Annotated in this window: 4 protein-coding genes; all 4 read left to right on the top strand. The window is 75.1% G+C overall.

Annotated features, from left to right (window positions below):
- A partial coding sequence (locus ACFYZF_RS11145; RefSeq protein ID WP_387018438.1) for a phosphopantetheine-binding protein occupies positions 1-672 on the top strand: 672 nt, incomplete at its 5' end.
- Positions 673-910: 238 nt separating this feature from the next.
- The gene (locus ACFYZF_RS11150) at positions 911-1768 is read left to right on the top strand and encodes a metallophosphoesterase family protein (protein WP_387018441.1); all 858 of its coding nucleotides are present in this window, start codon (positions 911-913) and stop codon (positions 1766-1768) included.
- A gap of 336 nt (positions 1769-2104) precedes the next feature.
- Positions 2105-24679 carry a type I polyketide synthase gene (locus ACFYZF_RS11155; RefSeq protein WP_387018444.1) on the top strand — a complete coding sequence of 7525 codons (22575 nt, stop codon included), beginning with the start codon at positions 2105-2107 and terminating at the stop codon, positions 24677-24679.
- 26 nt (positions 24680-24705) lie between these two features.
- A partial coding sequence (locus tag ACFYZF_RS11160) for a type I polyketide synthase (protein ID WP_387018447.1) occupies positions 24706-54801 on the top strand: 30096 nt, incomplete at its 3' end.

A 54801-nucleotide genomic window follows, 5' to 3' on the forward strand; every position in this document is an offset into this window, starting at 1 on the left:
GTGTCGGTGGTGGTGGCGGATGTGCGGTGGGACAGGTTCGCGTCGTCGTTCACCGCGCTGCGGCCGAGCCCGCTGCTCACCGAGATCCCCGAGGCGCAGCCCGCCCCGCAGGAGACGCCGTCCGCCGACGTCGACGGCGTCCCTTCGGCCCTGCGGGGGCGGCTGGCCGCCGCCTCGGCGTCCGAGCGCGACCGCATCCTGCTCGACCTGGTACGCGGCACCGCCGCGACGGTGCTCGGGCACGCCACACCCGCCGCGATCCGGCCGGGTCGCGGCTTCCTCGAGCTGGGCTTCGACTCCCTCACCGCGGTCGAGCTGCGCAACCGGCTGACCGCCGAGACCGGCCTCGGCCTGCCCGCGACCCTGATCTTCGACCACCCCACCCCCGGCGCTCTCGCCGAGCACCTGCGTGCCGGGCTGGCGCCGGAGCAGCCGGCGCTGCCGATCGCCGCCGAGGTCGAACGACTCGACCAACTCCTCGGCGAGGCGCCCGCCGAGCAGGTCGACGAGGCGGTCATCGGCCGCCTGGAGAGCATGCTGGCCAGGTGGCGGGCCCGCCGGCCCGCCTCCGCAGCCGTCCCCGCACCGGCTGCGGAGACCGCGGAGCAACTCGACACGGCCAGCCGGGAGGAGCTGTTCGACATCATCCAGCGGGAGTTCGGCAAGTCCTGAGCGCAGGGCCACGGACCAGAGCCGCCCCGGGACGGCGGCGCGGGCGGACCGGCACGCCAGGCCGGCCCGGCGTCGCCCCGTGTCAGCCCTAGGGGTCCGACCTGCCGTCTAGGGGTGTGCCTGGCCGGGTCGGGCTTCGTAGGGTCGGAGCCCGTCAGGCCGTTTCGTCCTGCCTTGCCGGCGGCGATCGGCACGAGTGGTGGGTGCGCGCGGTACCCGGAACGGACGGGAGGTCCGGGTGGCCGGATCGGGCCTGCCTCAGTTGCTCGCCATCAGTGACCTGCACGTGGTCTACAAGGAGAACCGGGCCGTCGTCGAGGGGCTGCGGCCGGAGACCGACGACGACTGGCTGATCGTCGCCGGCGACGTCGGCGAGTTCGTCAGCGACATCGAGTGGGCGCTGGGCCTGCTCAGTCGCCGCTTCACCAAGGTGATCTGGGCGCCGGGCAACCACGAGCTGTGGACGCCCCGCGACGACCCGAACCAGCTCCGGGGCGAGGCCCGCTACCGGCATCTGGTGGAGCTGTGCCGGGGCCTCGGCGTCGTCACCCCGGAGGATCCCTACCCGATCTGGGACCCGCAGGGCGATCCGGTGCTCGTCGCCCCGCTCTTCCTGCTGTACGACTACACCTTCCGGCCGCCCGGGACGTACACCAAGGAGCAGGCCCTCGAACGGGCCCACGAGGTCGGTGTGGTCTGCACCGACGAGATCCTGCTGCACCCCGACCCGTACCCGACGCGCGACGCGTGGTGCCGGGCCCGGCTGACCCACACCGAACGGCGGCTCACCGAGGAGCGGAACGGGCTGCCCACCATTCTGGTCAACCACTTTCCCCTCGTCCGGGAACCCACCCGGATTCTGCGGTATCCGGAGTTCGCGCAATGGTGCGGCACCGAGGCCACGGCCGACTGGCACGTGCGCTTCGACGCCCGCGTGGCGGTGTACGGACACCTGCACATCCCGCGGACCACCTGGTACGACGGGGTCCGCTTCGAGGAGGTCTCGGTCGGCTATCCACGGGAGTGGCGGCGCCGCGCCACGCCGCCCGGACGGCTCCGCCAGATTCTGCCGCAGACCGTCCAGCACCGCGTCTGACCGGCCCCGCTCGGGTCGATCGTCGCGCTGCGACGCCCACCGCGACGGCCCGCCAGGACCGCCCGATCAGGGGTCCGTTAGGGGTTGGGGGCGAGGTCGGCGCTCAGTACCGTCCACTCACGGTGGCGGGCATGGGTCGGCAGGGTGGTCGGCGCGGTGCCGCGGCGGGCGCTTGAACAGGTACCGGAAAAAGAAACTGAAATTGAAATAGGAATTGCGTCCATGCGCCGAATGGTCATGTCTCCACCGAAGTGTGCGCGGAGTCGGGCCGCCGGTGGTGGTGTGGTCAGCGAATCGGCAGATTCTGATCGATAGCAAGCTCTGGGCGGGTGGGTCATGGCGGACGAAGACAAGCTCCTCGAACACCTGAAGTGGGTGACCTCCGAGCTCCGCCTGGCGCGTCGGCGCCTGAGCGAGCTGGAGAACGAGGATTCGGAGCCGATCGCGATCGTCGGCATGGCCTGCCGGTTCCCCGGCGGGGTCGCCTCGCCCGAGGACCTGTGGGACCTGGTCGCCGGGGGCGTGGACGCCACCGGCACGTTCCCCACCGACCGGGGCTGGGACCTGGACCGGCTGTACGACCCGGACCCGGACCACCAGGGCACCACCTACAGCAACCGGGGCGGCTTCCTGGCCGACGCCGGGCTGTTCGACCCGTCCCTGTTCGGGATCTCGCCGCGCGAGGCGCTGGCCATGGACCCGCAGCAGCGGCTCCTGCTGGAGGTGACCTGGGAGGTCTTCGAGCGGGCCGGCCTCGACACCGCGTCGCTGCGGGGCAGCCGCACCGGCGTCTTCGTCGGCACGGCCGGCCAGGACTACACCAGCGTCCTGCGGCAACTGCCCGAGGGCACCGAGGGGTACGTCCTCACCGGCACCGCGGCGAGCGTCATGTCGGGCCGGCTGGCGTACTCCTTCGGACTGGAGGGGCCGGCCGTCACCATCGACACCGCCTGCTCGTCCTCGCTCGTCGCCCTGCACCTGGCCGGCCAGGCGCTGCGCGACGGCGAGTGCTCCCTCGCGGTGGCCGGTGGCGTGACCGTGCTGGCCACCCCCGGCGCCTTCGTCGAGTTCTCCCGGCAGCGCGGGCTCGCCTCCGACGGCCGGTGCAAGGCGTTCTCGGCCGACGCCGACGGCACCGGCTGGTCCGAGGGCGTCGCCATGCTGCTCGTCGAGAAGCTCTCCGACGCCCGGCGCAACGGCCACCCCGTCCTCGCGGTGATCCGCGGCAGCGCCGTCAACCAGGACGGCGCCAGCAGTGGGCTGACCGCCCCGAACGGCCCCGCCCAGCAGCGGGTGATCCGGCAGGCGCTGGAGAACGCCCGGCTGACGCCGGCCGACATCGACGCCGTGGAGGCGCACGGCACCGGCACCCGGCTCGGCGACCCGATCGAGGCGCAGGCGCTGCTGGCCACGTACGGCCAGGGTCGGACGGCCGACCGTCCGCTGTGGCTGGGCTCCCTGAAGTCGAACATCGGCCACCCCCAGGCCGCCGCCGGCGCCGGCGGCGTCATCAAGATGGTGATGGCGATGCGGCACGGTGTGCTGCCGCCCACCCTGCACGTGGCGCAGCCGTCCCCGCACATCGACTGGTCGACGGGGGCGGTGTCCCTGCTCGACGCGGCCCGCCCGTGGGCCGGCGGCGAACACGTCCGGCGGGCGGCCGTCTCGTCCTTCGGCATGAGCGGCACCAACGCGCACCTCGTCCTGGAGCAGGCCCCGACCCCCGAGACGCCGGAGGCCGCCCCCGCGCCGTCCCGCCGGCTCCCGGTCGCGCCGGTGCTGCTCTCCGCCGCGCACCCCGCCGCGCTCGCCGGCCAGGCCGGCCGCTGGGCCGACTGGCTGGCCGCCGACGAGGACCTGCGCGTCGAGGACATCGCCTGGTCGTCGGTCGAGTCCCGCTCCACCCTGGACAGCCGGGCCGTGCTGGCCGGGGCCGACCGGGACGGCCTGCTGGCCGGGTTGCGTGCCCTGGCGGCGGGTGAGTCGTCGGGCACGGTGGTCACCGGCTCCGCCGTGGAGCGCGGCCCGCTGGCGGTGCTGTTCTCCGGTCAGGGGGCGCAGCGTGCCGGGATGGGCCGTGAGTTGTACGACGGGTTCCCCGTCTTCGCGTCGGCGTTGGACGAGGTGTGCGCCGAGTTGGATGGGCTGTTGCCGCAGCCGTTGAGGCCGGTGCTGTTCGCGGCGGAGGGCACGCCGGACGCCGATCTGCTGGATCAGACCGTGTTCACTCAGGCTGGCTTGTTCGCGGTCGAGGTGGCGTTGTTCCGTCTCGTGGAGTCGTTCGGTGTGGTGCCGGACTTCGTGGGTGGGCATTCGGTCGGTGAGATCACGGCCGCGCATGTGGCGGGGGTGCTGTCGCTGGCGGACGCGTGTGTCCTGGTCGCGGCGCGGGGTCGGTTGATGCAGGCGTTGCCGGCCGGTGGCGGAATGCTGGCGGTCAACGCTGCCGAGGCGGACGTGGCGGGGAGCTTGGACGGTCTTGCCGACCGGGCCGGGATCGCCGCCGTGAACGGCCCGTCGTCCGTGGTGGTGTCCGGTGCGGTGGATGCCCTCGACGAGATCGAGCGGGTGTGGCGGGACCGGGGTGTGCGGACCCGTCGGTTGGCGGTGAGTCACGCGTTCCACAGTCCGTTGATGGAGCCGATGCTCGACGAGTTCCGCGCCGTGCTGGCCGGGCTCACGTTCGCTTCGCCCCGGTTGCCGGTGGTGTCGAACGTGACCGGTGCGCTGGCCGGTGGCGAGGAGTTGCGTACCCCTGGGTACTGGGTGCGGCATGTGCGGGAGGCGGTGCGGTTCGCTGACGGGGTCGCGGCGTTGCGTGATGCCGGGGTGGACACGTTCCTGGAGGTCGGTCCGCAGAGCGTGCTGACGGCGTTGGCGGCTGAGGTGTTGCCGGCCGGCGGGGACGTGGTGGCGGTGGCGGTGCAGCGTCGGGATCGGTCGGAGGCGCAGGGGCTGCTGGCGGCTCTGGGTGAGCTGCATGTGCATGGTGTGCCGGTGACGTGGCGGCCGTGGTTCGCCGATGCCGGGGCGGTCCGGGTCGACCTGCCGACGTACGCGTTCCAGCGGGAGCGGTACTGGCCCGACGCGGTGTCGTGGCAGGTCGGCGACGTGTCCGGCGCCGGGCTGGGCGTCGCGGGCCACCCGCTGCTCGGTGCGGCGGTGCGCCTCGCCGGGGACGACGAGGTGTTGTTGACGGGGCGGTTGTCGGCGGGGACTCATCCGTGGTTGGCGGAGCATGTGGTCGCTGGTTCGGTGGTGGTGCCGGGTACGGCGTTGGTGGAGTTGGCGGTGCGGGCCGGTGACGAGGTGGGTACGTCGCGGGTGCGGGAGTTGACTGTTCTGACGCCGTTGGCGTTGCCGGTGTCGGCGGGGGTGCGGGTGCAGGTGCGCGTCGGCGCGGCCGACCCGTCCGGCACCCGGTCGGTGACCGTGCACTCGCAGCCGGACGAGGAGGCCGACGGGGCCTGGGTCCGGCACGCCGAGGGTGCGCTGGAGCCGGTGTCGGCCGACGAACCGGTGCTGGGGGAGTGGCCGCCGGTCGGTGCGTCCGAGGTGGATTTGACCGGGTGGTATGCCGCTCTGGCGGGGCACGGTCTGGCGTACGGGCCGGTGTTCCAGGGCCTGCGTCGGGCGTGGACCGCGGCCGGTGAGGCGTACGCCGAGGTGGCTCTGCCGGAACAGGCGGCCGGCGACGCGGCGGCGTTCGGGGTGCACCCGGCGCTGCTCGACGCGGCGTTGCACCCGGTGGCGTCGCTGCTGGCCGGTGAGGGTGGCGGGGCGCGGGTGCCGTTCGCCTTCGAAGGCGTGCAGGTGCACGCCTCGGGCGCGCGGGCGCTGCGGGTCCGGCTGACCCGCGAGGGATCCGGCGTGCGCGTGGTGGCGGTGGACGAGTCCGGTGCGGCCGTGGTGTCGGTGGACTCGCTGGTGTTGCGGGAGATGACGGCGGTGGCCGCCCCGGGCGCGGCGGCGCGGTCGCTGTTCGAGGTGACGTGGCTGCCGGAGGAGATCACCCCGGCCGGCGACCTGTCCGGCTGGGCGCTGCTCGGGCCGTCGATCGCCGGGCTCGACCTGCCGGGCTTCCCTGACGTCGACGCGCTCGCCACGGCGCTCGCCGACGCGCGGGCCGAGTCCCCCCGGGCCCTGCTGTGGACGCCCGGCGCGGCCCCCGGCGTCGACGTGCCCGACGCGGTGCGCGCGACCACGAACGACGCCCTGACCGTGGTGCGGTCCTGGCTCACCGCCGACGCACTCGCCGACGCGAAGCTCGTCGTGGTCACCCGGGGCGCCGTCGTGGCCCGGGACGAGGACCAGGTGACCGACCTGGCGGGTGCCGCCGTGTGGGGCCTGCTGCGCTCGGCGCAGTCGGAGCACCCCGACCGGATAGTCCTCGCCGACGTCGAGGGTCCGCTGGACCCGGCGACCCTCGCGGTGCTGGCCGGCGTCGTAGCCGACCCGACGGCGACCGGCGGCCAGCTCGCCGTCCGCGCCGACGGGACGTTCGTGCCCCGGCTGGTCCGGCCCACGGCCGACGAGCTGACCCCGCCGCCGTCCGGGGCGTGGCACCTGGCGGCCGTCGCCCCCGGCACCCTCGACGGGGTCGCGCTGGTGCCGGCCGCCCCCGCTCCCCTCGACGCGGGGCAGGTGCGGGTCGCGGTGCGGGCGGCCGGGGTGAACTTCCGGGATGTGTTGATCGCGTTGGGGATGTATCCGGATCCGTCGGCGGTGATGGGCAGTGAGGGTGCGGGTGTGGTGGTGGAGGTCGGTCCGGGGGTGACCGACCTGGCCCCCGGCGACCGGGTGATGGGCATGTTCGAGCTGGGCTTCGGCCCGCTCGCGGTCGCCACCCGGGAGCGCCTCGCCCGGATGCCCGCCGGCTGGTCGTTCGCGCAGGCCGCCTCCGTGCCCCTCGTCTTCCTGACGGCGTGGTACGCGTTGCGGGATCTGGCGGGGTTGCGGGCGGGTGAGTCGGTGTTGGTCCACTCGGGTGCGGGTGGGGTTGGTATGGCGGCGATTCAGTTGGCGCGGCATTTGGGTGCGACGGTGTATGCGACGGCGAGTCCTGGTAAGTGGGGGGTGTTGCGGGGTCTGGGGGTGGATGCGGAGCGGATCGCGTCGTCGCGGACGACGGAGTTCGAGCGGGTGTTCGGTTCGGTGTCGGGTGGTGCCGGGGTGGATGTGGTGCTCGATGCCCTGGCGGGTGAGTTCGTTGACGCGTCGTTGCGGTTGTTGCCGCGTGGTGGCCGGTTCGTCGAGATGGGCAAGGCCGACGTCCGCGACCCGGAGGCGGTGGCGGCCGGGCACCCGGGCGTCGCGTACCGGTCGTTCGACCTGAACGAGGCCGGCAGCGCCCGGATCGGCGAGATGCTGACCGAGTTGCTGGTGCTGTTCGAGCAGGGCGCGTTGCGCCCGCTGCCGGTGCGGGTGTGGGACGTGCGGCAGGCCCGTCAGGCGCTGCGGCACATCAGTCAGGCCCGGCACGTGGGCAAGGTGGTGCTGCGCATCCCCACCCCGATGGACCCGGACGGCACCACGCTGATCACCGGCGCGGGCGGGACGCTGGCCGGGGTGGTGGCCCGGCATCTCGTGGCCACCGGCCAGTCCCGGCACTTGCTGCTCGCCTCCCGCCGGCACCCCGACGACCACGGCCGGGACGACTACGCCGCCCTGGTCCGCGAGCTGACCGACGCGGGCGCGCGGGTGTCCGCCGTCGCGGTCGACGTCGGCGACCCCGCGCAGGTCAGGGAGCTGATCGGTCGGGTCGACCCGGCGCACCCGCTGACCGCGGTGGTGCACGCCGCCGGGGTGCTCGCCGACGCCACCGTCACCTCGCTCGACGAGCGGGCCATCGCCACGGTGATGGCGCCGAAGGTCGACGCCGGGTGGGCGCTGCACGAGGCCACGGCCGGCCTGGACCTGGCCGCGTTCGTGACGTTCTCCTCCCTCGCGGCCACCCTCGGCTCACCCGGGCAGGGCAACTACGCGGCGGCGAACGCGTTCCTCGACGCCCTGGCCGGGCACCGCCGGCAGCGGGGCCTGGCCGCGACGAGCGTCGCCTGGGGCCTGTGGGCCACCACCAGCGGGATGACGGCGCACCTCGACGGCGACGACCAGCAACGGCAGCGGCGGGTCGGGATGACCGGCCTCTCCGCGACCGAGGGCGCCGAACTGTTCGACGCGGCCCTGCCGGCGGTGTCGCCGGTGGTCGTCGCGGCCCGGCTGCAGGTCACCGGCGACACGTCACAGGTGCCGCCGCTGCTGCGGCAGCTCGTGCGCGCCGGCGGCCGACGGCGGGCCGGCGGCGCCCCCACGGCGGGGGCCTCCTGGCGGGACCGGCTCGTCGGCCTGCCCGAGGCGGACGCCCGGCGGCTGCTGGTGGAGCTGGTCTGCGGGCAGGCCGCGGCCGTGCTGGGCCACGCCTCCGCACAGGCCGTGCCGGCCGCCCGCGCGTTCAAGGAACTGGGCTTCGACTCGCTCACCTCGGTGGAGCTGCGCAACCGGCTGGGGTCGGCGACCGGGCTGCGGCTGCCCGCCACGCTGGCCTTCGACCACCCCACCCCGGCCCGGCTCGCCGAGTACCTGTTCGGGCAGCTCGGCCTCGCCGCGACCGACGCCGCCGTGGCCGTCCGCCCGGTCGGCGCCGGCGCGACCGACGAGCCGGTGGCGATCATCGGGATGGCCTGCCGCTACCCGGGCGGAGTGGCCAGCCCGGAGCAGCTGTGGCAGCTCGTCACCTCCGGCGCCGACGCGATCGGCGGGTTCCCCACCGACCGGGGCTGGGACCTAAACCGCCTGTACGACACCGGCAGCACCGTCACCGACCAGGGCGGCTTCCTCTACGACGCCGCCGACTTCGACGCCGGCTTCTTCAACATCAGCCCCCGCGAGGCCCTCGCCATGGACCCGCAGCAGCGGCTGCTGCTGGAGACCGCCTGGGAGGCCTTCGAGTACGCCGGTGTCGACCCCGACGGCGTGACCGGCACCGCCACGGGCGTCTTCGTCGGGGCGGCCTCCTCCGGCTACGCCACGGGCGGGAACGAGGATCTGGACGGCCTTGAGGGGCACCTGCTGACCGGCACAGCCGGCAGCGTCGCCTCCGGACGGGTCTCCTACACCTTCGGGTTGGAGGGCCCCGCCGTCACCGTCGACACCGCCTGCTCGTCGTCCCTGGTCGCCCTGCACCTCGCCGCCCAGGCGCTGCGCGGCGGCGAGTGTGACCTGGCGCTGGCCGGCGGCGTCGCCCTGATGGCGCTGCCCGGCATGTTCTCGGAGTTCTCCCGCCAGGGCGGCCTGGCCCCCGACGGCCGGTGCAAGGCGTTCGCCGCGTCCGCCGACGGCACCGGCTGGTCCGAGGGCGTGGGCATGTTGCTCGTGGAGCGGCTGTCGGACGCCCGGCGCAACGGGCACCGGGTGCTGGCGGTGGTGCGCGGCAGCGCCGTGAACCAGGACGGCGCGTCCAACGGCCTCACCGCGCCGAACGGGCCGTCGCAGCAGCGGGTGATCCGGCAGGCCCTGGCCAATGCCCGGCTCGGCGCCGCCGACGTGGACGCGGTGGAGGCGCACGGGACCGGCACCATGCTGGGCGACCCGATCGAGGCGCAGGCGCTGCTGGCCACGTACGGGCAGGACCGGCCGGTGGACCGGCCGCTGTTCCTCGGGTCGATCAAGTCGAACATCGGGCATTCCCAGGCCGCCGCCGGGGTGGCCGGCGTGATCAAGATGATCATGGCAATCCGGCACGGTCTGCTGCCGTCCACCCTGCACGTGGACCAGCCGTCCCCGCACGTCGACTGGGACTCCGGCGCGGTGGCGCTGCTCACCGAGCCGCGGCCGTGGCCCGCCGTCGACCGGCCCCGCCGCGCCGCCGTGTCCTCGTTCGGGATCAGCGGCACCAACGTGCACACCATCATCGAGCAGGCGCCCGACGACAGCGCCCCCGCCGCCCGGCCCACCCCCGCCCCGGAGCGGCCCGGCCTGGCCGGCCCGGCCGGCGTGCCCCTGACGGTGTCCGGGCGCAGCCCGCAGGCCCTGCGGGAGCAGGCCTCCCGGGTCCGTGGGCAGTTGGCCGAGGACGCCGACCTGACCCTGGCCGACCTGGGGCTCTCCCTCGCCACCCGACGGGCCCACCACCCGTACCGGGCGGTCGTGGTCGCCGACGACCGGGAAGCCGCCCTCGCCGAGCTGGCCGCGCTCGCCGGCTCCGAGGCCGCGCCGACCCCCGTCGACGGCGCGCCGAAGGTCGCCTACGTCTTCCCCGGCCAGGGCTCGCAGTGGGTCGGGATGGCGCTGGACCTGCTGGAGTCGTCCCCGGCCTTCCGGGAGCGGATGCGGGAGTGCGCCGAGGAGCTGTCCCGGCTGGTGGACTGGTCGCTGGAGGACGTGCTGCGGCAGACGCCCGGCGCGCCGCCGCTGGACCGGGTCGACGTGGTCCAGCCCGCCCTGTTCTCCGTCATGGTGTCCCTCGCACGGCTGTGGAAGGCGTGCGGGATCGCCCCGGACGCCGTCGTCGGCCACTCGCAGGGCGAGATCGCCGCCGCGTGCGCCGCCGGCGCCCTCACCCTCCCGGACGCGATGCGGCTGGTCGTGGCGCGCAGCCGCGGCCTGCTGGCGATCTCGGGCCGGGGCGGCATGCTCTCCGTGCCCCTGTCGGCCGCCGACACCGAGCAGCTCATCGCGCCGTGGGCGGACACCCTGTCGATCGCCGCCATCAACGGCGCCGCCGTGACCGTCGTCTCCGGCGCCGCGGAGTCCGTCGACGCGCTGCTCGCGCACTGCGCCGAGCGCGACCTGCGGGCCCGGCGGATCGCCGTCGACTACGCCTCGCACAGCGCGCACGTCGAGGCGGTCCGTGACGACCTGTCGGCCGCGCTCGGCGCCGTCGACGCCGAGCCGACCGCCGTGTCCTTCTACTCGACGGTGACCGGCGACCTCATCGACACCGCCCAGCTCGACGCCGACTACTGGTACCGCAACCTGCGCGAACCGGTCCGGCTCGCGCCGGTGGTCGACCGGCTGATCGCCGAGGGTTTCCGGGTCTTCGTGGAGGTCAGCCCCCACCCGGTGCTCAAGGTGGTGGTCCAGGACGCGCTCGACCGGGCCGCCGACCCGGCCGGCCCCGGCGTGGTGGTGGGCTCCCTGCGCCGCGATGAGAGCGGCCCCGCGCAGATGCTGTCCGGCCTGGCGGAGCTGTACGTCGCGGGCGTCGGCGTCGACTGGGCGAGGGTGTACGCCGGGTCCGGCGCCGCCCCGGTCGACCTGCCGACGTACGCGTTCCAGCGGGAGCGGTTCTGGCCGGCGGTGGACCGCTCGTTCGGCGGCGACGTCTCCGGCGCGGGACTCGGCGCGGCCGGCCACGGCCTGCTCGGTGCGGCGGTGCGCCTCGCCGGCGGCGACGAGGTGTTGTTGACGGGGCGGTTGTCGGCGGGGACTCATCCGTGGTTGGCGGAGCATGTGGTCGCTGGTTCGGTGGTGGTGCCGGGTACGGCGTTGGTGGAGTTGGCGGTGCGGGCCGGTGACGAGGTGGGCGCGTCGCGGGTGCGGGAGTTGACTGTTCTGACGCCGTTGGCGTTGCCGGTGTCGGCGGGGGTGCGGGTGCAGGTGCGCGTCGGCGCTGCCGGCACGTCCGGCGCCCGGCTGGTGACCGTGCACTCGCAGCCGGAGGAGGACGACGACGCGGGCTGGGTCCGGCACGCGGAGGGCGTCCTGGAGGCCGCCTCCCCGGACGAGCCGGGCGTGGGCGACTGGCCGCCGGCCGGCGCGTCCGAGGTGGACCTGACCGGGTGGTACGCGGCCCTGGCCGGGCACGGCCTGGCGTACGGGCCGGTGTTCCAGGGCCTGCGTCGGGCGTGGACCGCGGCCGGTGAGGCGTACGCCGAGGTGGCCCTGCCGGAACAGGCGGCCGGCGACGCGGCGCGGTTCGGAGTGCACCCGGCGCTGCTCGACGCCGCCCTGCACCCGATCGGCCTGCTGCTGACCGAGGGCTCCGGTGGGCCGCGGGTGCCGTTCGCGTTCGAGGGCGTGCAGGTGCACGCGTCGGGCGCCTCGGTGCTGCGGGTCCGGCTGACCCGGGCGGGCAGCGCTGTGCGGCTGGTCGCGGTCGACGGCGCGGGCGCCCCGGTCGTGTCGGTGGACTCGCTCGTGCTGCGGGAGATGACCGGGGTCGCGGCCTCGGGTGCCGCGGCCCGGTCGTTGTTCGAGGTGAGCTGGCAGGCCGAGGACGTCACCCCCGCCACCGACCCCACCGGCCGGGTGCTGCTGGGCGACGCGGCCGGGACCGGGCCGGGAGTGGCCGGGTACCCCACCGTGGCCGACCTGACCGCAGCCGTGGCCGCCGGAACGGCCGGCCTGCCGCGCGTGCTGCTGCTGCCGGTGACGATCCCGCAGCCGGCGGACGCCGACGTGCCGGCGGCCGTGCGGACGGCCACGGCGCACGTGCTCGGCGTGCTCCAGTCCTGGCTGGACGCCGGGGAACTGGCGGACACCCGGCTCGTCGTGGTGACCCGGGGCGCCGTGGCGGCCGTCCCCGCCGACGAGCTGCGCGACCCGGTGGGCGCGGCGGTGTGGGGCCTGCTGCGCTCGGCGCAGTCGGAGCACCCCGACCGGATCGTCCTCGCCGACGTCGACCGGGACCTCTCACCCGAGCTGTGGGACCTGCTGGCCGGCGTCGCCGAGGATCCGTCGCCCACGGGCGGGCAGGTCGCGGTGCGCGGCGGCGAGGTCCGCTCCCCGCGCCTGACCCGCACCGGCGCCTCGGCCGGCGACGACCTGATCCCGCCGGACGGGCTGTGGCACCTCGCCGCGACCGCCCCCGGCACCCTCGACGGGATCAGTCTCACGCCGGCCACCCCCGCCCCCCTCGACGCGGGGCAGGTGCGCATCGCCATGCGGGCGGCCGGGGTGAACTTCCGGGATGTGTTGATCGCGTTGGGGATGTATCCGGATCCGTCGGCGGTGATGGGCAGTGAGGGTGCGGGTGTGGTGGTGGAGGTCGGTCCGGGGGTGACCGACCTGGCCCCCGGCGACCGGGTGATGGGCATGTTCGAACCCGCCTTCGGCCCCCAGGTCACCGCCACGCGGGAACTGGTCGCGAGGATCCCGGCCGGCTGGACCTTCGCCGAGGCGGCGTCCGTGCCGGTGGTGTTCCTGACGGCGTGGTACGCGTTGCGGGATCTGGCGGGGTTGCGGGCGGGTGAGTCGGTGTTGGTCCACTCGGGTGCGGGTGGGGTTGGTATGGCGGCGATTCAGTTGGCGCGGCATTTGGGTGCGACGGTGTATGCGACGGCGAGTCCTGGTAAGTGGGGGGTGTTGCGGGGTCTGGGGGTGGATGCGGAGCGGATCGCGTCGTCGCGGACGACGGAGTTCGAGCGGGTGTTCGGTTCGGTGTCGGGTGGTGCCGGGGTGGATGTGGTGCTCGATGCCCTGGCGGGTGAGTTCGTTGACGCGTCGTTGCGGTTGTTGCCGCGTGGTGGCCGGTTCGTCGAGATGGGCAAGACCGACATCCGCGACCCCCGTCAGGTCGCCGCGCGCCACCCCGGCGTGACCTACCGGGCGTTCGACCTCAACGAGGCCGGGCACGGCCGGATCAGTGAGATGCTGACCGAGTTGCTGGCGCTGTTCGAGCAGGGCGCGCTGCGCCCGCTGCCGGTGCGGGTGTGGGACGTCCAGCACGCCCGGCGGGCGCTGCGGCACATGAGTCAGGCCCGGCACGTGGGCAAGGTGGTGCTGCGGATCCCCACCCCGATGGACCCGGACGGCACCACGCTGATCACCGGCGCCGGCGGCGCACTGGCCGGGGTGTTCGCCCGGCACCTGGTGACCACCGGCCAGTCCCGGCACCTGCTGCTCGCCTCCCGCCGCGGCCCCGAGGCCTACCGCGACCTGGTGGCGGAGCTGACCCGCCACGGCGCCCACGTCACCACCGCCACCGCCGACGTCGCCGACCCCGACCAGGTCGCCGGCCTGCTGGCGCAGGTGGACCCGGCGCACCCGCTGACCGCCGTGGTGCACACCGCCGGCGTGATCGCGGACGCCACCATCGGCTCCCTCGACGAGCAGGCCCTCGACGCGGTGCTGACCCCGAAGGTCGACGCCGGCTGGGCGCTGCACCGGGCCACCCGCGCCGCCGACCTGGCCACCTTCGCGATGTTCTCCTCGGTGGCGGCCACCCTCGGCTCGCCCGGGCAGGGCAACTACGCGGCGGCGAACGGGTTCCTCGACGCCCTCGCCCGCCTCCGCCAGCAGCAGGGGCTGCCCGCCACGAGCCTCGCCTGGGGACTGTGGGACACCGCCAGCGCGATGACCGCCCACCTCGGCGGCAACGCCCACCGCCGGGCGATCCGGGCCACCAGCGCCCCGCTGACCGAGGTCGAGGGCACCGCCCTGTTCGACCTGGCCCGGCAGTACGGCGGCGTGCACCTCGTACTCATGAACCTGCCGCCGGCCACGGCCCGGCCGACGGCCGGCGCGGTGCCCGGCATGCTGCGCGAGCTGGTCCGTCCCACCGGCCCCGTCCGGCGGACCGCCGGGCAGGGACTTGCCGACACCGCCTCGGAACGCGGGCGGCTGGCCACGCTCAGCTCCGCGCAGCGGCGCAGCCACCTGCTCGACCTGGTCGCCGCGAGCGTGGCCGCCGTGCTGGGGCACCGCTCCGCCGACCGCGTCGACGCCCAGCGCGGCTTCAAGGAGCTGGGCTTCGACTCGCTGACCTCGGTGGAACTGCGCAACCGGCTGGCCACCGCCACCGGGCTGCGGCTGCCCGCCACCGTGGCGTTCGACTACCCCACCCCGGTCGTCCTCGCCGACTTCCTCGACCGGGAGCTCGGCGGCGTCGAGGCGCCCGCCGCCGGCAAGGCAGCCGGCGCGGCCACCGCCCTCGACGAGCCCATCGCGATCATCGGCATGGCCTGCCGGTTCCCCGGCGACGTGCAGACCCCCGAGCAGCTCTGGGACCTGGTCACGGCCGGGGCCGACGTCATCGCGCCGTTCCCCACCGACCGCGGCTGGGACCCGGACGACCTGCGCACCGGCGACGACGGCAACGGCCCCCGCCAGGGCGGCTTCCTGCACGACGCGGCCGAGTTCGACGCCGGCTTCTTCGGGATCTCCCCCCGGGAGGCGCTGGCCATGGACCCGCAGCAGCGGCTGCTGCTGGAGACCTCCTGGGAGGCCTTCGAGCGGGCGGGCATCGACCCCCACACGGCCCGGGGCAGCAGCACCGGCGTCTACGTCGGGCTCATCTACCACGACTACGCGTCCCAGGCCGCCGACACCACCGACGAGCTGGACGGCTACGTCGGCAACGGCAGCGCCGGCAGCGTCGCGTCGGGCCGGATCTCGTACCTGTTCGGCCTGGAGGGCCCCGCCGTCACCGTCGACACCGCCTGCTCCTCCTCGCTGGTCGCCCTGCACCTGGCCACCCAGGCGCTGCGCCAGGACGAGTGCCGGCTCGCGCTCGCCGGCGGCGTCAGCGTGATGTCCACTCCCGGCATGCTCACCGAGTTCTCCCGGCAGCGCGGCCTCTCGCCCGACGGCCGGTGCAAGGCGTTCGGCGCGGGCGCCGACGGCACCGGCTTCGCCGAGGGCATCGGCATGCTGCTGCTGGAACGCCTCTCCGACGCACAGCGCAACGGGCACCGCGTCCTCGCCGTGGTCCGGGGCAGCGCGGTCAACCAGGACGGCGCGAGCAGCGGCCTGACCGCCCCGAACGGCCCCGCCCAGCAGCGGGTGATCAGGCAGGCCCTGGCCAACGCCCGCCTCACGGCGGCGGACGTGGACGCAGTCGAGGCGCACGGCACCGGCACCCCCCTCGGCGACCCGATCGAGGCGCAGGCGCTGCTGGCCACGTACGGGCAGGACCGGCCCGCCGACCGGCCGCTGCTGCTCGGCTCGATCAAGTCCAACATCGGCCACGCGCAGGCCGCCGCCGGTGTCGCCGGTGTGATCAAGATGGTGCTGGCGATGCGGCACGGGCTGCTGCCGTCGACCCTGCACGTCGACGAGCCGTCCCCGCACATCGACTGGGACGCCGGGGCGGTGGAACTGCTCACCGAGACCCGCCGTTGGCCGGCCCTGGACCGGCCCCGCCGCGCCGCCGTGTCCTCCTTCGGGATCAGCGGCACCAACGCGCACACCATCATCGAGCAGGCGCCGGCGGCGGCCCCCGTGGCCGCCCCGGCGGTGGTCGGGGAGGTCCCCGGCGGCCTCGTACCCTGCGTCCTGTCGGCGCGCGGCGACGCCGCCCTGCGCGGGCAGGCCCGACGGCTGCACGGCCTGGCGGCCGACCGGTCGGACCTGACCGTCGCCGGGATCGGGCGTGCGCTGGCCACCGGCCGGTCCGTCTTCGAACACCGCGCCGTCCTGCTGGCGGCCGACCGGGGCGGCCTGCTGTCCGCCCTGGACGCGTTCGCCGACGGGCAGCCCTCGCCCGCCGTCGTCCAGGGCACCGCCCGGGGCGGGCGCACCGCCGTCGTCTTCTCCGGCCAGGGCGCGCAGCGCGCCGGCATGGGCCGGGAGCTGTACGCCGCGTACCCCGTCTTCGCCGCCGCGCTGGACGAGGCGTGCGCCCACCTCGACCCGCACCTGCCCCGCCCGCTGCGGGACGTGCTGAACGCTGAGGCGGGCTCGGCCGACGCCGAGCTGCTGGACCAGACCGCCTTCACCCAGGCCGGCCTGTTCGCCGTCGAGGTGGCCCTGTTCCGCCTCGTCGAGTCGTACGGGATCGTGCCGGACTTCGTCGCCGGCCACTCGATCGGCGAGGTGACCGCCGCGTACGTGGCCGGGGTGCTCTCCCTCGACGACGCGTGCGCCCTGGTGGGCGCGCGGGGCCGGCTGATGCAGGCCCTGCCGGCCGGCGGCGGGATGCTCGCCGTCGCCGCCGACGAGGCGGCGGTCACCGAGGCGCTGGCCGGTCTGACCGACCGCGTCGGGATCGCGGCGGTCAACGGGCCGACCGCGGTGGTGGTCTCCGGGGCGCTCGACGTGCTGGACGCCCTGGAGCGGACCTGGTCCGCCCGGGGGGCGCGCACCCGCCGGCTGCGGGTCAGCCACGCCTTCCACAGCCCCCTGGTGGAACCGATGCTGGCCGAGTTCCGGGCGGTCCTCGACGGGCTGACCTTCCGCCCGCCGCTGCTGCCGGTGGTCTCCAACCTCACCGGCGGGATCGCCGACGCCGAGGAGATCGGCACTCCCGACTACTGGGTGCGGCACGTCCGGGAGGCCGTCCGCTTCGCCGACGGCGTCGCCTGCCTGCGGCAGCGCAACGTCGGCACGTTCCTCGAAATCGGCCCGGACGCGGTCCTCGCCGGCATGGTCCGTGCCTGCCTGCCGGACGACGACCCGGCCACGTCCCCGGTCGCGGTCGTCGCGGCGCTGCGTCCCGGCCGGCCGGAACCCGTCTCGCTGCTGCACGCGTTGGCGGAACTGCACGTCCACGGCGTGCCCGTGACCTGGTCCGCCCTGCTGCCGGGCGCAGACCCCGTCGACCTGCCGACGTACGCGTTCCAGCGGCAGCGGTACTGGCCCAACGTCGGCCGGCTGCGCGCCGGTGACGTGGCCGGCGCAGGCCTCGGCGCGGCCGGGCACGGGCTGCTCGGCGCCGCCGTCGACCTGGCCGGCGACGGCGAGGTCGTGCTGACCGGCCGGCTGGCGCTCGCCACCCGGCCGTGGCTCGCCGACCACGCGGTGTCGGGCGCGGTGCTGCTGCCGGGCACCGCGCTGGTGGAACTCGCGGTGCGGGCCGGCGACGAGGTGGGCGTGTCCCGGGTACGGGAGCTGACCATCGCCGCGCCGCTGGTGCTCCCGCCCTCCGGCGGCGTGCGCATCCAGGTCCGGGTGTCGGTGCCGGGATACGCACCGCAGCGCACCGTAACCATCCACTCCCGACCCGACGACGCCCCCGACGCGGGCTGGACCCGGCACGCCGACGGGGTGCTGGAGCCGGCGTCCGTCGACGAGCCGGGCGTCGGCCCGTGGCCGCCCGTGGGCGCCGACGAGGTCGACCTGACCGGCTGGTACGACGCGTTCGCCGAGCGCGGCCTGGCGTACGGGCCGGCGTTCCAGGGTCTGCGCCGGGTCTGGACGGGCGGCGGCGAGGTCTTCGCCGAGGTGGCCCTGCCCGACGACGCGGCCGGCGACGTCGCGCGGTTCGGCGTGCACCCGGCGCTGCTGGACGCCGCCCTGCACCCTGTCGCACTGCTGTTCGAGGAGTCCGCCGCGCCCCGGGTGCCGTTCGCGTTCGAGGGCGTGCAGGTGCACGCCTCGGGCGCGCGGGTGCTGCGGGTGCGGCTGACCCGCGAGGGCACCGGCGTGCGGCTGGTCGCCGGTGACGAGGCCGGCACGCCGGTGGTGTCCGTGGACTCGCTGACCCTGCGGGAGCTGACCGGCCGGGCCGCCCCGGACGCGGCAGCCCGGTCGCTGTTCGAGGTCGCCTGGCGGGCCGCCGAGGTCGTTCCGGCCGACGTGCCGGCCTGGGCGACCCTCGGCGAGCCGGGGGACGTCGCCACCGGGCGCGCCCACCGGACCGTCGCCGCCCTGCTCGCCGCGCTCGACGGCGGCGCCGAGACGCCCACCCTGCTGCTGCTCCCGGCCACCGCCCCGCAGGACGGCGCGGTGCCCGACGCGGTCGGCGCCCTCGCCTCGACGGTGCTGGCGGAGCTGCGGTCCTGGCTGGCCGCCGACGCCCTGGCGGACTCGAAGCTGGTGGTGGTGACCCGGGGCGCGGTGGTGGCCCGGGACGGCGACGCCGTGACCGATCTGGCGGGTGCGACGGTGTGGGGCCTGCTGCGGTCGGCGCAGTCGGAGCATCCCGGCCGGATCGTGCTGGCCGACGTCGACGGCGACGTCGACGCGGGCCTGGTGGCCGTCCTGGCGCGGGTCGCCGAGGACGCCGCGGGCGCTCAGGTGGCCCTCCGCGCGGGCCGGGTGTTCGTGCCGCGGCTGGTACGCGCGTCGGGGCCGTCGTCGCACGCCCCGATCGCGGCGGACGCCGGCGCCGTCCTGGTGACCGGCGGCACCGGCGCGCTGGGCGCCCTCGTGGCGGAGCATCTGGTCCGGGCGCACGGGCTCCGGGCGCTGGTGCTGGCGTCCCGGCGGGGCCCGGCGGCCGACGGCGCCGACGAGCTGGTCGAACGGCTGGCCGGGCTGGGCGCGTCGGCTCGGGTGGTGGCGTGCGACGTCACCGACCGGGCGCAGGTGGCCGGGCTGGTCGCGGACGTCACCTCGACGGGCCGGCTGGCGGGCGTCGTCCACCTGGCCGGTGTGCTCGACGACGGCCTCGTCGAGGGGCTGACGGCCGACCAGCTTGCGGGCGTCCTGGCACCGAAGGTGTCGGCGGGCTGGCACCTGCACGAGGCGACGGCCGATCTGGACCTGGACCTGTTCGTGCTGTTCTCCTCGATCGCGGGGGTGCTCGGCTCGCCGGGCCAGGCGGCGTACGCGGCGGGCAACGCGTTCCTGGACGCCCTGGCGGTGCACCGCGGGCAGGCCGGTCTGCCGGCGGTCAGCCTCGCGTGGGGGATGTGGGACACGGCCGGGATGGCGGCGTCCCTCGGCGGCGTCGACCGGGCCCGGTCGGGGCGGGTCGGCCTGACCGCGATGAGCGCCGACACCGGCCTGGCGCTGTTCGACGCGGCGCTGGCCGTGGACCGGCCGACCCTGGTGCCGGCGGTGATCGACGTGCCCGCGCTGCGGGCCGCCGCCGCCGGCGGCGTGGTGCCGCCGATGCTGCGGGCGCTGGTCGGCACGACCACGACGCGTCGCCAGGCGGGACAGGGCGGCGACAGCCTGGCCGGCCGGCTCGCCCGGCTCACCGAGGACGAGGGTCGGGCGCAGGTCGCCCTGCTCGTCCGGGGCCTGGCCGCTCAGGTGCTGGGGCACGACGGGGTGGAGGCGGTGCCGGCGGACCGGGCGTTCCGGGATCTCGGGTTCGACTCGCTGAGCGCGGTCGAGCTGCGCAACCGGGTCAACGCCGCGACGGGGCTGCGCCTCGGCTCGACCCTGGTCTTCGACTACCCCACCCCGCAGGCGCTGGCCGAGCACGTGCTCGCCGACCTGCTGGGTACCGGGGCCGTCGAGGTCGGGCCGGATCTGCCGGTGACGGTCGGCGGCGACGAGCCGATCGCGATCGTGGGGATGGCGTGCCGGTACCCGGGCGGGGTGGAGACGCCGGAGCAGTTGTGGGCGTTGCTGGCCGGTGGCGGCGAGGGGATCGGGGAGTTCCCGGCGGACCGGGGTTGGGACCTGGAGTCGTTGTTCGATCCGGATCCTGACCGGCCGGGTACCTCGTACACGCGGCATGGCGGTTTCCTGTACGGGGCGGCGGAGTTCGATCCGGCCTTCTTCGGGATCAGCCCGCGTGAGGCTCTGGCGATGGATCCGCAGCAGCGTCTGCTGTTGGAGGCGTCGTGGGAGTCGTTGGAGTCGGCGGGGGTGGACCCGGTGCGGTTGCGGGGCAGCCGGACGGGTGTGTTCGCGGGTGTGATGTACCACGATTACGCCTCCGTGTTGATGGACGTGCCCGGCGAGGTCGAGGGGTACATCGGTACCGGTAACTCGGGCAGTGTGTTGTCGGGTCGGGTGGCGTACACGTTCGGCTTGGAGGGGCCGGCGGTGACGGTGGATACGGCGTGTTCGTCGTCGTTGGTGGCGTTGCATCTGGCGGTTCAGGCGTTGCGTAGTGGTGAGTGTGATCTGGCTCTTGCCGGTGGTGTGACGGTGATGGCGACGCCGGGGACGTTCATCGAGTTCTCGCGTCAGCGTGGTCTGTCGCAGGACGGCCGGTGTAAGTCCTTCGCGGCGTCGGCCGACGGTACGGGCTGGTCGGAGGGTGTGGGTGTGCTGCTGGTGCAGCGGCTGTCGGATGCGCAGCGGGAGGGTCGGAACATTCTGGCGGTGGTGCGGGGTACGGCCGTGAACCAGGACGGTGCGTCGAACGGGCTCACCGCGCCGAATGGTCCGTCGCAGCAGCGGGTGATCCGGCAGGCCCTGGCCAACGCCCGGCTCAGCTCGCAGCAGGTCGACGTGGTGGAGGCGCACGGCACCGGCACCACGCTGGGCGATCCGATCGAGGCGCAGGCGCTGTTGGCGACGTACGGGCAGGACCGGTCCGAGGATCGGCCGCTGCTCCTCGGGTCGGTGAAGTCGAACATCGGTCACACGCAGGCTGCGGCCGGTGTGGCGGGTGTGATCAAAATGATCATGGCGATGCGGCATGGTGTGGTGCCGGCGACGTTGCATGTGGACGAGCCGTCCCCGCACATCGACTGGACGGCGGGTGCGGTCACCCTCGCCACCGAGGCGACGCCGTGGCCGGCGGTGAACCGGCCGCGTCGGGCCGCCGTCTCCTCGTTCGGGATCTCGGGCACCAACGCGCACGTCATCATCGAGCAGCCGCCCGCCGAGGTGATCGAGGGCGGGACGGTCGGCGACGCCTCGCCTCCGTTGGTGCCGGTGCTGTTGTCGGCGCGCACCGACGTGGCGCTGGCCGCACAGGCGGACCGGTGGACCCGGTGGCTTTCCGCCGGCCAGGGCCTCGGGGCCGTCGAGGTCGCCTGGTCCTCGGTCACCACCCGACCGGCCCTGACCCGCCGGGCCGTCGTCGTCGCGGCGCACCGCGACGACCTGCTGGCGGGGCTGACCGCCCTCGCCGGCGGTGAGCCGTCCGGCGCGGTGGTCACCGGCTCCGCGGTGGAACGCGGCCCGCTGGCGGTGCTGTTCTCCGGCCAGGGGGCACAGCGCGCCGGGATGGGCCGCGAGTTGTACGACGGGTTCCCCGCCTTCGCGTCGGCGCTGGACGAGGTGTGCGCCGAGTTGGACGGGCTGCTGCCAGGTTCGTTGAAGCCGGTGCTGTTCGCCGAGCCGGGCACGTCGGACGCCGATCTCCTCGATCAGACCGTGTTCACGCAGGCGGGTCTGTTCGCGGTCGAGGTGGCGCTGTTCCGGTTGGTGGAGTCGTTCGGCGTGGTGCCGGACTTCGTGGGCGGTCACTCGATCGGTGAGATCACGGCCGCGTACGTGGCCGGTGTGTTGTCGATGGCGGACGCCTGCCGGTTGGTGGCGGCTCGGGGCCGGTTGATGCAGGCGCTCCCGGCCGGCGGCGGAATGCTGGCGGTGGGCGCGTCCGAGGTGGACGTGGCGGAGAGCCTGGGCGGCCTCGCCGACCGGGTGGGGATCGCGGCGGTGAACGGGCCGTCGTCCGTGGTGGTTTCGGGGGAGATCGCCGCCCTGGACGAGTTGGCGGAGTTCTGGCGGGGTCGGGGGATCCGGACCCGCCGGTTGACGGTGAGTCACGCGTTCCACAGTCCGCTGATGGAGCCGATGCTCGACGAGTTCCGCGCCGTGCTGGCCGGGTTGACGTTCACCGCCCCGCTCCTGCCCGTGGTGTCGAACGTGACCGGTGCGCTGGCCGGTGGCGACGAGTTGTGCACCCCGCAGTACTGGGTGCGGCATGTGCGGGAGGCGGTGCGGTTCGCTGACGGGGTCACGGCGTTGCGTGATGCCGGGGTGGACACGTTCCTGGAGGTCGGTCCGCAGAGCGTGCTGACGGCGTTGGCGGCCGACGTGCTGCCGGCCGGCGGGGACGTGGTGGCGGTGGCGGTGCAGCGTCGGGACCGGTCGGAGGCGCAGGGGCTGCTGGCGGCTCTGGGTGAGCTGCACGTGCATGGTGTGCCCGTCGCCTGGCGGCCGTGGTTCGCCGATGCCGGGGCGGTCCGGGTCGACCTGCCGACGTACGCGTTCCAGCGGGAACGGTACTGGCCCGAGCCCGCCCGCCCGGCCCGCCGGCCGGTCGGCGACGGCGGCGACGCCGAGTTCTGGACGGCCGTGGAGAGCGGCGACCTCACCGCCCTCGCGACCCAGTTCGGCGCCGACGGTGACCTCGATGCCCTCGCCCCGGCCCTGCCGGTGCTGTCGACGTGGCATCGGGCCCGCCGGCAACGCGTCCTGGTCGACGGCTGGTCGTACCGGGTCATGTGGAAGCGGACCGACCTCGCCGCCATCCCGGCGGGCACCTGGCTGTTGGTGTCGCCGCAGGACGACGACCCGGTCACCGGCGCGCGGACCGAGGAGGCCGCCAAGGCCCTGGCCTCGGCCGGTGCCGACGTGCTCCGGCTGACCGTCGACCCCGCCCGCACCGACCGGGACGACCTCGCCCGGCAGCTCGCCGAGACGCTGGCCGACCGGCCGGTCACCGGCGTGCTCTCCCTGCTCGGCCTCCGCGACCAGCCACACCCGGACAGTCCGGCCGTGCCCGTCGGCACGGCGGCCACCCTGCTGCTGCTCCAAGGGCTGCACGACACCGGTACGAAGACCCGGCTGTGGTGCCTGACCCAGGGCGCGGTCGGCACCGGGGACGGCGACGCGGTCCGGCGGGTCGCCCAGAGCGGACTGTGGGGCCTCGGACTGGTCGCCGGACTGGAACACCCGCACCTGTGGGGCGGCCTCATGGACCTGCCCGACGACGTCGACCCCGCCGTCTGGGACCGGTTGGTCCGGGTGGTCGCCGGCGCCGGGGACGAGGACCAGATCGCCGTACGGCCCACCGGCGTTTTCGTCCGGCGGCTCGCGCGGGCGGCAGCCTCCGCCCCGGCCGCCGGGGAACGCTGGCAGCCGTCGGGCACGGTGCTGATCACCGGCGGAACGGGGGCGCTCGGCGCCCACGTGGCCCGCTGGGCGGTCACCAACGGCGCCGCGCACGTGGTGCTGACCAGCCGCCGGGGCGAGCGGGCCGCAGGCGCCGGAGAGCTGCGGGAGGAACTGGCCGCGCACGGCGCCCGGGTCTCGATCGTGGCGTGCGACGTCGCCGAGCGGGACCAGGTCGCGGCCCTGCTGGCGACCCTGGACGAGGATCCGGCGCCGCTGACGGCGGTGGTGCACGCCGCCGGGGCCGGAGACGTCGGCCTGCTCGCCGAGACCGACCTCGCCGGCTTCGCCGCCGTCCTCGCCGGAAAGGTGGCCGGCGCGGTGCACCTGGACGACCTGCTCGGCGACCGGCCGCTGGACGCGTTCGTGCTGTTCTCCTCGATCGCCGGGGTGTGGGGCAGCGGTGGGCAGGGCGCCTACGCGGCGGGCAACGCGTTCCTCGACGCGCTGGCCGACCAGCGGCGGGCCCGGGGCCTCGCGGCTACCTCGGTGGCATGGGGACCGTGGGCCGACGGTGGCATGGCCGGCGTCGAGGCCCAGCAGGCCCTGGCCCGGCGCGGCCTCAGCGCGATGGCGCCGGACGACGCCGTGCACGCCATGCGGTACGCCGTCGGCCAGCCCCGACCCGCCCTGACCGTGGCCGACGTCGACTGGGCGGTGTTCGCCCCCGCGTACGCCTCGGCCCGGCCCCGGCCGTTGCTCGACGACCTCGCCGAGGCCCGGGACGCGCTGCGCGCCCCCGCCGACGAGCAGCCGGGCGGCGCCGCCGACGGGCTCCGGGAGCACCTGCGCACCCTGCCCCGCACCGAGCAGCTGCGGCACCTGGTCGACCTGGTCCGCACCCACGCCTCGGCGGTGCTCGGTCACCCGGGCACGGACCGGGTCAAGCCCCGGCTGGCGTTCAAGGAGCTCGGGTTCGACTCGCTGACCGCGGTGGAGCTGCGCAACCGGCTCACCGCCGCGAGCGGGCTGCCGCTGCCGGCGACCCTCGTCTTCGACTACCCGAACCCCACCACCCTCGCGGAGCACCTGCTCGACGGGCTGCTCCCCGAGGCACGGCGGTCGGACGGCCCGGACCCTTCGGAGTCGACGGTCCGCCAGGCCCTCGCGACCATCCCGTTGGCCCGGCTCCGGGACGCGGGCCTGCTGGAACTGCTGCTGAACCTCACCGACGCCGAGACCGACGCCGCCGAGTCCACCGACGAGAGCATCGACCTCATCGACGAAATGGACGCCGACACCCTCGTCAAGCTGGCGCTTGACGGATCCGATTCCTGACCGTTGTCCCCAGTACGGAGCTTGTGATGTCTACGTCCGCAGACAAGGTCGTCGAGGCGCTCCGCGCCTCGCTCAAGGAGACGGGCCGCCTCCGTCAGCTCAACCAGCAGCTCACCGCCGCCGCGCGTGAACCGATCGCGATCGTGGCGATGTCCTGCCGCTACCCCGGGGGCGTCTCCACCCCGGAGCAGCTGTGGGACCTGGTGGCATCGGGCAGCGACGCCGTCGGCGGCTTCCCCACCGACCGGGGCTGGGACCTGGACAACCTGTACGACGCCGACGCCGACCGGGCGGGCCGCTCCACCACCCGCGAGGGCGGCTTCCTCTACGACGCGGCCGAGTTCGACGCCGGCTTCTTCGGCATCTCGCCCCGCGAGGCGGTCGCCATGGACCCCCAGCAGCGGCTGCTGCTGGAGACGTCGTGGGAGGCCTTCGAGTACGCGGGGATCGCGCCCGCGTCCATGCGCGGCCAGAAGGTCGGCGTCTTCGTCGGCACCGCCGCCAACGGGTACGGGATGGGCCCGCAGACCGAGATGGAGGGCACCGACGAGGGCTACCTGCTGACCGGCACGGCCACGAGCGTCGTCTCCGGCCGGATCGCGTACGCCCTCGGGCTGGAGGGGCCGGCGGTCACCGTCGACACCGCCTGCTCGTCATCGCTGGTGGCCCTGCACCTCGCCGCCCAGGCCCTGCGCCAGGGCGACTTCGACCTCGCCCTGGCCGGCGGCGTGTGCATCATGGCCACCCCCAGCCCGTTCGTCGGCTTCTCCCGGCAGCGCGGCCTGGCCCCGGACGGCCGGTGCAAGTCCTTCGCCGCCGCCGCCGACGGCACCGGCTGGGCGGAGGGCGTCGGCCTGCTGCTGGTGGAGCGGCTGTCGGACGCCCAGCGCAAGGGGCACCGCGTGCTGGCCGTGATCCGGGGCAGCGCGGTCAACCAGGACGGCGCGTCGAACGGGCTCACCGCCCCGAACGGCCCCGCCCAGCAGCGGGTGATCCGGCAGGCCCTGGCCAACGCCCGGCTCACCACCGCCGACGTGGACGCCGTCGAGGCGCACGGCACCGGCACCGTCCTCGGCGACCCCATCGAGGCGCAGGCCGTGCTGGCCACGTACGGGCAGGACCGGCCCGCCGACCGGCCGCTGCTGCTCGGCTCGATCAAGTCGAACTTCGGGCACAGCCAGTCGGCCGCGGGCGTCGCCGGGATCATCAAGATGGTGATGGCGATGCGGCACGGCGTCGTCCCGTCGACCCTGCACGTGGACTCCCCGACGCCGAAGGTCGACTGGTCGGCGGGCGCGGTGTCGCTGGTGACCGAGGCCCGGCCCTGGCCGGCGACCGGGCGGCCCCGGCGGGCCGCCGTCTCGTCTTTCGGCATCTCCGGGACCAACGCGCACACCATCATCGAGGAACCCCCCGCCCCGGAAGCCGACGCCGACGCCCCGGAACCGGCCGTCACCCTCCCGGTGGTGCCGGTGCTGCTGTCCGCCCGCTCCGACGCCGCGCTCGCCGGCCAGGCGGGCCGTTGGGCCAGGTGGCTGGCCGCCGACGGGGACCTGCGTCCCCTGGACGTCGGCTGGTCGTCGGCGGTGTCGCGGTCGGCGCTGGACAGCCGGGCCGTGCTGGCCGCGACCGACCGGGACGAGCTGCTGGCCGGGTTGCGTGCCCTGGCGTCGGGGCAGTCGTCGGGTGCGGTGGTGGCGGGTCGGGCGGCCGACCGGGGTCCGTTGGCGGTGTTGTTCTCGGGTCAGGGGGCGCAGCGTGCCGGGATGGGCCGTGAGTTGTACGACGGGTTCCCCGTCTTCGCCGCCGCGTTGGACGAGGTGTGTGGGCTGCTGGATGGGCTGTTGCCGCAGCCGTTGAGGCCGGTGCTGTTCGCGGCGGAGGGCACGGTCGAGGCGGGCCTGTTGGATCAGACTGTGTTCACGCAGGCGGGTCTGTTCGCGGTCGAGGTGGCGTTGTTCCGTCTGGTGGAGTCGTTCGGTGTGGTGCCGGACTTCGTGGGCGGTCACTCGGTTGGTGAGATCACGGCCGCGTACGTGGCGGGGGTGTTGTCGCTGGCGGATGCCTGCCGGTTGGTGGCGGCTCGGGGCCGGTTGATGCAGGCGTTGCCGGCCGGTGGGGGAATGTTGGCGGTGGGTGCGTCCGAGGCGGAGGTGTTGCCCAGTCTGGGCGGTCTCGCCGACCGGGTGGGGGTCGCGGCGGTGAACGGGCCGGCGTCGGTGGTGGTGTCCGGTGCGGTGGACGCCGTCGACGAGATCGAGCGGGTGTGGCGGGACCGGGGCGTGCGGACCCGTCGGTTGGCGGTGAGTCACGCGTTCCACAGTCCGTTGATGGAGCCGATGCTCGACGAGTTCCGCGCCGTGCTGGCCGGGCTCACGTTTGCGTCGCCCCGGTTGCCGGTGGTGTCGAACGTGACCGGTGCGCTGGCCGGCAGCGACGAGTTGCGCACCCCGCAGTACTGGGTGCGGCACGTCCGGGAGGCGGTGCGGTTCGCCGACGGGATCACCACGCTCCGCGCCGCCGGGGTCGACACGTTCCTGGAGATCGGGCCCCGCAGCGTCCTCACCGCGATGACCCGGGACGTCCTCGGCCCGCAGCCGGTCGACCCGGCCGCCGACGACGCGACCCCGGTCGTCGCGGTGCCCGTGCTGCGGGCCGACCGTCCCGAGCCCCGGGCGCTGCTCGCCGCCCTCGCCGAACTGCACGTCAACGGCGCGGCCGTCGACTGGCCCGTGGTGTACACCGACACGGGCGCGACCACGGTAGGCCTGCCCACGTACGCGTTCCAGCGGCAGCGCTACTGGCCGGAGCAGCTTCCGGCCTCCGTCACCGGCCCGGTCAGCCCCGACGTCCTCGACGTCGAGTTCTGGTCCGCCGTGGAACGTTCCGACGTGGCGGCGCTGGCCGCGCAGCTCGGCGACGACGGCGCGGACGTCCTCGCCCCGGCGCTGCCGGTCCTGTCGTCCTGGCGCCGGGCGCGGCTGCGCGACGCCGTCGTCGACGGCTGGTCGTACCGGGTGGTGTGGAAGCGCGCGGCGACGCCCGCCGCCGCCGCGCCGATCGGCGACTGGCTGCTGCTCGAACCGGCCGGCGACCCGGCGGCGGCGCAGTGGGCCGACGCGCTGACGGCGGCGCTCGCCGCCGCCGGCGGGACGGTCCACCGCCTGCCGGTGGACCCGCTGACCGGCCGGGCCGAGCTGGCGGCCCGGCTGGCCGAGCTGCCGGCGGACCGCCGGTTCGCGGCGGCGGTCTCCCTGCTCGGGCTGCTGGACCGGCCGCACCCCGACCACCCGGCGGTGTCGACCGGCACCGCCGCGACGGCGACCCTGACGCAGGCCCTGCACGACGCCGACGTCGCGCTGCCGGTGTGGACCCTCACCCGGGGCGCGGTCGGCACCGGCGACGCCGACGGCGTCCGCAGCGTCGCCCAGGGCGGCCTGTGGGGCCTGGCCCGGGTAGCCGGGCTGGAACACCCCCAGCTCTGGGGCGGCCTGGCCGACCTGCCGGAGCGCCCCGACGCGGCCGGCTGGGACCGGCTCGTGGGCGTGCTGGCCGGGGCCGGCGACGAGGACCAGATCGCCGTACGCCCCTCCGGCGTCTTCGTGCGCCGGCTGGTCCGCGCCGACCCCGCCGGCGTGGGAACCGTCGAACGCTGGCAGCCGTCCGGGACGGTGCTGATCACCGGCGGCACCGGGGCGCTCGGCGCCCACGTGGCCCGCTGGGTGGCGGCCAACGGTGCCGCGCACGTCGTGCTGACCAGCCGCCGTGGCGAGCGCGCGCCGGGCGCGGCGGAACTGCGGGACGAACTGGCCGGGTTCGGCGCGCGGGTGTCGCTGGTCGCCTGCGACGCGGCCGACCGGGCGCAGGTCGAGGCGGTGCTGCGCGACATCGACGCGGACGACGCCCCGCTGACGGCGGTCGTGCACGCCGCCGGCGTGGGTCAGCTCGCCAGGCTGGTGGACACCGACCTGGCCGCGCTCGCCGCCGTCCTCGATGGCAAGATCGCCGGCGCGGTCCACCTGGACGAGCTGCTGGGCGACCGGCCACTGGACGCCTTCGTGCTGTTCTCCTCGATCGCCGGGATCTGGGGCAGCGGCGGCCAGGCCGCCTACGCCGCCGGCAACGCCTTCCTGGACGCGCTCGCGGAGCGGCGGCGCGCCCGTGGTCTCGCCGCCACGGCGGTCGCCTGGGGCCCCTGGGCGGACGGCGGCATGGCCAGCGGGGAGGGCCAGGAACTGCTGGCCCGGCGCGGCCTCACCGCGATGTCCCCGGCCCAGGCCGTGTACGCCCTGCGCAGCGCCGTCGGCCGGTCCGCGCCGTCGCTGGCCGTGGCGGACGTCGACTGGTCCCTGTTCACCCCGGCGTTCGCCGCCGCGCGGCCCCGGCCGCTGCTCGACGACATCGCGGAGGCCCGGGACGCCCTGCGGACCGCCGACGAGGAGCCGGCCGACGGGGCCGGCGGTGGCCTGCGGCAGCAACTGCTCACCCTGCCCCGCGCCGAGCAGGACCGGCACCTCACCGACCTGGTCCGCACGGTCGCCGCCACCGTCCTCGGGCACACCGGCCCGGAGCTGGTCAAGGCGAACCGGGCGTTCAAGGAGCTGGGCTTCGACTCGCTGACCGCGGTGGAGCTGCGCAACCGGCTCGGCGCCGCCACCGGCCTCTCCCTGCCCACCACCCTCGTCTTCGACTACCCGAACCCGGCCGCCCTCGCCGACCACCTGTCGTCCGCGCTGCGCCTGCACGAGGTCGACACCGTGACCACCTGGGGCCCCGCCGGGCCGGTCGACGACGACCCGATCGTCATCGTGGGCATGAGCTGCCGGTACCCCGGCGGCGTGAGCAGCCCCGGCGAGCTGTGGGACCTCGTCGCCACCGGCCGCGACGGCATCAGCGGTTTCCCCGAGGACCGCAACTGGGACATCGCCCGGCTGCTGGCCGTCGACGCCGAGGGCCGGCCGGTGTCGCACACCCGCGAGGGTGGCTTCGTCCCCGGTGCCACCGCCTTCGACCCGGGCTTCTTCGGCATCTCGCCGCGCGAGGCCCTGGCCATGGACCCGCAGCAGCGGCTGCTGCTGGAGGCGTCCTGGGAGGCCCTGGAGCAGGCGGGCGTCGACCCGGACCGGCTGCGCGGCAGCCGCACCGGCGTCTTCGTCGGCGCCTCCCCGTCGGGCTACGGCACCACCGACACCCCGGAGGAGCTGGCCGGCTACCAGCTCACCGGGGGAGCGCACAGCGTCATCTCCGGCCGGGTCTCCTACACCCTGGGTCTGGAGGGGCCCGCGGTCACCATCGACACCGCCTGCTCGTCGTCGCTCGTGGCGGTGCACCTCGCCGCCCAGGCGCTGCGCGGCGGCGAGTGCGACCTGGCCCTGGCCGGCGGCGTGACCGTCATGGTCACCCCCGGGGCGTTCGTGGAGTTCTCCCGGCAGGGCGGCCTCGCCCCCGACGGGCGGTGCAAGTCCTTCGCCGCGTCCGCCGACGGCACCGGCTGGTCCGAGGGCGTCGGCGTCCTGCTGGTCCAGCGCCTGTCCGACGCGCGACGGGACGGCCGGCAGGTGCTCGCCGTGCTCGCCGGCAGCGCCGTGAACCAGGACGGCGCGTCCAACGGCCTGACCGCCCCGAACGGCCCCGCGCAGCAGCGGGTCATCCGGGCCGCGCTGGCCAACGCCCGGCTCACCGTCGCCGACGTGGACGCCGTCGAGGCGCACGGCACCGGCACCACGCTGGGTGACCCGATCGAGGCGCAGGCCGTGCTGGCCACCTACGGCCAGGACCGGCCGGCGGACCGGCCGCTGTTCCTCGGGTCGATCAAGTCGAACATCGGGCACGCGCAGGCCGCCGCCGGGGTCGCCGGCATCATCAAGATGATCATGGCGATGCGGCACGGGCTACTCCCGTCGACCCTGCACCTCGACGAGCCCACCCCCCACGTGGACTGGTCGGCCGGCGCCGTGTCGCTGCTGACCGAGGCGCGCCCCTGGCCCGAGGTGGACCGCCCCCGCCGGGCCGCCGTGTCCTCGTTCGGCATCAGCGGCACCAACGTCCACCTGATCCTCGAACAGCCCCCCGCCCCGCCGGCCGGGGACGAGGCGGACGCCGAGGAGCCGACCCCCGCCGCCGCGCGGTCGCTGGCCCCGGTGCTCCTGTCCGCCCGCGACGGCGCGGCGCTGGCGGCCCAGGCGGGCCGCTGGGCGGCCTGGCTCACGGCCGACGAGGACCTCCGCCCGCTCGACGTGGCCCTCTCCTCGGCGGTGTCCCGCGCGACGCTGGACGAGCGCGCGGTCATCGCCGCGACCGACCGGGACGACCTGCTCGCGGCGCTGACCGCTCTCGCCGCCGGGAACCCCTCCGGCGCGGTGGTCACCGGCGCCGCCGGCCAGCGTGGCCAGCTCGCCCTGCTGTTCTCCGGCCAGGGCGCGCAGCGCGCCGGGATGGGCCGGCATCTGTACGCCGAATTCCCCGTGTTCGCCGCCGTGTTGGACGAGGTGTGCGGGCACCTGGATCCGTTGTTGCCGCGTTCGCTTGGTGAGGTGCTGTTCGCCGCCGAGGGTTCGGTGGAGGCTGATCTCCTCGGTCAGACCGTGTTCACGCAGGCGGGTCTGTTCGCGGTCGAGGTGGCGCTGTTCCGCCTGGTGGAGTCGTTCGGTGTGGTGCCGGACCTCGTGGCCGGTCACTCGGTCGGTGAGATCACGGCCGCTCACGTGGCGGGGGTGTTGTCGCTGGCGGACGCCTGTGCTCTCGTCGCCGCCCGTGGCCGACTGATGCAGGCGCTGCCGGCTGGCGGCGGGATGCTGGCCGTCGCCGCGTCGGAGGCGGACGTGCTGCCCAGCCTGGACGGGTTCGCCGACCGGGTGGGTGTCGCGGCGGTGAACGGCCCGTCGGCCGTGGTGGTCTCGGGTGCGGTTGACGCCCTCGACGAGGTGGAGCAGGTGTGGCGGGGCCGGGGTGTGCGGACGCGTCGGTTGGCGGTGAGTCATGCGTTCCACAGTCCGTTGATGGAGCCGATGCTGGCCGAGTTCCGTACGGTGCTGGCCGGGTTGAGCTTCGCCGCGCCGTTGCTGCCGGTGGTGTCGAACCTGACCGGTGCGCTGGCCGAGGGCGATGAGCTGCGCACTCCGGAGTATTGGGTGCGGCATGTCCGTGAGGCGGTCCGGTTCGCCGACGGGGTCACGGCCCTGCGGGCGGCCGGGGTGGACACGTTCCTGGAGGTCGGCCCGCAGAGTGTGCTGACCGCGATGGCCGCCGACGTCCTGCCGGCCGGTGACGGCGGCGTGTTGGCTGTCGCCGTCCAGCGTCGGGACCGGCCGGAGGCGCACGCGCTGCTGGCCGCCCTGGCGGAGCTGCACGTGCACGGGGTTCCGGTGACCTGGGCCCAGTGGTTCGCCGACACCGGCGCGACCCGGGTCGACCTGCCCACGTACGCGTTCCAGCACCAGCGGTACTGGCTTTCGCCCGTCGGGCAGGCGGCCGACGTGTCCGGCGCGGGCCTCGGCGTGGCCCGCCACCCGCTGCTCGGCGCGACGGTGTCGGTGGCCGGCGAGGACATGGTGGTGCTGACCGGCCGGCTGTCGCTGTCGTCCCACCCGTGGCTGGGCGACCACGTCGTCTCCGGCGCCGTGGTGGTGCCGGGCACCGCCCTGCTCGACCTCGTCGTCCGGGCCGGCGACGAGGTGGGCGCGTCCCGCGTCCGCGACCTCACCGTGCTCGCCCCGCTGGTGCTGCCCGCCGGCGGCGGCGGAATGCGGGTGCAGGTCCGGGTCGGCCCGGTCGACGCGACGGGCACCCGGCCGGTAACCGTGCACTCCCAGTCCGAGGAGGACCCGGAGGCCGGCTGGACCCGGCACGCCGACGGCGTCGTCGGCCTCCCCACCGCCGAGGAGCCCACCGTGGGCGCCTGGCCCCCGGCCGACGCGGCCGAGGTGGACCTCACCGGCTGGTATCCGGCCGTCGCCGGGCACGGGCTCGCCTACGGGCCGGTCTTCCAGGGCCTGCGGCGCGCGTGGACCGCCGACGGCACGGTGTACGCCGAGGTGACCCTCCCCGACACGGTGGTCGGGGACCCGGCCGGATTCGGCGTGCACCCGGCGCTGCTGGACGCCGCGCTGCACCCCGTCGGGCTGCTGCCCGCCGAGGCCGCGGGCGACGGCCCCCGGGTGCCGTTCTCCTTCGAGGGGGTGCAGGTCCACACGATCGGCGCGCGGACCCTCCGGGTGCGCCTGACCGCGAGCGGGTCCTCGGTACGGCTGGTCGCCGTCGACGAGGCCGGCACGCCGGTGGTGTCGGTGGACTCCCTGACGCTGCGGGAGATGACCACGGCGAGCACGCCGAACCAGGCGAACCGCTCGCTGTTCGAGGTGTCGTGGCAGCCCGAGCAGGTCGCCCCGGCCGACGCCGGGTACGGCTGGGCGGTGCTCGGCGGCGACGCCACCGACGGCGGGGCGCTGACGCCCGCGTACCCGGATGTGGCGGCCGTGGTCGAGGCGGTGACGGGCGCGACGGCCCCCGCCCCGGCGGGGCTGCTGCTGCCCGTGCCCACGGCGATCGATGCCGACGTGCCCGGGGCCGACGTGCCCGACGCGGTACGCGCCGCGACCGAGGCCGTGCTGCGCGAGGCGCAGGGCTGGCTGGCCGCCGACGCCCTCGCGGACTGCCGCCTGGTCGTCGTCACCCGTGGGGCGGTCGCCGCCCACCCCGACGACCGGGTCACCGACGTGGCGGGGGCCGCCGTCTGGGGCCTGCTGCGGTCCGCGCAGTCGGAACACCCCGGCCGGATCGTGCTGGCCGACCTCGAACCCGACGCCGACCTCGGCCCGGAGCTGCTGGCCCTGCTGGCCGGATTCGCCGCCGACCCGGGCGCGGGCGGGCAGCTCGCGGTGCGCGCCGGCACGGCGTACGTCCCACGGCTGACCCGCGCGGCCGGCGGTGCGCAGGCCGCGCCGGTGGTCGGCGCGGGCACCGTCCTGGTGACCGGCGGAACCGGCTCGCTGGGCGCCCTGGTGGCCGAGCACCTCGTCACGGCGTACGGGGTGCGGTCGCTGGTGCTGGCGTCCCGCCAGGGCCCGGCGGCCCCCGGCGCGGCCGACCTGGTGGAGCGGCTCACCGGCCTCGGTGCCGCCGTCCAGCTCGCCACGGCCGACGTGACCGACCGGACGCAGGTCGACGCGCTGGTCCGCCGGATCACCGCCGACGGGCGGCTGGCCGGCGTGGTGCACACCGCCGGCGTCCTCGACGACGGAGTCGTCACCGGGATCACCGCCGACCGGCTGGCGGACGTGCTGGCGCCCAAGGTCACCGCGGGCTGGTGGCTGCACGAGGCGACGGCAAAGCTGGACCTCGACCTGTTCGTGCTGTTCTCGTCCATCGCCGGTGTGCTCGGTTCCCCCGGCCAGGCCGCGTACGCCGCAGGCAACGCCTTCCTGGACGCCCTCGCCCAGCTCCGCGCCCAGCGGGGCCTGCCGGCGGTGAGCCTCGCGTGGGGCATGTGGGACACCGACGGCATGGCCAGCTCGATCAACGACACCGACCGGGCCCGGGTCAGCCGGGCCGGCCTCACCCCGATGACCGCCCCCGTCGGCCTCGGGCTGTGGGACGCAGCGCTGGCCCACGGCGGCGCCGCGCTGGTGCCGGCCGTGGTCGACCTGCCGGCCATGCGGGCGCAGACCGCCGCCGGCCGGGTGCCGCCGATGCTGCGGACCCTGATCGGCGCGACCGCCAGCCGGCGGCGGCCTGCCGCCGGAGGCTGGGCCGACCGGCTCGCCGGCCTCGACCCGCAGGAGGCGCGCACCCAGGTCGCCCTGCTCGTCCGGGGCCTGATCGCGCAGGTCCTCGGGCACAGCGGCGCCGACCAGGTGCCCGCCGACCGGGCGTTCCGGGAGCTGGGCTTCGACTCGCTGACCGCCGTGGAGCTGCGGAACCGGATCAACACCGCGACCGGGCTGCGGCTGACCTCCACCCTCGTCTTCGACTACCCGACCCCCGGCGCGCTGTCGGACCACCTCTACGAGCAGCTGTCCGGGCAGGTCGCCGAGCAGCGCGACGCCGTGGCGAACACGAACGTCGACGAGCCGATCGCGATCGTGGGCATGGCCTGCCGGTACCCGGGCGGCGTGACGAGCCCCGAGCAGCTCTGGCAGCTCGTCGCCACCGGTGCCGACGGGATCGGGGAGTTCCCGGCAGACCGGGGCTGGGAGCTCGACCGGATCTTCCACCCCGACCCGGACAACCCCGGGACGTCGTACACCCGGCACGGCGGGTTCCTGTACGGGGCGGCCGAGTTCGACCCGGCCTTCTTCGGCATCAGCCCGCGCGAGGCGGTCGCGATGGACCCGCAGCAGCGGTTGCTGCTGGAGGCGTCGTGGGAGACGTTCGAGTCCGCCGGGCTGGACCCCGTGCGGTTGCGGGGCAGCCGGACGGGCGTGTTCGCCGGCCTGATGTACCACGACTACGCCTCGCAGGTGCAGGAGCTGCCCGAGGGGGTGGGCGGCTACATCGGCACCGGCACGTCGGGCAGTGTGCTGTCGGGTCGGGTGGCGTACACGTTCGGCCTGGAAGGGCCGGCCGTCACCGTGGATACGGCGTGTTCGTCGTCGTTGGTGGCGTTGCACCTGGCGGTTCAGGCATTGCGCTCCGGTGAGTGTGATCTGGCGTTGGCTGGTGGTGTGACGGTGATGGCGACGCCGGGGACGTTCATCGAGTTCTCGCGTCAGCGTGGTCTGTCGCAGGACGGCCGGTGCAAGTCGTTCGCTGCTGCCGCCGACGGCACGGGCTGGTCGGAGGGCGTGGGTGTGCTGCTCGTGCAGCGGCTGTCGGACGCCCGGCGGGACGGCCGGCGGATCCTGGCCGTGGTCCGGGGCACGGCGGTGAACCAGGATGGTGCGTCGAACGGGTTGACGGCGCCGAATGGTCCGTCGCAGCAGCGGGTGATCCGGCAGGCGCTGGCCAATGCGCGTCTGACCACGACCGATGTGGACGCCGTCGAGGCGCACGGCACGGGCACCACGTTGGGTGACCCGATCGAGGCGCAGGCGTTGTTGGCGACCTATGGGCAGGACCGGCCGGCGGGCAGTCCGCTCTGGTTGGGGTCGGTGAAGTCGAACATCGGTCACACGCAGGCTGCGGCCGGGGTGGCCGGCATCATCAAGATGATCATGGCGATGCGGCACGGGACGATGCCGCGCACCCTGCACGTCGACGAGCCGTCGCCGCACATCGACTGGTCGGCGGGCGCGGTCGAGCTGCTCACCGAGGCCCGCGAGTGGCCCGCCCCGGGTCGGCCGCGCCGCGCCGCCGTCTCCTCCTTCGGAGTCAGCGGCACGAACGCCCACGTGATCATCGAGCAGCCGCCCGCCGAGACCCGGACGGAACCGGCGGACGCCGCCGTACCGCCGCTGGTGCCGGTGCTGCTCTCGGCCCGGACCGAGGCCGCCGTGGCGGCCCAGGCCGACCGCTGGGCACACTGGCTCGCCGCCGACGAGACCCCGCGCCCGGCGGACGTCGCCTGGTCCTCGCTGGTCAGCCGGTCGACGCTGGAACACCGCGCGGTCGTCACGGCCACCGACCGGGACGAACTGCTGGCCGGGCTGCGCGCCCTCGCCGCCGGCTCGCCGACCGGTGCGGTCGTCACCGGTACGGGTGCGGCGCGCGGCCCCCTCGCCGTGCTCTTCTCCGGTCAGGGTGCGCAGCGCGCCGGGATGGGCCGGGAGTTGGCGGAGGCGTTCCCCGTGTTCGCCGCCGCGTTGGACGAGGTGTGCGGGCACCTGGACCCGCTGTTGCCGCGTCCGCTTCGTGAGGTGCTGTTCGCCGCCGAGGGTTCGGTGGAGGCGGGGCTGCTGGACCAGACCGCGTTCACCCAGGCGGGCCTTTTCGCCGTCGAGGTGGCGCTGTTCCGTCTGGTCGAGTCGTTCGGCGTGGTGCCGGACTTCGTGGCCGGTCACTCGGTCGGTGAGATCACGGCCGCGTACGTGGCCGGGGTGTTGTCCCTGGCCGACGCGTGTGCCCTGGTGGCGGCGCGGGGTCGGTTGATGCAGGCGCTGCCGGCCGGCGGCGGGATGCTGGCCGTCAACGCGTCCGAGGCCGACGTGACGTCCAGCCTGGACGGCCGCGCCGACCGCCTCGGGATCGCGGCCGTGAACGGCCCGTCCGCCGTGGTGGTCTCCGGTGCCGTCGACGCCCTCGACGAGCTGGAGCAGGTCTGGACGGGCCGGGGCGTGCGCACCCGCCGGCTCGCCGTCAGCCACGCGTTCCACAGCCCGCTGATGGAGCCGATGCTCGACGACTTCCGGGCGGTCCTGGAGGCGCTGACGTTCCGCGCGCCGCTGCTGCCGGTGGTGTCGAACCTGACCGGGACGGTCGCCGACCCGCAGGAGATCACCCGCCCCGACTACTGGGTGCGGCACGTCCGCGCAGCCGTCCGGTACGCCGACGGGATCACCGCCCTGCGCGACGCCGGGGTGGACACGTTCCTGGAGGTCGGCCCGCAGAGCGTGCTGACCGCTATGAACGCCGAGCTGCTGGCCGAGGGAACGCTGACGCTCGCAACCCAGCGGCGGGACCGTCCCGCCCCGCAGGCGCTGCTGCACGCGCTGGCGGAGCTGCACGTCCACGGCGTGCCGGTGACCTGGCAGCAGTGGTACGCCGAGGCCCGTCCGATGCTGGTCGACCTGCCCACGTACGCCTTCGAGCACGAGCGGTACTGGCTCGGCGCCGGCCGCCCGCGCGCCGGGGACGTCTCCGGTGCCGGGCTGGGCGTCGCCGGGCACCCGCTGCTCGCCGCCGCCGTGTCGGTGGCCGGCGAGGACATGGTGGTGCTGACCGGTCGGTTGTCGGTGTCGACGCACGGGTGGTTGGCCGATCATGTGGTTGCCGGTTCGGTGGTGGTGCCGGGTACGGCGTTGGTGGAGTTGGCGGTGCGGGCCGGTGACGAGGTGGGTGCGTCGCGGGTGCGGGAGTTGACGGTGGCGGCGCCGTTGGTGTTGCCCGCGTCGGGTGGGGTGCGGGTGCAGGTGCGCGTCGGCGCGGCCGACGCGTCCAGCTCCCGGGCCGTGACGGTGCACTCCCAGACCGAGGGCGACCCGGAGGCGGAGTGGATCCGGCACGCCGAGGGTGTGCTCGAAGCACCCGGCGCGGCGGAGCCGGGCATCGGCGCGTGGCCGCCGGCCGGTGCCGACGAGGTGGACCTGACCGACTGGTACGGCGTGCTCGCCACGCACGGCCTGGTGTACGGGCCGGTGTTCCAGGGCCTGCGGCGGGCGTGGGCTTCCGGCGGTGAGGTGTTCGCCGAGGTGGCGTTGCCGGACGAGGTGGCGGGGGACGCGGCGGCGTTCGGGGTGCACCCGGCGCTGCTGGACGCGGCCCTGCACCCGGTCGGGTTGCTGCTGGCGGGTGAGGCCGGTGGCCCTCGGGTGCCGTTCGCGTTCTCCGGTGTGCAGGTGCACGCCTCGGGGGCGCGGGTGCTGCGGGTGCGGCTGACCCGTGAGGGCTCCTCCGGGGTGCGGCTGGTCGCGGTGGACTCCTCGGGCGCGGCCGTGGTCTCGGTGGACTCGCTGGTGCTGCGGGAGATGACCGGGGTGGTTGCCCCGGGTGCGGCGGCGCGGTCGTTGTTCGAGGTGGCGTGGCAGGCAGAGGAGGCCGTTTCCGCTGGCGACGCGGCCGGGTGGGCGCTGCTGGTAGCGCAGCCGGGGCAGCTCCACAGTGTCGGCGACGGGGGTGTTGCCGGGCTGGCCGGCGACGGGGGTGTTGCCGGGCCGGCCGGCGACGGGGGTGTTGCCGGGCTGGCCGGCGACGAGGGTGTTGCCGGGCTGGCAGGTGAGTTGGTGGCCCGGGGCGGGCTGGCCTCGTACCCGGATGTGGCTGCGGTGGTGGGCGCGGTCGCGGCGGGTGCGGCGGTGCCGCCCGCGCTGGTGCTGCCGGTGCCCGCCGGTGTTTCCGGCGCGGCGGTTCCGGAGTCGGTGCGCGAGGTGACGTCGAGCGTGCTGGCGACCGTGCGGTCGTGGTTGGTCGCGGATGCCTTGGCGGGTTCGAGGCTGGTGGTGGTGACCCGGGGTGCGGTGGTGGCCCGGGATGGTGACGTGGTGTCGGATCTGGCGGGTGCGGCGGTGTGGGGCCTGCTGCGGTCGGCGCAGTCGGAGCATCCGGGTCGGATCGTCCTCGCGGATGTCGACGGTGACATGGACGCGGGCGTGGTCGCCGTCCTGGCGCAGGTCGCCGAGGACGCCGGGGGCGGTCAGGTGGCCCTCCGCGCGGGTCGGGTGTTCGTGCCGCGTCTGGTGCGGGCGTCGTCGTCGGGTTCCTCGCTCGTGGTGGGTGAGGGTTCGGTGCTGGTGACCGGCGGTACGGGCTCGCTGGGCGCGTTGGTGGCGGAGCACCTCGTTCGGGCGCACGGGGTGCGGTCGTTGGTGCTGGTGTCGCGTCGTGGCCTTGATGCTGCGGGCGCGGGCGAGTTGGTAAAGCGGCTGTCGGGGCTGGGTGCGTCGGCTCGGGTGGTGGCGTGTGACGTGACGGACCGGGAGCAGGTGTTCGGGCTGGTCGCCGAGGTCGCCTCGGCGGGCCGGTTGACGGGCGTGGTGCACACCGCCGGCGTGCTGGACGACGGTGTCGTCGAGACGCTGACGGCCGAGCAGTTGGCGGGTGTGCTGGCCCCCAAGGTGTCGGCCGGTTGGTTCCTGCACGAGGCCACCACCGGGCTGGATCTGGATCTGTTCGTGTTGTTCTCGTCCATTGCTGGGGTGTTGGGTTCGCCGGGTCAGGCGGCGTATGCGGCGGGTAATGCGTTCCTGGATGCGTTGGCGGTGTATCGGCGGCAGGTGGGTCTGTCGGCGGTCAGCTTGGCGTGGGGGATGTGGGATACGGCGGGTATGGCGGCGTCGATCGGTGAGGTGGATCGGGTGCGTTCGGCGCGGTCGGGTCTGCCGCCGATGAGTGCTGAGACTGGTCTTGAGTTGTTCGATGCGGCGGTGGTGGCGGGGCGTTCGGTGTTGGTGCCGGCGGTGGTTGATGTGCCGGCGTTGCGGGCTGCGGTGTCGGGTGGTGTGGTGCCGCCGATGTTGCGGGCGTTGGTCGGCCAGACGGTGATTCGCCGCCAGGCGGGGCAGGGCGGCGACTGGGCCAACCAGTTGGCGGGCCTGACCCCCGAGGAGGCTCGCGCCCAGATCGACGTGTTGATCCGGGGTCTCGTCGCCCAGGTGCTCGGGCACGGTGGGGCGGAGTCGGTGCCGGCAGACCGGGCGTTCCGGGAACTCGGGTTCGACTCGTTGACGGCGGTGGACCTGCGGAACCGGTTGAACGCGGCGACGGGGCTGCGGTTGGCGTCGACGCTGGTGTTCGACTACCCCACCCCGGCCGTGCTCGCCGACCACCTCTACGAACTGGTCTCCGGTCAGATCACCGCCCGGCGGTCGGCGGTGGTGACTGCGGGCACCGACGAGCCGATCGCGATCGTGGGCATGGCGTGCCGGTACCCGGGCGGGGTGGAGACGCCGGAGCAGTTGTGGACCCTGCTGTCCGCCGGAGGTGACGGCATCTCCGAGTTCCCGACCGACCGTGGCTGGGACCTCGACGGCCTCTTCGACCCCGACCCGGACCGCAGCGGCACCTCGTACACCCGGCATGGCGGGTTCCTGTACGGCGCGGCGGACTTCGACCCGGCCTTCTTCGGCATCAGCCCCCGCGAGGCGATCGCCATGGACCCGCAGCAGCGGTTGCTGCTGGAGGCGTCGTGGGAGTCGTTCGAGTCGGCGGGGGTGGATCCGCAGTGGTTGCGGGGCAGCCGGACGGGTGTGTTCGCGGGCGTCATGTACCACGACTACGCCTCCCGGCTGGAGGACCTTCCGCCGGACGCCGAGGGTTACGTCGGTACCGGGACGTCGGGCAGTGTGCTGTCGGGTCGGGTGGCGTACACGTTCGGCCTGGAGGGGCCGGCGGTCACCGTGGACACGGCGTGTTCGTCGTCGTTGGTGGCCCTTCACCTGGCGGCGCAGGCGCTGCGCTCCGGCGAGTGTGATCTGGCGTTGGCCGGTGGTGTGACGGTGATGGCGACGCCGGGGACGTTCATCGAGTTCTCGCGTCAGCGTGGTCTGTCGCAGGACGGTCGGTGCAAGTCGTTCGCGGCGTCGGCCGATGGGACGGGTTGGTCGGAGGGCGTGGGTGTCCTTCTCGTGCAGCGGTTGTCGGATGCGCAGCGTGAGGGTCGGCGGATCCTGGCCGTGGTGCGGGGTACGGCGGTGAACCAGGATGGTGCGTCGAACGGGTTGACGGCGCCGAATGGTCCGTCGCAGCAGCGGGTGATCCGGCAGGCGCTGGCGAATGCGCGCCTGACCACGACCGATGTGGACGCCGTCGAGGCGCACGGCACGGGTACGACGTTGGGTGACCCAATCGAGGCGCAGGCGTTGCTCGCCACGTATGGGCAGGACCGGCAGGCGGATCGGCCGCTGCTTCTCGGGTCGGTGAAGTCGAACATCGGTCACACGCAGGCTGCGGCCGGTGTGGCCGGCATCATCAAGATGATCATGGCGATGCGGCACGGCCTCGTCCCGGCGACGTTGCATGTGGATGAGCCGTCCCCGCACATCGACTGGACGGCGGGTGCGGTCGTCCTGGCCACGGAGGCGAAGCCGTGGCCTGTGGTGAACCGGCCGCGTCGGGCGGCGGTGTCGTCGTTCGGGATTTCGGGCACGAATGCGCATGTGATCATCGAGCAGCCTGCGGCTGCGGTGGTTGAGGGTGTGGTTGTCGGTCGGGTGGTGCCGTCGGTGGTGCCGGTGGTGTTGTCGGGGCGTACGGATGGTGCGTTGGCGGCGCAGGCGGGCCGGTGGGCGCGCTGGCTGTCCGCCGATGCGGCTGTGCGTCCGGTGGATGTGGCCTGGTCGTCGATCACCACCCGACCCGCCCTGGAGCGCCGTGCCGTGGTCACGGCCACTGGCCACGACGATCTGATCACGGCGCTGACCGCTCTCGCCGCCGGTGACCCCTCCGGCGCGGTGGTCACCGGCGCAGCCGACCAGCGCGGTCAGTTGGCCCTGCTCTTCTCCGGTCAGGGTGCGCAGCGCGCCGGGATGGGTCGGGAGCTGGCGGAGGCGTTCCCCGTGTTCGCCGCCGCGTTGGACGAGGTGGCTGGGCACCTGGACCCGTTGTTGCCTCGGCCGCTTGGTGAGGTGCTGTTCGCCGCTGAGGGTTCGGTGGAGGCTGATCTCCTCGGTCAGACCGTGTTCACGCAGGCGGGTCTGTTCGCGGTCGAGGTGGCGTTGTTCCGGTTGGTGGAGTCGTTCGGTGTGGTGCCGGACCTCGTGGCCGGTCATTCGGTCGGTGAGATCACGGCCGCGTACGTGGCGGGGGTGTTGTCCCTGGCGGACGCCTGTGTCCTGGTGGCGGCGCGTGGTCGGTTGATGCAGGTGCTGCCGGCCGGCGGCGGGATGCTGGCGGTCGCTGCGTCGGAGGCGGACGTGCTGCCCAGCCTGGACGGGTTCGCCGACCGGGTCGGCGTCGCGGCCGTGAACGGCCCGTCGGCCGTGGTGGTCTCGGGTGCGGTCGACGCCCTCGACGAGGTGGAGCAGGTGTGGCGGGGCCGGGGCGTGCGGACGCGTCGGTTGGCGGTGAGTCATGCGTTCCACAGTCCGTTGATGGAGCCGATGCTGGCCGAGTTCCGTACGGTGCTGGCCGGGTTGAGCTTCGCCGCGCCGTTGCTGCCGGTGGTGTCGAACCTGACCGGTGCGCTGGCCGAGGGCGATGAGCTGCGCACTCCGGACTATTGGGTGCGGCATGTCCGGGAGGCGGTCCGGTTCGCCGACGGGGTCACGGCCCTGCGGGCGGCCGGGGTGGACACGTTCCTGGAGATCGGCCCGCAGAGTGTGCTGACCGCGATGGCCGCCGACATCCTGCCCGGGGACGACGGCGTGTTGGCCGTCGCCGTCCAGCGCCGGGACCGGCCGGAGGCGCACGCGCTGCTCGCTGCCCTGGCGGAGCTGCACGTGCACGGGGTTCCGGTGACCTGGGCCCAGTGGTTCGCCGACACCGGCGCGACCCGGGTCGACCTGCCCACGTACGCGTTCCAGCGGGAGCGGTACTGGCCGGCGGCCGGTCGCCCGAGGCCCGGCGACGTCTCCCGGGCCGGCCTGGGCGACGCCGAACACCCGATGCTGGGTGCGGCGGTGGACCTGGCCGGCGACGACGAGATGGTGCTGACCGGCCGGCTGTCGCTGGCCACCCACCCGTGGCTGGCGGACCACGCGGTCTCCGGCGTGACGCTCGTCCCCGGCGCCGCCCTCGTCGAACTGGCGGTACGCGCCGGCGACGAGGTCGGCCTCTCCCGGCTGCGGGAGCTGACCGTGGCCGCCCCGCTGATGGTCCCCGACTCCGGCGGCGTGCGGATCCAGGTACGGGTCGACGGGTCCGCCGGCTCCCCGGAGCGCGCCGTGGCCATCTACTCGCGCCGCGACGACGACGCCGAGGCGGGCTGGACCCGGCACGCGGACGGCGTGCTCGAAGCCTCCTCCCCGGAAGAGCCGGGCATCGGGGCGTGGCCGCCGGCCGGCGCGTCCGAGGTGGACCTGACCGACTGGTACGCCGCCCTGGCCGGGCACGGCCTGGCGTACGGGCCGATGTTCCAGGGCCTGCGACGCGCCTGGACGGCCGACGGTGCGGCGTACGCCGAGGTGGCCCTGCCGGACGACGCGGCGGGCGACGCGGCGCGGTTCGGCGTCCACCCGGCGCTGCTGGACGCCGCCCTGCACCCGATCGGGCTGCTGCTTTCCGGCGCGGCGTCGGACGGCCCCCGGGTGCCGTTCGCGTTCTCCGGTGTGCAGGTGCACGCCACGGGGGCGCGGGTGCTGCGGGTCCGGCTGACCCGCGAGGGCTCCGGGGTGCGGCTGGTCGCGGTGGACTCCTCGGGCGCCGCCGTGGTGTCCGTGGACTCGCTCGTGTTGCGGGAAATGACCGGCCTGACCGCCACGAGCCCCGCCGCCCGTTCGCTGTTCGAGGTGACCTGGCAGGCCGAGGAGACCGTACCGGCGGGGCAGGTCGCCGACTGGGCGCTGGTGACCGGTGACGGTGGGCCGGCCGACGAGTTGGCGGCCCGGAACGGGCTGGTGACGTACCCGGACGTGGCGGCGGTGGTGGCGGCGGTCGAGGCGGGTGCGGCGGCACCGGCGGCGCTGGTGCTGTCGAGCCGGGCCGTCCTCGGCCAGGCCGGCGACCTGCTGCCCAAGCCGGTGCGTGAGGCCACGTCCGGCGACCTGCTGCCGGAGTCGGTGCTGGCGGTGACGGCCGGCGTGTTGTCGTCCGTGCGGTCGTGGCTGGCGGCGGATGCTCTGGCGGGTTCGAGGCTGGTGGTGGTGACCCGGGGTGCGGTGGTGGCCCGGGATGGTGACGTGGTGTCGGATCTGGCGGGTGCGGCGGTGTGGGGCCTGCTGCGGTCGGCGCAGTCGGAGCACCCGGGTCGGATCGTCCTCGCGGACCTGGAAACCGGCAACGTGGGACCAGAACTGCTCACCGCGCTCGCCGGTGCCACGGACACGGGCGGTCAGGTGGCCCTCCGCGCGGGTCGGGTGTTCGTGCCGCGTCTGGTGCGGGCGTCGTCGTCGGGTTCCTCGCTCGTGGTGGGTGAGGGTTCGGTGCTGGTGACCGGCGGTACGGGCTCGCTGGGCGCGTTGGTGGCGGAGCACCTCGTTCGGGCGCACGGGGTGCGGTCGTTGGTGCTGGTGTCGCGTCGTGGCCCTGATGCTGCGGGCGTGGGCGAGTTGGTGGGGCGGTTGGCGGGGCTGGGTGCTGCCGCTCGGGTGGTGGCGTGTGACGTGACGGACCGTCAGCAGGTGTTCGGGCTGGTCGGGGAGATCGCGTCGGCGGGCCGGCTCGCGGGTGTGGTGCACACGGCGGGGGTCTTGGACGACGGTGTCGTGGAGGGGCTGTCGGCGGAGCGGTTGGCGGGGGTGTTGGCGCCGAAGGTGTCGGCGGGTTGGTGGTTGCACGAGGCGACGGCGGGTCTGGATCTGGATCTGTTCGTGTTGTTCTCGTCCATTGCTGGGGTGTTGGGTTCGCCGGGTCAGGCGGCGTATGCGGCGGGTAATGCGTTCCTGGATGCGTTGGCGGTGTATCGGCGGCAGGTGGGTCTGTCGGCGGTCAGCTTGGCGTGGGGGATGTGGGATACGGCGGGTATGGCGGCGTCGATCGGTGAGGTGGATCGGGTGCGTTCGGCGCGGTCGGGTCTGCCGCCGATGAGTGCCGAGACTGGCCTTGAGTTGTTCGATGCGGCGCTGGCCGTGGGGCGGTCGACCTTGGTGCCGGTGGTGGTCGACGTGTCGGCGTTGCGGGTTGCCGCCGCCGGTGGTGTGGTGCCGCCGATGTTGCGGGCGCTGGTCGGCACTACGGCGACCCGCCGCCAGGCGGGACAGGGCGGCGATGGTTGGGCCGAACGGCTCGCCGGGCTCACCGAGGACGAGGGACGGGCCCAGGTCGCCCTACTCGTCCGGGGCTTGGTCGCCCAGGTGCTCGGGCATGGTGGGGCGGAGTCGGTGCCGGCGGACCGGGCGTTCCGGGAACTCGGGTTCGACTCGTTGACGGCGGTGGACCTGCGGAACCGGTTGAACGCGGCGACGGGGCTGCGGTTGGCGTCGACGCTGGTGTTCGACTACCCGACCCCGGCCGTGCTCGCCGACCACCTGTGGTCCGAGCTGGCCGGCGTACGCCAGTCGACGGCACAACGGACGGTCAGCGCGGTCGCCGGCGCCGACGAGCCGATCGCGATCGTGGGCATGGCCTGCCGCTACCCGGGCGGGGTCGACAGCCCCGACCAACTGTGGGAGCTGCTGGCCGGCGGCGGGGACGGGATCTCGGAGTTCCCGGCGGATCGGGGTTGGGACCTGGAGTCACTGTTCGACCCGGATCCGAACGGCAGCGGCACGTCGTACACCCGGCACGGCGGCTTCCTGTACGGGGCGGCGGACTTCGACCCGGGCTTCTTCGGGATCTCGCCGCGCGAGGCTCTGGCGATGGACCCGCAGCAGCGGTTGCTGTTGGAGGCGTCGTGGGAGACGTTCGAGTCTGCGGGCGTTGACCCACAGCGGGTGCGGGGCAGCCGGACCGGCGTGTTCGCGGGCGTGATGTACCACGACTACGCATCCCGGCTGATGGACATCCCCGGCGAGGTCGAGGGTTACGTCGGGACCGGTACGTCGGGCAGTGTGTTGTCGGGTCGGGTGGCGTACACGTTCGGCCTGGAAGGGCCGGCCGTCACCGTGGATACCGCCTGCTCGTCCTCGTTGGTGGCGTTGCATCTGGCGGTGCAGGCGTTGCGCTCCGGCGAGTGTGATCTGGCGTTGGCCGGTGGTGTGACGGTGATGGCGACGCCGGGGACGTTCATCGAGTTCTCGCGCCAGCGTGGCCTGTCGCAGGACGGCCGGTGCAAGTCGTTCGCCGCCGCCGCCGACGGCACGGGCTGGTCCGAGGGCGTCGGGGTCCTGCTGGTGCAGCGGCTGTCGGATGCGCAGCGGGAGGGTCGGAACATTCTGGCGGTGGTGCGGGGCACTGCTGTCAACCAGGACGGTGCGTCGAACGGGCTCACCGCGCCGAATGGTCCGTCGCAGCAGCGGGTGATCCGGCAGGCGCTGGCGAATGCGCGCCTGACCACGGCCGATGTGGACGCGGTGGAGGCGCACGGCACGGGTACCACGTTGGGTGACCCGATCGAGGCGCAGGCGTTGTTGGCGACCTATGGGCAGGACCGGCCGGCGGGCAGTCCGCTCTGGCTGGGGTCGGTGAAGTCGAATATCGGTCACACGCAGGCTGCGGCTGGTGTGGCCGGCATCATCAAGATGATCATGGCGATGCGGCACGGTGTGGTGCCGGCGACGTTGCACGTGGATGAGCCGTCCCCGCACATCGACTGGACGGCGGGTGCGGTCGTCCTGGCCACGGAGGCGAAGCCGTGGCCTGTGGTGAACCGGCCGCGTCGGGCGGCGGTGTCGTCGTTCGGGATTTCCGGTACGAATGCGCATGTGATCATCGAGCAGCCGTCGGCTGCGGCGGTGATCGAGGGTGTGGTTGTTGGTGGGGTTGTGCCGTCGGTGGTGCCGGTGGTGTTGTCGGGGCGTACGGATGGTGCGTTGGCGGCGCAGGCGGGCCGGTGGGCGCGCTGGCTGTCGGCCGATGCGGCTGTGCGTCCGGTGGATGTGGCCTGGTCGTCGATCACCACCCGACCCGCCCTGGAACAGCGGGCGGTGCTCCTGGCGACCGACCGGGACGACCTGCTGTCCGCCCTTCGGGCCCTCGACGCGGGCGAGCCCTCCGGCGCGGCCGTCACGGGTGCCGCCACCGAGCGGGGCCGGCTGGCGCTGCTGTTCTCGGGTCAGGGCGCGCAGCGCGCTGGGATGGGCCGGGAGTTGGCGGAGGCGTTCCCCGTGTTCGCCGCCGCGCTCGACGAGGTGTGTGCCGAACTGGACGGCCGGCTGCCGCGCCCCCTTCGCGAGGTGCTGAACGCCGCGCCGGGATCCGAGGCGGCGGGCCTGCTCGATCAGACCGTGTTCACCCAGGCGGGTCTGTTCGCCGTCGAGGTGGCGCTGTTCCGCCTCGTCGAGTCGTTCGGGGTCGTGCCGGACTTCGTGGCCGGTCACTCGGTCGGCGAGATCACGGCCGCGCACGTCGCCGGGGTGCTGTCTCTGGCCGACGCCTGCGCCCTCGTCGCCGCCCGTGGTCGCCTGATGCAGGCGTTGCCGGCCGGCGGTGGGATGCTCGCGGTCGCCGCAGCCGAGGCGGATGTTCTGTCCAGCCTGGACGGGCTTACCGACCGGGTGGGTGTCGCGGCGGTGAACGGTCCGTCGGCTGTGGTGGTGTCCGGGGCGGTTGACGCCCTCGACGAGGTGGAGCAGGTGTGGCGGGGCCGGGGTGTGCGGACGCGTCGGTTGGCGGTGAGTCATGCGTTCCACAGTCCGTTGATGGAGCCGATGCTCGACGAGTTCCGCACCGTGCTGGCCGGGTTGAGCTTCGCCGCGCCGCTCCTGCCGGTGGTGTCGAACCTGACCGGTGCGCTGGCCGAGGGCGATGAGCTGCGTACCCCGGAGTACTGGGTGCGGCACGTGCGGGAGGCGGTCCGGTTCGCCGACGGGGTTACGGCCCTGCGGGCGGCCGGGGTGGACACGTTCCTGGAAATCGGCCCACAGAGTGTGCTCACCGCGATGGCCGCCGATGTCCTGCCGGCCGGCGACGGTGTGTTGGCCGTCGCCGCTCAGCGTCGGGACCGGCCCGAAACCCACGCCCTGCTCGCGGCCCTGGCCGAGCTGCACGTGCACGGGGTTCCGGTGACCTGGACCCAGTGGTTCGCCGACACCAACGCGACCCGGGTCGACCTGCCCACGTACGCGTTCCAGCACCAGCGGTACTGGCCCGAGGCCGCGCCCCGGCCGCTGACCGTCGAGGACGGGCGCGACGCCGACTTCTGGGCCGCCGTCGAACGCGGCGACCTCACCGCCCTGGCCAGCCAGCTCGGCGACGCCGCCGCCGTGGACGCCCTCACCCCGGCCCTGCCAGTGCTGTCGCAGTGGCGCCGGGCCCGGACCCGGGACACCGCGCTGGACGGGTGGTCGTACCGGGTCGGCTGGGAGCCGGTCCGACCGGCCCCGGCGACCGGACTGTCCGGGCGGTGGCTGGTCGTCACCGTCGGCAGCGGCGCCGACGCGGGCGTGGCCAAGACGCTGACCGGGGCCGGCGCCCGCGTCGACACCCTGACCGTGCCGCCGACCCAGACCCGGGCCGAGCTGGCCGGGCGGCTGCGCCGGATCGGCGACGAGGGCTGGGCGGGGGTGCTGTGCGTCCTGCCCCGGCAGGACCGGCCGCTCCCGCACGCGCCCGGGGTCCCCGCCGGCACGGCGGTGCTGCTCACCCTCACCCAGGCGCTGACCGACACGGGACTGCCCGGCCGGGTGTGGGCGCTCAGCCGGGCCGCCCTGCCGGTCTCGGCCGCGGAGCGGGCCGGCGACGTCTGGGCGGCGCTCGCCTGGGGCCTCGGCCGGGCCGTCGCCCTGGAACAGCCGGACCGCTGGGGCGGGCTGGTGGACCTGCCCGCCCGCGCCGACCGCGGCACCCGCGCCGCCCTCGTCGCGGTGCTCACCGACGGCACCCTCGACCAGGTGGCGGTGCGCCGCAACGGCGTCTTCGCCCGCCGCCTCGTGCCCGCCGCCCCGCCCGCCGGGGCGGGCTGGCAGCCGTCGGGCACGGTGCTGGTCACCGGCGGCACCGGTGCGCTGGGGCGGCACACCGCCCGGTGGCTGCTGGCCAACGGGGCCGCCGAGGTGGTCCTCGCCTCCCGGCGGGGCCCCGACGCCCCCGGCGCCGCCGAGCTGACCGGCGACCTCGCCGGCCTCGGCACGGTGCGGGTGGTCGCCTGCGACGTCTCCGACGCCGACGCCGTCGCCGCGCTGGTCGGCGGCCTGCCGGACCTGACGGCCGTCGTACACACCGCCGGCGCGTCCGGCGGCACCACCCCGGCGTACGGGCTGACCGACGGCGAGCTGTCGGAGACCCTGGCCGGCAAGGTGCTCGGGGCCGTGCACCTGGACACCGCCTGCTGGGGGCGGGACCTCGACGCGTTCGTCGTGTTCTCCTCCGTCGCCGGCGTCTGGGGCGGCGGCGGCCAGGCCGGGTACGCGGCCGGCAACGCACTGCTCGACGCGCTCGTCGCCGCCCGCCGGGCCGCCGGCCTGCCCGCCACCGCCCTCGCGTACGGGCCATGGGCGTCCGAGGGCATGGCTGCCGGGGAGACCGCCGACGGCCTGCGTCGCCGAGGGTTCGCCCCGCTCGCGCCCGAGGCCGCCGTGGCGGCGCTGGGCCGGTGGGTCAACGCCCCGGAGGCGGCGCCGGTGATCGCGGACGTGGACTGGTCCCGGTTCCTCGCCGCGTTCACCGCGGCGCGGCCGAGTGGCCTCTTCGACCGGGTCGCCCCAGCCGGCGTCGAACAGCCGGAGCCACAGCCCGAGGAGACCGGCGTCACCGCCGCGCTGCGGTCCCGGCTCGCCGGGCTGCCGGCGACCGGCCAGGAGACGCTGCTGGTCGACCTCGTCCGGGCGGAGGCGGCGGCGGTCCTCGGCCACGGCTCCACCGACCAGGTGCCGGCCGGCCGCGCCTTCCGGGAGTTGGGCTTCGACTCCCTCGCGGCCGTGCAGCTACGGGACCGGCTCGGCCGGGTCACCGGGTTGACCCTGCCGTCGACCGTGGTCTTCGACCACCCGTCGGCGCTGGAGCTGGCCCGCTTCCTGCGTACCGGACTGGTGGCCGGCGTGGCCGACGGCCCGGCGGCCGGCGTCACCGTGGTCCGGCCGGCGGCCGACGAGCCGATCGCGATCGTGTCGATGGCCTGCCGCTTCCCCGGCGGGGTGTCCTCCCCGCAGGAGCTGTGGCGGCTGCTGGCCGACGGGACGGACGCGGTGACGCCGATGCCCACCGACCGGGGCTGGGACCTGGACTCCCTGTTCGACAGCGACCCGGATCAGGTCGGCACCAGCTACACCCGCAGCGGCGGCTTCCTGACCGACGTGGCCGGGTTCGACGCCGCGTTCTTCGGCATCAACCCGCGCGAGGCCCTGGCCATGGACCCGCAGCAGCGGCTGCTGCTGCACGCCACCTGGGAGGTGTTCGAGTCCGCCGGCATCGACCCGCAGCGGGTACGCGGCACCGCCACCGGCGTGTTCATGGGCACCAACGGCCAGGACTACGCCACTTTGCTGCTCGGCGCCCGGTCCCAGGTGGAGGGCTACCAGGCCACCGGCAACGGCGCGTCCGTCGTCTCCGGCCGGCTGGCGTACTCGTTCGGCCTGCACGGGCCGGCGGTCACCGTCGACACGGCCTGCTCGTCGGCGCTGGTCGCACTGCACCTGGCCGCCCAGGCGCTGCGCTCCGGCGAGTGCGACCTGGCCCTGGCCGGCGGCGTGACGGTGATGTCGACGCCGGGGGCGTTCCTGGAGTTCTCCCGGCAGCGCGGCCTCGCGGAGGACGGCCGGGTCAAGGCGTTCGCCGCCGGCGCGGACGGCACAGGCTGGGGCGAGGGCGTCGGCGTCCTGCTGCTGCAACGGCTCTCCGACGCGCAGCGCGACGGCAACCGGATCCTCGCCGTGGTGCGCGGCAGCGCGGTCAACCAGGACGGCGCCAGCAACGGCCTGACCGCCCCGAACGGGCCGGCGCAGCAGCGGGTGATCCGGCAGGCGCTGGACGTCGCCGGACTGACGCCCGGCGACGTCGACGCCGTCGAGGCGCACGGCACCGGCACCACCCTCGGCGACCCGATCGAGGCGCAGGCGCTGCTGGCCACGTACGGGCACCAGCGGCCGGCGGACCGGCCGCTGTGGCTGGGCTCGGTGAAGTCGAACATCGGGCACACCCAGGCCGCGGCCGGCGCCGCCAGCCTGATCAAGATGGTGCTCGCCCTCCAGCACGAGGTGCTGCCGGCGACGCTGCACGTCGACGCTCCGACCCCGCACGTGGACTGGTCGTCGGGCGCGCTGGCGCTGCTCACCGAGTCCCGGCCGTGGGCCGGGGCCGACCGGCCCCGTCGGGCCGGCGTCTCCTCGTTCGGGATCAGCGGCACCAACGCCCACGTCATCATCGAGGAGGCGCCCGCGCCGCAGCCGGCCATTGGCCCGGACCGGGGGACCGACCCCGCCGCGACGGACGGGCACCGGGTCGACCCGGAGCTGGCCGCAGGCCCGACGCCCCTGCTCTCCGGGGCGGACCCGGCCGGGCTGCGCGACCAGGCTGGCCGCTCGGTGGGCCCGACGCCCCTGCCGTGGCTGCTCTCCGGGGCGGACCCGGCCGGGCTGCGCGACCAGGCGGGCCGGCTGGCCGACCTGGTGGCGACCGGTGCGGGCGACCCCGGCCGGATCGCCTGGGGCCTCGCGGCGGGACGGGCCCACCTCGGCCACCGCGCGGTCGTCGTCGCGGCCGACGGGCCGGACCGGTCGGCGGCCCTGCGGGCGCTGGCCGCCGGTGAGCCGCACCCCGCGCTCACCACGGCCCGGCGTCGCTCCGGCGGCCTCGCCGTCCTCTTCTCCGGCCAGGGCGCGCAGCGCGCCGGCATGGGCCGGGAGCTGTACGCCGCGTTCGGGGTGTTCGCGGCGGCGCTGGACGAGGTGTGCGGCCTGCTGGACGGCCTACTGCCGCAGCCGCTGAAGCCGGTGCTGTTCGCCGATCCGGGCACCGCCGAGGCGGAGCTGCTGGACCGGACCGTGTTCACCCAGGCGGGTCTGTTCGCCGTCGAGGTGGCGCTGTTCCGCCTGGTCGAGTCGTTCGGCGTGGTCCCCGGCCAGGTGGCCGGTCACTCGATCGGCGAGATCACCGCCGCCCACGTGGCCGGCGTGCTGTCCCTGGCGGACGCGTGCGCCCTGGTGGCGGCGCGGGGCCGGCTGATGCAGGCGCTGCCGGCCGGCGGCGGGATGCTGGCGGTGGCCGCGTCGGAGGCCGAGGTGCTGCCGACGCTGGACGGGTTCACCGACCGGGTCGGCATTGCGGCCGTGAACGGTCCGTCGGCTGTCGTCGTGTCCGGGGCGGTCGACGCCCTCGACGAGGTCGAGAGGGCGTGGCGGGGCCAGGGCGTTCGCACCCGCCGGCTGACGGTGAGTCACGCGTTCCACAGCCCGCTGATGGAGCCGATGCTGGCCGAGTTCCGCACCGTGCTGGCCGGGTTGACCTTCTCCGCCCCGCTCCTGCCGGTGGTGTCGAACCTGACCGGCGCGCTCGCCGAGGGCGACGAGCTGCGTACCCCGGACTATTGGGTGCGGCACGTCCGGGAGGCGGTCCGGTTCGCCGACGGTGTCACGGCCCTGCGGGCGGCCGGGGTGGACACGTTCCTGGAACTCGGGCCGCAGGGCGTGCTGACCGCGCTCACCGCCGGTCTGCTACCCACCGACTCCGACGGGACGGCCGTGGCGGCCCTGCGGGCCGGCGCGGACGAACCGGCAGCCCTGCTCGCCACCCTCGCCGCCCTGCACGCCGGCGGGCGGGACGTGGACTGGGCGGCGGTGCTCGACCCGCTGGCCGGCCCCCGCCCGACCCCCCGCGACCTGCCCGACCTGCCCACGTACGCGTTCCAGCCGCAGCGCTACTGGCCGACGCTGACCGTGGCCCCGGCCCCGGCAGCCGACCCGGTGGACGACGAGTTCTGGCGGGCGGTCACCGACGGCGACCTCGGCCGGCTCGGCATCGACCCGGACCAGCCGATGCGCCAGGTGCTGCCGGAACTCGACTCGTGGCGGCGACGCCAGCACCGGGACGGCACCCTCGACGGGTGGCGGTACCGGGTCACCTGGCGGCGGCGGCCGTTGACCGTCGGCGACCCGGGCAGCTGGCTGGTGGTGACCCCGCAGCAGCAGGACCCGGGCGGGATCGTGGCCGCGCTCACCGCCGCCGGGGCGACCGTGCACGTGCTGCCGGTCGACCCGGCCACGGTCACCCGCGACGCCCTCGCCGCCGACCTCGACCGGCTCGGCGCGGAGCACCTGCCGACGGGGCTGCTGTCCCTGCTGGCGCTGGACGACGCCCCGCACCCCGAGCAGACCGCCCTGCCGACCGGCCTCGCGGCGAACCTGCTGCTGGTGCAGGCGCACGCCCTGCGGCCCGGCCGGGCCGTGCCGCTGTGGCTGGCCACCACCGGCGCAGTCGCCGTCGACGACGAGCCGGTCGCGCGTCCCACGCAGGCGACCACCTGGGGTCTCGGCCTGGTCGCGGCGCTGGAACACCCGAGGCACCTCGGGGGCGTCGTGGACCTGCCCGGCCGCCCCGACGAGGCGGCGTACGCCGCGCTGGTCACCGCGCTCACCAACGTCGAGGGGGAGGACCAGCTCGCGGTCCGGGGCGCCGAGGTGCACACCCGACGCCTCGTGCGGGACACCACCCGGCCGGCGGACACCGGCCGGGGCTACACCCCGCACGGGACCGTCGTGCTCACCGGCGGGGCGGGCGAACTGGCCCGGCACACCGGCGCGTGGCTCGCCCGACAGGGCGCCGAGGTGCTGCCGCTGGAGGAGCCGGCGGCGGGCAAGCTCACCGACCTGATGGAGCAGCTCGCCGCCGAGAGCCGGCCGGTCACCGGGCTGGTGCACGTCCCGGCGGAGACCGGGTCGGTGCCGCTGGCCGAGCTCACCGTCGCGGCCCTGGCCGCGGACCTCGTCGCGACCGTGGGCGACGTCCCCCGGTACGCCGACGAGCTGGCCCACCGGCCGGTCGACGCCTTCGTGCTGTGCACCTCCACCTCGGGGGTGTGGGGCGCGGGCGGCCGGGCCGGTCAGGCGGCCGGCGACGCGCTGCTGCACGCGCTGGCGGCGAACCGCCGGCACGCCGGGCTGCCGGCCACCGACGTGGCGTGGGGGCCGTGGCAGGACGACCCGGCGTCGCCGGAGCTGGAGCAGCTGCGCCGGCGCGGGCTGCCGGGGCTGTCGCCGGAGCTGGCCGTCGAGGCTCTCGCCCGGGCGGTCCGCGACGAGTCGACAGTCGTGGTGGCGGACGTGCGCTGGGAACGGTTCGTGCCGACGTTCGCCGCCATGCGCCCGTGCCCGCTGCTGACCGAGATCCCCGAGGCGCGCGAGGCGCTGCCCACCGACGACGCCCGCCAGCCGGCGGACGACGAGGCGGCGGCCGCGCTGCGGGACCGGCTGCGTCCGCTCGGCGCGGGGGAGCGCGAGACGATTCTCGTCGACCTGGTGTGCGCGCAGGCGTCCAGCGTGCTGGGCCACGGCGACGGCGGGGGGCTGGAACCCGACCGCGCGTTCCGGGAGGTCGGGTTCGACTCGATGACGGCAGTGGAGCTGCGCAACCGGCTCCGTGCCGCCAGTGGGGTGCAACTGCCCCCCAGCGTGGTGTTCGACTACCCGACCCCGGCGGCGCTGGCCCGGCACCTGCGCGACCAGCTCGTCGACGACGGCACCGTGACGGCCGCGCCGCTGCTGGCCGAGCTGGAGCGAATGGACGCCGTCTTCGCGGCCGACGCGCCGGACCGGCTGACCAGGCAGAAGCTGATGGTCCAGTTGCAGGCGTGGGGGGGGGGGGGGGGGGGGGGGGGGGCGCCGGCGGGGGGGGGGGCGGCGCGGCCCCCCCCCCCGCCCCCCCCCGCCCCCCGGACAGTCCACGAAAGAAGCCCCGCAAGACGCCGCCCC

The organism is Micromonospora sp. NPDC001898 (assembly GCF_042891255.1).
GTDB lineage: Bacteria > Actinomycetota > Actinomycetes > Mycobacteriales > Micromonosporaceae > Micromonospora.

Excerpts from the sequence above, each read along its gene's own strand:
- ACFYZF_RS11155 (WP_387018444.1), top strand. The coding sequence starts at position 2,105 with ATGGCGGACGAAGACAAGCTCCTCGAACACCTGAAGTGGGTGACCTCC.